General features: G+C 62.2%; 54 protein-coding genes, 1 tRNA gene and 1 pseudogene (2 of these 56 cut by a window edge). 19 read left to right on the top strand and 37 right to left on the bottom strand.

Annotated features, from left to right (window positions below; genetic code table 11):
* A protein-coding gene (locus NKI99_RS20810; RefSeq protein ID WP_023811021.1) for a TetR/AcrR family transcriptional regulator crosses the window boundary here: on the bottom strand, window positions 1–410 show its 5' portion. The gene continues 124 nt to the left of window position 1, outside the view; 410 of the gene's 534 nt are visible here — the first part of the coding sequence; its start codon is at window positions 408–410; its stop codon lies off the left edge, out of view.
* A 146-nt stretch (window positions 411–556) separates the two neighbouring features.
* Here NKI99_RS20810 and NKI99_RS20805 point away from each other — a divergent pair, with 146 nt between their 5' ends.
* Window positions 557–1,888, top strand: coding sequence for an efflux RND transporter periplasmic adaptor subunit (locus tag NKI99_RS20805; RefSeq protein ID WP_352611801.1), 1,332 nt, complete (start codon window positions 557–559; stop codon window positions 1,886–1,888).
* On the top strand, window positions 1,885–4,968 hold the full coding sequence (locus NKI99_RS20800) for an efflux RND transporter permease subunit (protein ID WP_023811019.1): 3,084 nt from the start codon (window positions 1,885–1,887) through the stop codon (window positions 4,966–4,968). Before NKI99_RS20805 ends, NKI99_RS20800 begins: the two co-directional genes overlap by 4 nt.
* A gap of 225 nt (window positions 4,969–5,193) precedes the next feature.
* Here the strand turns inward: NKI99_RS20800 and NKI99_RS20795 are convergent, their stop codons facing one another.
* Complete coding sequence (locus tag NKI99_RS20795) at window positions 5,194–5,655, bottom strand: L,D-transpeptidase (protein WP_023811018.1); 462 nt, start codon at window positions 5,653–5,655, stop codon at window positions 5,194–5,196.
* Window positions 5,656–6,012: 357 nt separating this feature from the next.
* On the opposite strand from NKI99_RS20795, the gene NKI99_RS20790 reads away from it, so the two are divergent.
* Together NKI99_RS20790 and NKI99_RS20785 are read left to right on the top strand one after the other, a co-directional pair.
* Complete coding sequence (locus NKI99_RS20790; protein WP_023811017.1) at window positions 6,013–6,345, top strand: hypothetical protein; 333 nt, start codon at window positions 6,013–6,015, stop codon at window positions 6,343–6,345.
* A gap of 56 nt (window positions 6,346–6,401) precedes the next feature.
* A complete protein-coding gene (locus tag NKI99_RS20785; protein ID WP_023811016.1) occupies window positions 6,402–6,569 on the top strand; it encodes a hypothetical protein in 168 nt (55 codons plus the stop codon).
* Between the two features lie 72 nt (window positions 6,570–6,641).
* On the opposite strand, the gene NKI99_RS20780 is transcribed toward NKI99_RS20785, so the two are convergent.
* A complete protein-coding gene (locus tag NKI99_RS20780) occupies window positions 6,642–7,343 on the bottom strand; it encodes a response regulator transcription factor (RefSeq protein WP_127271440.1) in 702 nt (233 codons plus the stop codon).
* A gap of 46 nt (window positions 7,344–7,389) precedes the next feature.
* Here NKI99_RS20780 and NKI99_RS20775 point away from each other — a divergent pair, with 46 nt between their 5' ends.
* Both NKI99_RS20775 and NKI99_RS20770 read left to right on the top strand, forming a co-directional pair.
* Window positions 7,390–8,163 (top strand): response regulator, encoded by a 774-nt coding sequence (locus NKI99_RS20775; RefSeq protein ID WP_352611813.1) that lies wholly within the window; start codon window positions 7,390–7,392, stop codon window positions 8,161–8,163.
* 84 nt (window positions 8,164–8,247) lie between these two features.
* Window positions 8,248–10,335 (top strand): ATP-binding protein, encoded by a 2,088-nt coding sequence (locus tag NKI99_RS20770; protein WP_352611800.1) that lies wholly within the window; start codon window positions 8,248–8,250, stop codon window positions 10,333–10,335.
* A gap of 105 nt (window positions 10,336–10,440) precedes the next feature.
* On the opposite strand, the gene NKI99_RS20765 is transcribed toward NKI99_RS20770, so the two are convergent.
* The 6 genes and pseudogenes from NKI99_RS20765 to NKI99_RS20740 all read right to left on the bottom strand — a co-directional run bounded on the left by NKI99_RS20765 (window position 10,441) and on the right by NKI99_RS20740 (window position 15,534).
* Entirely contained in the window at window positions 10,441–10,851 is a 411-nt protein-coding gene (locus NKI99_RS20765; RefSeq protein WP_023811012.1) for a hypothetical protein, read from the bottom strand.
* Window positions 10,852–11,060: 209 nt separating this feature from the next.
* On the bottom strand, window positions 11,061–12,371 hold the full coding sequence (locus tag NKI99_RS20760) for a flavin monoamine oxidase family protein (protein WP_352611799.1): 1,311 nt from the start codon (window positions 12,369–12,371) through the stop codon (window positions 11,061–11,063).
* Window positions 12,372–12,470: 99 nt separating this feature from the next.
* Window positions 12,471–13,529 carry a dipeptidase gene (locus tag NKI99_RS20755; RefSeq protein WP_352611798.1) on the bottom strand — a complete coding sequence of 353 codons (1,059 nt, stop codon included), beginning with the start codon at window positions 13,527–13,529 and terminating at the stop codon, window positions 12,471–12,473.
* Between the two features lie 144 nt (window positions 13,530–13,673).
* The gene (locus NKI99_RS20750) at window positions 13,674–13,973 is read right to left on the bottom strand and encodes a GNAT family N-acetyltransferase (protein ID WP_023811010.1); all 300 of its coding nucleotides are present in this window, start codon (window positions 13,971–13,973) and stop codon (window positions 13,674–13,676) included.
* Window positions 13,974–13,975: 2 nt separating this feature from the next.
* Window positions 13,976–14,597, bottom strand: a pseudogene (locus tag NKI99_RS20745) (alpha/beta hydrolase).
* Window positions 14,598–14,601: 4 nt separating this feature from the next.
* Window positions 14,602–15,534: a VOC family protein gene (locus NKI99_RS20740; protein ID WP_127295186.1), complete on the bottom strand. Its 933-nt coding sequence runs from the start codon at window positions 15,532–15,534 to the stop codon at window positions 14,602–14,604.
* Window positions 15,535–15,761: 227 nt separating this feature from the next.
* Between NKI99_RS20740 and NKI99_RS20735 the strand changes: the two genes are divergently transcribed.
* Window positions 15,762–17,330: an alkaline phosphatase family protein gene (locus tag NKI99_RS20735; RefSeq protein WP_352611797.1), complete on the top strand. Its 1,569-nt coding sequence runs from the start codon at window positions 15,762–15,764 to the stop codon at window positions 17,328–17,330.
* A 48-nt stretch (window positions 17,331–17,378) separates the two neighbouring features.
* Here the strand turns inward: NKI99_RS20735 and NKI99_RS20730 are convergent, their stop codons facing one another.
* Complete coding sequence (locus NKI99_RS20730) at window positions 17,379–18,716, bottom strand: PRC-barrel domain-containing protein (RefSeq protein WP_352611796.1); 1,338 nt, start codon at window positions 18,714–18,716, stop codon at window positions 17,379–17,381.
* Window positions 18,717–18,967: 251 nt separating this feature from the next.
* On the opposite strand from NKI99_RS20730, the gene NKI99_RS20725 reads away from it, so the two are divergent.
* Window positions 18,968–19,888 carry a diacylglycerol/lipid kinase family protein gene (locus NKI99_RS20725; protein ID WP_352611795.1) on the top strand — a complete coding sequence of 307 codons (921 nt, stop codon included), beginning with the start codon at window positions 18,968–18,970 and terminating at the stop codon, window positions 19,886–19,888.
* Window positions 19,889–19,917: 29 nt separating this feature from the next.
* Here NKI99_RS20725 and NKI99_RS20720 read toward each other — a convergent pair whose 3' ends face one another.
* Window positions 19,918–20,121, bottom strand: coding sequence for a hypothetical protein (locus tag NKI99_RS20720; protein WP_352611794.1), 204 nt, complete (start codon window positions 20,119–20,121; stop codon window positions 19,918–19,920).
* 149 nt (window positions 20,122–20,270) lie between these two features.
* Here NKI99_RS20720 and NKI99_RS20715 point away from each other — a divergent pair, with 149 nt between their 5' ends.
* Window positions 20,271–21,803 carry a sensor histidine kinase gene (locus tag NKI99_RS20715; RefSeq protein WP_352611793.1) on the top strand — a complete coding sequence of 511 codons (1,533 nt, stop codon included), beginning with the start codon at window positions 20,271–20,273 and terminating at the stop codon, window positions 21,801–21,803.
* A 13-nt stretch (window positions 21,804–21,816) separates the two neighbouring features.
* Here NKI99_RS20715 and NKI99_RS20710 read toward each other — a convergent pair whose 3' ends face one another.
* From NKI99_RS20710 to NKI99_RS20700, 3 genes are all read right to left on the bottom strand, one after another.
* Window positions 21,817–22,275 carry a hypothetical protein gene (locus tag NKI99_RS20710; protein WP_352611792.1) on the bottom strand — a complete coding sequence of 153 codons (459 nt, stop codon included), beginning with the start codon at window positions 22,273–22,275 and terminating at the stop codon, window positions 21,817–21,819.
* A gap of 11 nt (window positions 22,276–22,286) precedes the next feature.
* Window positions 22,287–22,613: an ElaB/YgaM/YqjD family protein gene (locus NKI99_RS20705; protein WP_023811001.1), complete on the bottom strand. Its 327-nt coding sequence runs from the start codon at window positions 22,611–22,613 to the stop codon at window positions 22,287–22,289.
* 128 nt (window positions 22,614–22,741) lie between these two features.
* Entirely contained in the window at window positions 22,742–23,503 is a 762-nt protein-coding gene (locus NKI99_RS20700) for a Crp/Fnr family transcriptional regulator (protein ID WP_352611791.1), read from the bottom strand.
* 208 nt (window positions 23,504–23,711) lie between these two features.
* Between NKI99_RS20700 and NKI99_RS20695 the strand changes: the two genes are divergently transcribed.
* Entirely contained in the window at window positions 23,712–24,023 is a 312-nt protein-coding gene (locus tag NKI99_RS20695; RefSeq protein ID WP_050580453.1) for a response regulator, read from the top strand.
* 13 nt (window positions 24,024–24,036) lie between these two features.
* Here NKI99_RS20695 and NKI99_RS20690 read toward each other — a convergent pair whose 3' ends face one another.
* Both NKI99_RS20690 and NKI99_RS20685 read right to left on the bottom strand, forming a co-directional pair.
* Entirely contained in the window at window positions 24,037–24,588 is a 552-nt protein-coding gene (locus NKI99_RS20690) for an RNA polymerase sigma factor (RefSeq protein ID WP_013529285.1), read from the bottom strand.
* A gap of 3 nt (window positions 24,589–24,591) precedes the next feature.
* Window positions 24,592–24,795, bottom strand: coding sequence for a NepR family anti-sigma factor (locus tag NKI99_RS20685; RefSeq protein WP_023810998.1), 204 nt, complete (start codon window positions 24,793–24,795; stop codon window positions 24,592–24,594).
* Between the two features lie 213 nt (window positions 24,796–25,008).
* Here NKI99_RS20685 and NKI99_RS20680 point away from each other — a divergent pair, with 213 nt between their 5' ends.
* The 6 genes from NKI99_RS20680 to NKI99_RS20655 all read left to right on the top strand — a co-directional run bounded on the left by NKI99_RS20680 (window position 25,009) and on the right by NKI99_RS20655 (window position 28,432).
* The gene (locus NKI99_RS20680; RefSeq protein WP_023810997.1) at window positions 25,009–25,803 is read left to right on the top strand and encodes a response regulator; all 795 of its coding nucleotides are present in this window, start codon (window positions 25,009–25,011) and stop codon (window positions 25,801–25,803) included.
* Window positions 25,804–25,974: 171 nt separating this feature from the next.
* Window positions 25,975–26,142, top strand: coding sequence for a DUF1328 domain-containing protein (locus NKI99_RS20675; protein WP_013529282.1), 168 nt, complete (start codon window positions 25,975–25,977; stop codon window positions 26,140–26,142).
* A gap of 176 nt (window positions 26,143–26,318) precedes the next feature.
* Window positions 26,319–27,350, top strand: coding sequence for a sensor histidine kinase (locus NKI99_RS20670; RefSeq protein ID WP_164893021.1), 1,032 nt, complete (start codon window positions 26,319–26,321; stop codon window positions 27,348–27,350).
* A 129-nt stretch (window positions 27,351–27,479) separates the two neighbouring features.
* Window positions 27,480–27,656, top strand: coding sequence for a hypothetical protein (locus NKI99_RS20665; RefSeq protein ID WP_127295168.1), 177 nt, complete (start codon window positions 27,480–27,482; stop codon window positions 27,654–27,656).
* A 120-nt stretch (window positions 27,657–27,776) separates the two neighbouring features.
* Entirely contained in the window at window positions 27,777–28,103 is a 327-nt protein-coding gene (locus NKI99_RS20660; RefSeq protein WP_023810995.1) for a hypothetical protein, read from the top strand.
* An 83-nt stretch (window positions 28,104–28,186) separates the two neighbouring features.
* Complete coding sequence (locus NKI99_RS20655; RefSeq protein WP_023810994.1) at window positions 28,187–28,432, top strand: YMGG-like glycine zipper-containing protein; 246 nt, start codon at window positions 28,187–28,189, stop codon at window positions 28,430–28,432.
* A gap of 96 nt (window positions 28,433–28,528) precedes the next feature.
* On the opposite strand, the gene NKI99_RS20650 is transcribed toward NKI99_RS20655, so the two are convergent.
* From NKI99_RS20650 to xylF, 4 genes are all read right to left on the bottom strand, one after another.
* Window positions 28,529–30,157: a CHASE domain-containing protein gene (locus NKI99_RS20650; RefSeq protein WP_128305027.1), complete on the bottom strand. Its 1,629-nt coding sequence runs from the start codon at window positions 30,155–30,157 to the stop codon at window positions 28,529–28,531.
* Between the two features lie 127 nt (window positions 30,158–30,284).
* Window positions 30,285–31,085, bottom strand: a complete 801-nt coding sequence (locus NKI99_RS20645; protein WP_023810992.1) for an ATP-binding cassette domain-containing protein — start codon at window positions 31,083–31,085, stop codon at window positions 30,285–30,287.
* Between the two features lie 11 nt (window positions 31,086–31,096).
* The gene (locus tag NKI99_RS20640) at window positions 31,097–32,449 is read right to left on the bottom strand and encodes a sugar ABC transporter permease (protein ID WP_023810991.1); all 1,353 of its coding nucleotides are present in this window, start codon (window positions 32,447–32,449) and stop codon (window positions 31,097–31,099) included.
* A 145-nt stretch (window positions 32,450–32,594) separates the two neighbouring features.
* Window positions 32,595–33,635: a D-xylose ABC transporter substrate-binding protein gene (gene xylF, locus NKI99_RS20635; RefSeq protein WP_023810990.1), complete on the bottom strand. Its 1,041-nt coding sequence runs from the start codon at window positions 33,633–33,635 to the stop codon at window positions 32,595–32,597.
* 269 nt (window positions 33,636–33,904) lie between these two features.
* On the opposite strand from xylF, the gene NKI99_RS20630 reads away from it, so the two are divergent.
* Window positions 33,905–35,149 carry an ROK family protein gene (locus NKI99_RS20630; RefSeq protein WP_128305026.1) on the top strand — a complete coding sequence of 415 codons (1,245 nt, stop codon included), beginning with the start codon at window positions 33,905–33,907 and terminating at the stop codon, window positions 35,147–35,149.
* 33 nt (window positions 35,150–35,182) lie between these two features.
* On the opposite strand, the gene NKI99_RS20625 is transcribed toward NKI99_RS20630, so the two are convergent.
* The 10 genes from NKI99_RS20625 to NKI99_RS20580 form a co-directional block, all read right to left on the bottom strand.
* The gene (locus tag NKI99_RS20625) at window positions 35,183–36,502 is read right to left on the bottom strand and encodes an HlyD family type I secretion periplasmic adaptor subunit (RefSeq protein WP_128305025.1); all 1,320 of its coding nucleotides are present in this window, start codon (window positions 36,500–36,502) and stop codon (window positions 35,183–35,185) included.
* 3 nt (window positions 36,503–36,505) lie between these two features.
* Window positions 36,506–38,233 carry a type I secretion system permease/ATPase gene (locus NKI99_RS20620; protein WP_352611790.1) on the bottom strand — a complete coding sequence of 576 codons (1,728 nt, stop codon included), beginning with the start codon at window positions 38,231–38,233 and terminating at the stop codon, window positions 36,506–36,508.
* Window positions 38,234–38,307: 74 nt separating this feature from the next.
* Window positions 38,308–39,732: an endo-1,3-1,4-beta-glycanase EglC gene (eglC, locus tag NKI99_RS20615; protein WP_352442041.1), complete on the bottom strand. Its 1,425-nt coding sequence runs from the start codon at window positions 39,730–39,732 to the stop codon at window positions 38,308–38,310.
* Between the two features lie 463 nt (window positions 39,733–40,195).
* Window positions 40,196–40,885, bottom strand: a complete 690-nt coding sequence (gene phoB / locus NKI99_RS20610) for a phosphate regulon transcriptional regulator PhoB (protein WP_010911896.1) — start codon at window positions 40,883–40,885, stop codon at window positions 40,196–40,198.
* Window positions 40,886–40,901: 16 nt separating this feature from the next.
* Entirely contained in the window at window positions 40,902–41,609 is a 708-nt protein-coding gene (gene phoU, locus NKI99_RS20605; RefSeq protein WP_127413489.1) for a phosphate signaling complex protein PhoU, read from the bottom strand.
* A 26-nt stretch (window positions 41,610–41,635) separates the two neighbouring features.
* On the bottom strand, window positions 41,636–42,454 hold the full coding sequence (pstB, locus tag NKI99_RS20600) for a phosphate ABC transporter ATP-binding protein PstB (protein WP_013529271.1): 819 nt from the start codon (window positions 42,452–42,454) through the stop codon (window positions 41,636–41,638).
* A 17-nt stretch (window positions 42,455–42,471) separates the two neighbouring features.
* Window positions 42,472–43,788 (bottom strand): phosphate ABC transporter permease PstA, encoded by a 1,317-nt coding sequence (gene pstA / locus NKI99_RS20595; protein WP_023810984.1) that lies wholly within the window; start codon window positions 43,786–43,788, stop codon window positions 42,472–42,474.
* Entirely contained in the window at window positions 43,785–45,251 is a 1,467-nt protein-coding gene (gene pstC, locus NKI99_RS20590) for a phosphate ABC transporter permease subunit PstC (RefSeq protein ID WP_352611789.1), read from the bottom strand. Before pstC ends, pstA begins: the two co-directional genes overlap by 4 nt.
* Window positions 45,252–45,346: 95 nt before the next feature.
* Complete coding sequence (locus NKI99_RS20585; protein WP_352611788.1) at window positions 45,347–46,375, bottom strand: PstS family phosphate ABC transporter substrate-binding protein; 1,029 nt, start codon at window positions 46,373–46,375, stop codon at window positions 45,347–45,349.
* 507 nt (window positions 46,376–46,882) lie between these two features.
* The gene (locus NKI99_RS20580) at window positions 46,883–51,442 is read right to left on the bottom strand and encodes a PAS domain-containing protein (protein WP_352611787.1); all 4,560 of its coding nucleotides are present in this window, start codon (window positions 51,440–51,442) and stop codon (window positions 46,883–46,885) included.
* Window positions 51,443–51,632: 190 nt separating this feature from the next.
* On the opposite strand from NKI99_RS20580, the gene NKI99_RS20575 reads away from it, so the two are divergent.
* Window positions 51,633–51,983 (top strand): hypothetical protein, encoded by a 351-nt coding sequence (locus NKI99_RS20575; RefSeq protein ID WP_023810980.1) that lies wholly within the window; start codon window positions 51,633–51,635, stop codon window positions 51,981–51,983.
* Between the two features lie 73 nt (window positions 51,984–52,056).
* Here NKI99_RS20575 and NKI99_RS20570 read toward each other — a convergent pair whose 3' ends face one another.
* Window positions 52,057–52,293, bottom strand: coding sequence for a hypothetical protein (locus NKI99_RS20570; RefSeq protein ID WP_352611786.1), 237 nt, complete (start codon window positions 52,291–52,293; stop codon window positions 52,057–52,059).
* Window positions 52,294–52,417: 124 nt separating this feature from the next.
* The gene (locus NKI99_RS20565) at window positions 52,418–53,332 is read right to left on the bottom strand and encodes a DUF2865 domain-containing protein (protein ID WP_352611785.1); all 915 of its coding nucleotides are present in this window, start codon (window positions 53,330–53,332) and stop codon (window positions 52,418–52,420) included.
* A gap of 318 nt (window positions 53,333–53,650) precedes the next feature.
* On the opposite strand from NKI99_RS20565, the gene NKI99_RS20560 reads away from it, so the two are divergent.
* On the top strand, window positions 53,651–53,863 hold the full coding sequence (locus NKI99_RS20560) for a hypothetical protein (protein ID WP_352611784.1): 213 nt from the start codon (window positions 53,651–53,653) through the stop codon (window positions 53,861–53,863).
* 10 nt (window positions 53,864–53,873) lie between these two features.
* Here NKI99_RS20560 and tolA read toward each other — a convergent pair whose 3' ends face one another.
* From tolA to NKI99_RS20535, 5 genes are all read right to left on the bottom strand, one after another.
* Complete coding sequence (gene tolA, locus NKI99_RS20555; RefSeq protein ID WP_352611783.1) at window positions 53,874–54,242, bottom strand: cell envelope integrity protein TolA; 369 nt, start codon at window positions 54,240–54,242, stop codon at window positions 53,874–53,876.
* A gap of 390 nt (window positions 54,243–54,632) precedes the next feature.
* Window positions 54,633–55,478, bottom strand: coding sequence for a glutathione S-transferase family protein (locus NKI99_RS20550; protein WP_128305016.1), 846 nt, complete (start codon window positions 55,476–55,478; stop codon window positions 54,633–54,635).
* Between the two features lie 22 nt (window positions 55,479–55,500).
* Entirely contained in the window at window positions 55,501–56,082 is a 582-nt protein-coding gene (locus NKI99_RS20545; RefSeq protein WP_128305015.1) for a VOC family protein, read from the bottom strand.
* Between the two features lie 171 nt (window positions 56,083–56,253).
* Window positions 56,254–56,328, bottom strand: a tRNA-Glu gene (locus tag NKI99_RS20540).
* 90 nt (window positions 56,329–56,418) lie between these two features.
* Window positions 56,419–56,484: the final stretch of a VOC family protein gene (locus NKI99_RS20535; RefSeq protein ID WP_023810974.1), read on the bottom strand. The gene runs 342 nt beyond the window's last position; the window shows 66 of its 408 coding nt (coding positions 343–408); its start codon lies beyond the right edge, outside the window; it ends in the stop codon at window positions 56,419–56,421.

The following is a 56,484-nucleotide window of genomic DNA, read 5'->3' as shown; positions in this document are numbered from 1 at the left end:
TTGAGATCCGGCGTTTCGCCCTTCAGCCGCTCGAAAAGCTGCCGCTTGAAGGTCTTTATCGGCATCATGAAATCGGGATCCTCGGCGATGGCCGAGAAGATCCAGGACGCCGACGGCTGCTTTTCCTCGCAATCATTGGCCGACAGCCTGATGTAGACGGCCAGGGGATTTTCGTCCTTGTCATTTGTGCGGGCGGCTTCCAGCGCGTGCTCGAACTCACGCAGATAGCCTTCGACCAAACCTTGCATCAATTTGGCCTTGGTCGGGAAGTTGTAGAGGAGCCCTCCTTTCGACACGCCGGCACGGCTGGCGACGGCATCCAGCGACAGGCTGCCTGGTCCGGATTCCCGGGCAACATCAGCCGCCGCGGCGAGAATCTTCTCGCGCGAATTCGGTCGTTGGGCTCTCATGGTGCCTCCCATCGCAAGCTTAGGCCCAATTGACAAGACCGTCCAGACGGTACAGTAAGACCGCCATTATTTGAAATCGGGACCCGCAGTCGATATGTGTCCCGATATCCGCGCTTCGCGCCGGATTTTCGACTGAGGGGACTTCCTTGTTCAAGCGCATACTCCGTATATTTATCATTATTCTGGTTTTGGCCCTGCTCGTCGTCGTGGTCGGCGGCATCGTGGGCTTCAACTTCCTGCGTGACAACGGCATCAAGCAGTACTTCGCATCGATGAAGCCGCCGGCAGCAACCGTTTCGACAACCATCGCCAAGCCTTCGGCCTGGACGCCCGGCGTCGAGGCGATCGGTACGGTCAAGGCCGTGCGCGGTGTCGACCTGACGGTCGAGACCACCGGTATCGTCAAGGACATCCTTTTCCATGCCAACCAGAAGGTGGCGGACAATGCGGTTCTGCTGCAACTCGATGACGCTGTCGAGCGCGCCGATCTCGACGCACAGAAGGCGCAGGCCGCGCTCGATCAGACATCGCTTGCCCGCGCCATCGAACTGACCAGGCGTGGCGTTGGCTCCGACTCGACGCTGGACACGGCGCGTGCGGCGGCCTCGGCCTCGGCGTCTCAGGTCACCAAGCTGCAGGCCGTGCTCGAGCAGAAGCAGTTGACGGCGCCTTTCGGCGGCACGGTGGGCATTCCGAGGATCGATATCGGCCAGTATCTGGCGCCCGGCACCGCCGTGGTGACATTGCAGGATCTCGACACGATGCGGGTCGATTTCTCGGTTCCCGAACAGCAACTCGCCTTGCTCAAGATAGGCCAGACGATTCGATTGGGCTTTGGCGGTGAGGACAGGCCATTCGCAGGCGCCATTCGCGGCATCGACCCGAAGATCGACTCGTCCAGCCGGCTGGTGAACATCCGGGCGGAAGTCGCCAATCCCGATGGCAAGCTGACCCCCGGCCAGTTCGTGCAGGTGCGTGTCGAGCTGCCCGAAGAGCAGAACGTGCTGACCCTGCCGCAGACGGCGCTGACGACAAGTCTCTATGGCGACTACATCTTCGTGGTGCAGCCAGCCAAGCCCGCCGAGGCGGCGCCAGCTGCCAAGCCGGAGGAAAAACCCGCCGCGCCGGCAGCCGACAAATCGGCTGATGCCAAGCCTGCGGACACCAAGCCGGCCGATGCGATGAAGCCGGCGGCTGATGCAGCCAAGCCCGCCGCCGATGCGGCAAAGCCGACTGATCAGGCTCCCGATGCGGCCAAGCCGGCGGCGGAAGGTGACAAGCCCGCGCTCGTGCTGTCGCAGGTGTTCGTCAAGCCCGGCCGCCGCAATCAAGGCATGGTCGAGATCGTCGAGGGGCTGAAGGCTGGCGACGAAGTCGTCACCGCCGGTCAGAACCGCCTCTTCAACGGCATGTCCGTCGTTGTGGACAACACCATCGACCCGACCAAATCGGCAAACAAGCAGGCCGACCAGCAATGAGCATTTCCGATCTCTTCATTCGCCGGCCTGTTCTTTCGACGGTCCTTGGCTGCATGATCCTGCTTCTGGGTTTCCAGGGCATCTTCAACCTGTCGATCCGGCAGTATCCGAAGGTCGACGAAACGGCGATCACCATCACCACGGCTTATCCGGGCGCCAGCGCCGATCTGATCCAGGGCTTCATTTCCGCCCCGATCGCGCGCGCCGTCGCCTCGACCGAAAACATCGACTACGTCACCTCGTCCAGCCGCCCGTCCTCCAGCACCGTGACGGTGCAGATGAAGCTCGGCTCGAACCCCGACGTCGCGCTGACTGAAGTTCTGTCCAAGGTCCAGGGCGTGCGCGGCACCTTGCCGGACGCATCGAAGGACCCTGTCATCGTCAAGGGCACCGGCCAGCAGTTCGCGATGATGTACATCTCGATGCAGAATCCGAACATGACGAAGGAGCAGCTGACGGAGTATATCGAGCGCGTCATCAGACCGCGCATGTCGACGGTCGAAGGCGTCGCCGACGTGCAGATCTTCGGCGCCCAGGAATACTCGATGCGCGTCTGGATCGATCCGGTCAAGCTTGCCGCGCGCGGCGTGACGGCCTCCGAACTGCTGACGGCGATCAACAATTCCAACTTCCTGTCGGCGCCCGGCAACACCCAGAACGAGTATGTCGTTTCCTCGATCACCGTGCGCTCGACATTGCAGACGCCGGAGGCCTTCGCCGAGCTGCCGCTGCGCTCGACTGACGGCAATGTGGTGCGGTTGCGCGACGTGGCCCGCGTCGAACTCGCCGCCGAGAACACCGACACCAGGGTCTCGTTCAACGGAAAGCCCGGCACCTTCCTCGCCATCTTCCCGACGCCGGCGGCCAATCCGCTGACCACGGCGGCTGCGCTCACCAAGCTGGTGCCACAGATTCAGGAGACACTGCCGAAGGGCATGACGATCGAGGTCGTCTACGATGCGACCGGGCAGATCAGCGCTTCGATCGAAGAGGTGTTCAAGACCATCGCCGAGGCGGTTGCCATCGTCATCGTCGTCATTCTTCTGTTCCTTGGCTCCTTCCGGTCGGTGATGATGCCGATCATCACCATCCCGTTGTCGCTGATCGGCGTCTGCTTCCTTTTGTTTGCGGTCGGCTACTCGATCAACCTGCTGTCGTTGCTGGCCATGGTTCTGGCGATCGGCCTGGTCGTCGACGACGCCATCGTGGTGGTGGAGAACATCCATCGCCATATGGAAGAAGACCACATGTCGCCGATGCAGGCCGCGTTCAGCGGTATGCGCGAAATATCGTCGGCCATCGTTGCCATGACCATGACGCTGGCCGCCGTGTTCGCGCCGCTGGCCTTCACCGGCGGCCTAACCGGCGCGTTGTTCCGTGAATTCGCGGTCACGCTCGCCGGCTCGGTGGTGCTGTCGGGTGTCATTGCCATCACCATCACCCCGATGATGTCGGCACGCCTCTTGAAGTCCGGCACGCCGGGCCGTTTCCAGCGCATTGTCGACGGCACCTTCGCGCGCGTCGAGCATGTCTATGAACGGGCCGTCACCGGATCACTGAACTATCGCCCATTGACGCTGATCATCGTGCTTGCGCTTGTCGGCGTCACCGGCTTCATGTTCACCAAGACCTCGAGCGAACTGGCGCCGGAAGAAGACCAGGGCTTTCTGCTCTCGATTGTGACGGGGCCGCGTTATGCGACCTCCGATTACACCGAGACATACGTCAACCAGATCCTCGGCCTGGTGAAGGATATTCCCGAAACACGGGCGCAGTTCTCGGCCGTCGCCTTCGGCGGCACGACAAACAGCGCCTTCGTCGGCTATGCCTTCAAGGACTGGGCGGAACGCAAGCGCAATTCGAAGGAACTGCAGGCCGACATTACGGCCCGTATCGCCAAAGTGGCCGGTGTCGAGGCCTTCGTCTTTGCACCGCCGACGTTGCCGGGCTCCGGCGGCGGCCTGCCCATTTCCATGGTGGTGCGATCGACGGGCGCTTCCTCGGAGGTGTACGAGGTGGCCGAGCAGATCAAGAACAAGGCGCAGGCCTCCGGCCGCTTCATCGTCGTGCAGAATTCGATGGCCTATGACGCGCCGGAGGTGACGGTGACCATCGACCGCGACCGCGCCGCGGCGCTGAACCTGCCGATCGCCGATATCGGCCGCACGCTGACCTTGCTGGTCGGCGGCGCCGAAGTGGCGCAGTTCGACCGCGACTCCAACAGCTACGACATCATCCCGCAGGTGCCGCAAGAGTTTCGCGACAACCCCGACAAGCTCGGCGAATACTTCGTGCGCAGCGTGACGGGCGAGATGGTGCCGCTATCGGCGGTGGTCAAGATTTCGACCAATGCGGCGCCGGCGGCAATCGAGCAGTTCAACCAGCTGAATTCGTCGACGATTTCGGCGCTCCCGCTGCCCGGCGTCACGACCGGCGACGGGCTGAAGGCGCTGGAGGACATTGCCAAGGAGAGCCTGCCCGACACCTTCTTCCTCGACTATTCCGGTCAATCGCGGCAGGAAAAGGAACAGGGCAACACCATCCTGATCGCTTTCGCGGCCGCCGTGGTCGTCATCTATCTGGTGCTGGCGGCGCAGTTTGAAAGCTTCCGCGACCCGCTGATCATCATGATGGCGGTGCCGCTGTCGATCTTCGGCGCGATCGTGCCGCTCAATCTGGGCCTCGGCACGCTCAACATCTACACGCAGGTCGGCCTGATCACACTGATCGGTCTGATAACCAAGCACGGCATCCTGCTGGTCGAGTTCGCCAACCAGCAGCGTGAAAAACATGGCATGCGGCGGCGCGACGCCATCATCGCCTCGGCCAAGGTGCGCCTGCGGCCGATCCTGATGACGACAGCGGCGATGGCGCTCGGCGTGGTGCCGCTGATCACGTCCAGCGGCGCTGGTGCCGCGGCCCGCTATTCGATGGGCCTGGTCATCTTCACCGGCATCCTGGTCGGAACCCTGTTCACGCTCTTCGTCGTGCCCATGTTCTACACCTTCATCGCCAGCAAGGATCTGCCTCATTTGGCGGAGAAGCCGGACCCCAAGCTGATGCCGGCACTGCCGAGCTAGGGCGGTCGAGGGAGTCCCGCCCGGAAATGTGCAGGACAAATCGATGGAGGCAAAAGAAAGAGGCCGGGAATTTCCCGGCCTCTTTCTTTTTGGCTGGACTCGATACCCCGGTTCGAGCTTTGCTCGATACCGCCGGTTTGCGCTGTACTCGATACCACAGCGTTTTCCGGCGGGAGCCTTGAACAAGGCGCGACAGCATGCTGACACGCCACCGTTTCCAGCCTGCTACTTGACGATGACGATGCTGGTGTTGGTCGCCCCGAAGGTTTCGACGAGCTGGTAGAAATCGGCGGCGTTGTCGGGGTGCAGCCGCACGCAGCCATGCGACGCCGGCTGGCCGAGGCGCTTGATCGCATAGGTCGCGTGCACCGCATAGCCGCCGCTGAAGAAGACCGAGTGCGGCATCGGGGCGTTGTCGTATTTCTTCGAGTACCACATTTCATGCATGCGGGTCGGCTTGAACGAGCCGGTCGGCGTCACATGGGCCCGGTCGCCGGTGGAGACTTTCCAGGCGAAGGTCGGCCGGCCGTCGACGGAGACTTCCATGATCTGCTGCGAAAGCGAAACGCGCGCCACGATCTTGTTGGCGGCGTGCGCCGCACCCGAGCCAGCGCCGAGCAGCAGTGCTGCACCAGTCAAGGCAGCGGCGGTGATGTTGATGAGCTTGGCGGAAATGGCGGTATGCATGATGAAGTCCCCTCTCTCTCTGCCGGTTAGGCCGGCTCCAATTCGATGGCCGCTTATCCCAACCTCATGTTTCGAGGAGATTTCGCAAAATGCTCACTTCTGTTTCGAATCTGTTTCCACTGGTTAACAAACGCCTCCTTCTAAGCCTGGCTAGAACAGGCTCGGCAGGCCCGCCCAGCCAAGACCAAGAGTCGGGAACATGAGTATCCGCCCCCAAACGAAAGTGCGAATCGGCGTCATGTGAAAGAACAGCCGTCGGCATCGAAACCAACTTGCAACAAAGCGCGGCTCCTAGCGGCATGATCCGGATACGGGCCGCGAGCAAAGTTGACGCAACGAAAACAGCCGGTAACGAACATGGGAACGAAATCGAACGCGCTGTCCTGGCTTCTCAGGATCAGCATCGCGGCAGCGGTCATCGGCGGCGTCGGCACGGTTGCCGGCACCCCGCTGACAAGCCTCGGCGCGATGACATCAGGCGAGATTTCGACGCTGCATGCCGCACTGTTTTTCGCCACGGTCTGGATTGTTTCCAGCCTGCGCATCGCCCGGCTCAAGGCCCTCTGGCGGGTCGGCCTTAGGCTGACGGGTTTGCGCGGCGCCTCCGGCAACTTGCTGCCGAGAGGACCGAAGGCCCGCGCCGCGACGGGGGGCTCCGTGGGCGGCGCGGGCACTTCGGGGGTATCCTGAAGCGACCCGCAACAGGTTCATTTCTAGGGAATTGGCATTTTTGGGGAACTGCGACGATGAAAACGAAATTCGCTGCTTCGGTGCTGTCCGCACTGCTTTACGCCCAAGGCCTGCTCGGCTTTGCCGGTCTTGCCACCATGCTTCTCAGGGACCGCGCCCATGCAAGCGAACTCACCATGGGCAGTGACATGCCGGTGGGGCCATCGCTTCTGCTGGTACGCTGAGTATCAGGAGCATCGGGCCCAGAGATGGAAAATCCGATGCCCGAAAAAAGGGATTGCGCCAGTACCCGGCAGTCAGTCGGCGAATTGCCGCGGCGGATCGAACCGATAGCCGGCTCCACGTATTGTGGTGATGGTGTCGGTGTCGAGCTTGCGGCGCAGCCGCACGATGCGCGAATCGATCGAACGATCGAAGGCGTCGGCGTTTTCGGCCGGTGCCGCGGCGATGATGTCGTCACGCGTCAGCACCTTGCGCGGACTGGCCAGGAACAACCTGAGCAGCGCCACCTGGCCGGGCGAAAGCTGTTCCTCGGAGCCGGAGCGATGCATGACCATGGCCGATCTCAGATCGACGGTCGCGTTCTCCAGCACGATCAGTTCCTGGGTGCCCCTGCCGCGACGCGAAAGCAGGCCGCCGACACGGGCGGCCAGTTCACGGACATTGAGCGGGCTCTCGACGACGTCGGCCGCACCAAGCTCCAGCGCCAGCACCTTGTCGACAAGATCGGCCGGCCGGCAGATGAGGATAAAATCCGGTCCGCCCTCGCCGCCTCCTCCTTGGCCGCCATAACGTCTGAGCAGGTCCCGCCCCTCCGCCTGGCTGAGGCTGTCGCCGACGACGACGACGTCGATGCCCTTTCCCGACAGCAGCGATTCGGCCTCCCAGGGCTGACGTGCCTGATGCACATCGTGGCCGCGCCGCTCGAGATGGTCGGCGAGTTCGGTCGCCACCACTTCGGCTACCGAAACGAGCGCAATAACGGATCGTGCGGCCATCTTTTCCAACCGTTCCCTGGCAACCCGGATATGAGTGCTGGACATGATGTTTATACCCAATCTACTTTCCACTGAAAGTGGGAGCGAAAGCATCGTGCGGGCAAGAATTGTCATCGTCGAGGACGAGCCCGACCTCAGGGACGCGGTCGCCGAATATCTTGGCGCATCCGGCTATGACGTGGCCACCGCTGAAAGTGCTGCCGCGGCGCGCAGCCTCGTTGAAACGCAATCGTTTCATCTCGCCATTCTCGACATCGCCATGCCCGGCGAGGACGGCCTCTCGCTCGGCCGCTGGCTGCGTTCGAAACTGCCGATCGGCATCATTTATGCCACCGCGGCCGGCACTGCGCTCGACCGCATCGTCGGGCTGGAACTCGGTGCCGACGACTACATCGTCAAGCCATACGAATTGCGCGAAGTGCTGGCCAGGGTGCGCAGCGTGTTGCGCCGGGTTCCCCAGCCGAAGGAGCTCCAGGACAACAAGGCCGGGACGGATCGCCGTTCCGTTACCTTCGGCCCCTTCCAGGCCGATCTCGACGGCAGGCTGGTCACCGGCGCCAATGGCGCGGTGATCGACATGGCCAAGAGCGAGTTCGACGTGCTGGAGATTTTCCTCACCCGCGCCAATCGGCTGCTGACCCGCGCCGCTATCTCCGAGGCGATCGGTTTCACCGAAGATCCGGAATCGTCACGCGCGGTCGACATTCGCATCATGCGGCTACGCAAGAAGATCGAGGCCGATCCCGCCAATCCGAAATTCCTGCGCACGGTGCGCGGCGAGGGCTATATCTTCTCGCTGCCGGCCGGCGACGGCAACTGAGCACCGGGCCAGAAGGATTCGGTTGCTCGCCAGCCGAAATTGGCACGACTCCGAATTGGCGCGACTCCGGAATGACGGCACAAGATGATCGCTGAAGCAGCAAGCACCGATATGCAAGGGTTCAGGCAGGGCGCGGCGATGGCGGCCGTGCGCGTCGTTCGCCGGCTTCGCGAGGCTGGCGACTGGCAGCGCGAGATGGACGGCATACTGGAAACGCTCTGCCGGGCCATGGATTGCCAGCGCGGCATCCTGTTTCGCTTGCGCGAACTGCCCGGCCAGGGCTTCGCCCAATCCGTCGCCGCCTATTGGATCGACCCTCTTTTCGGCGGCGAACTGGCGTCGCCGACCGTCATCATGCAATCGATCGTCAATTCCGACCCCCTGCTGGAGCGGCTTGCCGAGGACGAACGGCAAGGCAAGATCTTCGCCGGGCACACGCGCGACCTCGAAGGCTTCCTGAGGACCGATTTCGAGAAGCAGAACATCAAATCGTTCCTCTCGGTCTCGGTCTTCGCGCATGGCCATCTCTGGGGCACGCTGGCGGTCAATGACTGCGTCAACGAGCGTGCATGGACGGACGAGGAAGAGGCGACGCTGCATATCATCGCGCTGGCCATCGGCGACGCCATCGAGCGCTCGCCCTCGGACGCCCACGCCAGCGAGGTCATTCGCCGCACCATGCTGCAGGCCTCGCTCGACGCCATCGTCGTCATCGACGAGACCGGCTCGATCATCGAATTCAATCCGGCTGCCGAGAAGATGTTCGGCTTCCAGCGCAGCGACATCCTCGGAAAGGACCTGCTCGATACGATCGTGCCGATCTACTACCGCAAGGGCTATGCTTCGGGGGCCGAATACATGTCCGGCCGCGGTGCGCCGATGGTCGGCCAACGGCTCGAGACGGTGACCCAGAACGCCGCCGGCGAAGTGTTCCCGATCGAGCTGACGGCGACCGAGATGCGGGTTGCCGACCGCCGCCTGATCTTCGGCTCCATCCGCGACCTGCGCGACAAATTGCGCGCCGAGGAGGAGATCGGCCGGCAGCGCGAGAAGCTGCACCAGAACGAGAAGATGGCGGCGATGGGTTCGTTGCTGGCCGGCGTCTCGCACGAGCTCAACAACCCGCTGGCCGTGGTGGTGGCGCAATCGACGCTGCTGCACGAATTCGCTTCCGACCCGCAGACCAAGGTGCGCGCCGAGAAAGTCCGTGCGGCCGCCGAGCGCTGCGGCCGCATCGTCAAGAGCTTCCTGTCGATGGTCCGCCTCCATCCCGCGGCACAAGCCGAAACCGACCTCAACCAGGTGATCCGGTCGGCACTCGAAGTGACCGCCTATGGCGCGCGCTCAAGCGGCATCACCATCGACACCGATTTCGCCGCCGGCCCGCTGCTGGCCATGGCCGACGCCGACCATGTGACGCAGGTGGCGGCCAATTTCCTCATCAACAGCCAGCACGCCTTGGCCGGCATTGCCGGCGACCGGCTGATCAAGGTGCGGACGTTCCGCAGCGACCGCGGTCATCCCTGCTTCTCGGTCGAGGACAATGGGCCCGGCGTGCCGGAAACGATCCGCGGCCGCATCTTCGAATCCTATTTCACCACCAAGCCGGTCGGCGTCGGCACCGGCATCGGCCTGTCGATCTCGAAATCGATCATCGAGCGGCACAATGGCAATGTCTGGTTCGAGGAAGTGCTCCCGAGAGGCGCGCGCTTCGTCGTCCAGCTGCCGGCCATCGTGGCCGGCCTCGCCACCGCCGGCGACAACCAGCCGCGATCGAGCGGCCTGCGGCATGCCTTGATCATCGACGACGAGCCGGATGTCGCCGGCTCGCTCTCCGACATTCTCGAACTGATGGGCATCAAGTCACGGATCGTTCCTGTCTGGGAATCGGCCGCCGCCACTTTGAGCGGCCACATGCCGCCGGACATCGTCTTTTCGGACCTGCGCATGCCCGGCGTTAGCGGCATATCGATCTATCGCGAGTTGCTCGCCGAAAAGCCTGATCTGGCACGGCGTTTCGTGCTGGTCACAGGCGACCTGATCGGTGCGAAAGCCGAAATCGAGGCGCTGCCGGCACAGCAGCGGCCGCAGATCCTGGAAAAGCCGTTCAGCACGCTGGATGTGCGCAGTGTGCTGTCCGCCATTGCCGAACAGGCGGTCTTGAAAGGATAAGGAAGAGGCCCCCGGGGCCGAAGAAGAGCGCACTGGAGGGAGCGCTCGGGGAGTCCGGAGCATGATCCCAAAGCGGGAACGGTTTCGGATCATGCTTCGACAAAATCAGAAAATATTCGGCGTGTCGGCCAAGGGCGCGGCATAGGCGATCATGCGGATGGCGCGGTTCTTGTGTGTTCCGGACTGTTCGGCGATGGCGCGCAGGCAATCGATACTCTCGGCACCCCAGGCCTGGCCCTTGCAGGCGAAGTCGGTCACCGGCACCGGCAGACGCGCGGTCCTGGTCGTCGTCTGCGCGCCGTCGATGAGATTGGACGGCGGATTCAACGAAGCGAAGGCCGGCCCGATTGTCGGCGTGAACGCCATGCCGACGAAGGCGCAAGCAGCCAGCACCATGAACATCGCCATGGGGTGGTCGCTGGCCCGCTGGCGCAGCGCCAGTTTCGGACGGCGGTCATTGCGTTCTGGAGCCTGAAGGCGGCTCTCGCCGCGGATCGTCTGGATTTTCGCATGCATTGCCTTCCCCTTCGCTGAGTTTCTTTTGGCGGTGAAATGAACTTATCCGCACTTTGTAACGACGATGGGGTGGCGAAGGACTGGCACTGTAACGAGTTCGAAACAGCATTCGGGCGAAGTCGGGCAAAATCGGGCATAGCTTCGACGGCGCTCGGGCTCGAGGCGCAACCCGACCGATCTTGCCAAACAGTTTTTCGAAAAGACCAGGCTCAGGCCGGAGCTTGAAGCTCGGCAATGATCTTGTGCGCGGCGATACGCCCGGCAATGATAGCGCCCTCGACATACCCCGGAAACGACGGCGAGAGTTCTGAACAGGCGAGATACACCGGGGGTGCGCCGGCAAGGATCGTTCGCTCGGCATCTCTTGCTGTCACGTCGACAACAAGATCGCTGTACGCGCCGCCGCTCCAGCGATCTCCTACCCAGTCACGCAAACTGAAATCGATGACGTCGCCGGCACTCGGGCCAAGGGCTGCCTCCAACCGGCCGGTCACCTCCGCACGCAGTTCCGGCTCGCCGAGGTCGCGCCAGCGCAGCGCGAGCGGCCCGCCGACGAACACGACGAGCGCGGCATGCTCGACATCCTTGCCAGCGTCGCAGGCAAACAGTCCCGGCGGATCGAGCCACATCACCATGCCGTTCAAATCCCGCCCGCGCCAAAACGGTTTGGCATAGCGCACCAGGATCTTGATAGCCGCGCCGCTTTTCCAGGCGCCGAGCGCCCGCCCCAGTCCAGCCGGCAAGGCAGGGACAAAGGCGAGCTCCGTCACCGTCGCCGGGGGGACGGCAACCAGAACCGCGCGCGCCGCGATGGCACTCCCGGCCGAAACGACAAGAACACCTTGCGAACTGTGCTCGATGCGCGTGACGGGCTCGCTGAGCCGCAACCGATCGCCAAGGTCGCGGGCCAGATCGTCGGCCAGTGAATGCATGGTTTCGCGCACGAAATATTGCAGCTCCGGCACCTCGTTGGTGACGCGTCGGTCATTGTCGATCAGATACCAGAGAGGAATCCGATCCAGCGCCATGCACCAGAGACCTTCGATCATCGAACGGAAGACGGCCCTGGCATCGGCGGAATCGCGCTGGCGGGCAAGCCAGTCGGCAACGGCCAGTCCGGCAATCGAGACGTCGTCCGGATCGATCCCGTTCATGCGCTCGCGGATTGCCATTGCCGCGTCATAGATCCGCTCTGCTCTTTGTACGGACATCGTCGGCTGGGTAATGAAATCGCCATCGACATAGGTTTCAACCAGCGTCTTGCCGCGTGCTTCGACCAGGGCCATCAATTCCGGCATGTCCTCGCACAGGAACTGGCCGCCACTATCGATCCGTTCGCCAAGTCCGTTCAGTCGGGACTCGACGCGTCCGCCAACGCGGTCGCGTGCTTCGAGCAGGATGAAATCGATGCCGGCCTTCTTCATCTCGAGCGCCGCCGACAGGCCTGTGAAACCCGCACCGACGATGACGACATCGGTTCGCTCGAATTCGCCGCCCTCATCCGTGAAGGTCTTCAGCATTGCCGGCTATCCACCCAGTCGCATCCGGCTTCCACAGACGAAGTATGTCCTTGTCGACATATGCCGGCGGGCCGCACACGCCATGCCGCAGGCTTGTCTCTAACCTATCGTTTTCTCGAGCATATTGAGCCAGTTGCGATAGGCGATTTTTTCGATCAGTGCGCGGCCGAAACCGCGTGCCGCCAATGCATCGATCAGCTTCGGCAGGCCGGCGACATCCCCGATGACGGCCGGGATCATGGCGCCGTCGAAATCGGAGCCAAGACCAACGCCATCCTCACCCAGCGCCTGCAGCAGCGAATCGATATGCCGCACCATGATATCGAGGCTGGTGTCGGCATTCATGCGACCGTCCTCGCGCAGGAAGCCTGTTGCGAAGTTCAGCCCGACCATGCCGCCGGTTTCGCGGATCGCGCCGAGCTGCCAGTCGGTCAAGTTGCGCGAATGGCCGCAGATCGCGTGCACGTTGGAATGGGTCGCGACCAGCGGCGCATCGCTGAGCGACGCGACATCGCGAAAGCCCTTCTCGTTGAGATGCGACAGGTCGATCATGATCTTCAACTGGTTGCATGCCTTGACCAGCGCCTTGCCGGCATCGGTCAGGCCGGGTCCGGTGTCGGGCGAGGACGGGAAGCGGAACGGCACGCCGTGGCCGAAGGCGTTCGGACGGCTCCAGACGATGCCGAGCGAGCGCAGGCCGGCTTCATGCAGCACGTCGAGCATGGTGAGCTCGGGATCGATCGCCTCGACCCCTTCGATGTGGAACACCGCGGCGATCGAACCTTGCGCCATGGCATTGCGCACATCGCCGGCGCTGCGGCAGACGGTGAGCGCTCCGGCCCGTTCCAGCCTGAACAGGATCGAGGCCATGGCGATCGTCGAGGTCAGCGCCTCATTGCGCGGAACCTCGGGCGGCAGCGGTTCGGCGACGCTCGGCGCCAGGGGCACGGCGCCGCGCCTGGATCTCTCGACAGGCGGCGGAAAGATGGCGAACATGCCCCCGGCGAAGCCGCCGGCTTTCGCGCGTGGCAGGTCGATATGGCCGCCCGATTTCCCCTCGATGAACAGTTTTTCGACGTCCGTGTCTTTCGACTGATAGAGTCTGAGCAACGTATCGTTGTGGCCGTCGAAGACGGGAACGAGATCGGTTTCGGTCATTGGGGGATCATTCGGTTCGTTTGTCGGCGCGGCGGCTAGGATATATCCTATCTACTTAGGCAGGATGCGCCACCCGCGCAAATGCCAAAGCCGCCCCGGCAGGATGGCAGCCGCTTGCCGCGCCGTTTCCAAGCAACGAAATCCCTACCGCTTCAGCACGTCGGCCCATTCCTGATGGCGGCGGAACTGGGCGTTGGCGAACGGGCAGAGCGGGATGATCTTCTTGCCTGCCGCACGCGCATCCTCAACGGCGCGGGTGACGAGCCGAAGCCCGGCACCCTGGCCGCGAAAGACGTCCGGCACTTCGGTGTGGTCGATGATGATCTGGTGCTCACCGATCTTGGTGAAGGTCATCTCGGCCTCGGCGCCATCGGGTCCACGCAGGACATAGCGGCCCTTGGAACCGCGATCCTCAAGTTCGATCTCAGGCAGTTGTTCAGGCATCGCTATGCTCCTTGGGCAGCATCGGCAAAGAACCGCCGTGCCGCCTCGATCTCGTTTGGCCGCACCTCGTGCCCGCCATCGTGCCATTCCACTGTGACATCGGCGCCGTCGGCACGCAAATAGGCCTCGAGCCGCGTGGTCAGGTTCGGCGGACAGATCGGGTCGCGCTTGCCGGCGGTCATCAGGATATGGCGGCCGGCGAGGCTGCCCTTGACCTGCGGCTCGAACGGGATCAGCGGATGCATCAGCACCGACGCGTCGAACAGCGCTGGAATCGCGAACACCACGGAGGCCAGGAACATTGGCGCCGTTGGAATAGCCGAGACCCAGCACGGATGACGGCTTCGCTGCTTCGACATGGGCCTTGACGAAGCCCGCCATCTTATCCGTCGCCCGCGCCAGATCGTCCATATCGTAGACGCCCTCGCCGGTGCGGCGAAAGAAGCGCGCGGCACCCTGTTCCAACACATCACCGCGCGGCGAGATGATGGTTGCCTGGGGCGCGAGATCGCGCCCCAGCGACAGAAGCTGGTTCTCATCGGCCCCAGTGCCATGGAAGACGAACAGCAATGGACCGCCCGGCGAACCGGGCAGCAGCTTGTGGATGTAAGCGTCCTTGCTCATGACCTCAGCCTTCCAGGCTCTGCAGATGCTGTTCAAGATACGGCCGCAGGTGCTGATGCTGCGACGGCAGCTTCAGCGCTTCGCCCAGATGAGCGGTATCCTCGTCGCGATCGAAACCCGGCTCGTTGGTGGCGACTTCGAACAGCACGCCACCCGGTGTGCGGAAATAGATCGCCCAGAAGTAGTCGCGATCGATCACCGGCGTCACCCCATAGCCCGTGTCCATCAACGCCTTGCGCACCTCGAGCTGCCTGGCGCGGTTCTCGACCGCGAAGGCGACGTGATGGACGGAGCCGGCACCGAGATCGGCGAAGGCCGTGCTCGGCAGCGATTCGATGTCGATAACATCGGCGCCATTGCCGTTCTTCACCGCCAGCCGCCTGAGATTGCCGGACTTGTCGACTTCCTCATAGCCCATGAACTTCAGCAGCTCCTCAGTGGCGCCGCCATCCTTCAGCCTGAGCGATACCGAATGGAAACCGCGGATCGCCTGGTCGACCGGAACACCGCCTTTCGCCCAGGGCGCTCTGCCGTCGCCCTTGCCCTCGACCAGCGCGAAGCCGTCACCATCCGGTCCGGCAAAAGCCAGGCGCTTCTCGCCGAAGGTCTCTTCGCGCGAGAGGCCGGTGACGCCCTCATCGGCAAAACGTTTTTCCCAATAGGCAAGCGTGCCTTCCGGCACCGAGTAGACGGTGGTTCCGACTTCGCCGACGCCATGCCGGCCCTTGCCGATGTCGGGGAAAGGGAAATAGGTCATCACCGAACCCGGCGTGCCGGTCTCATTGCCATAATAGAGATGATAGACGTCGGGCGCGTCGAAATTGACAGTCTTCTTGACCCGGCGCTGGCCGAGTTTCCTGGTGAAGAAATCGTTGTTCTGGCGGGCATCCCTGGCCATCGACGTGACGTGATGCAGGCCCTTGATCTGGTCGAGCATTGTCTTGCTCCTTCCCTTGGTACTTGTGCGGCCCTCGCCGCTGTCCATGCCAATATGAGGACCCGAGCAGTTTACGCAAAGGCGGCAAACACAGAATGGACTGTGTCGCAAAAGTGAACGATGGAACAGAGTTCGTTCACCAATTGGCTCGCAGAGTCGGGCTTGCGCCGTGGCCAGAATTCGTTTCCATGAACGGCATTCGACATTCCGGGACAAAGGTATCGTGAGTGACTGGAAAAGCCAGGCGGCCCAACATTCTCCTGATCACATGCGATCAGTGGCGTGGCGATTGTCTGTCCGCAGCCGGTCATCCGGTTGTGCAGACGCCGAACGCCGACGCACTGGCCGGAGAGGGTGTGCTGTTCAAGCGGCACTATGGCGGCGCGGCGCCCTGCTCGCCCGCCCGCGCCTGCCTCTACACCGGTCTCTACCAGATGAACAACCGCGTCTGCCGCAACGGCACGCCGCTCGACGCGCGCCACGGCAACATCGCGCTCTCGGTTCGCGCTCTGGGCTATGATCCGACGCTGTTCGGCTACACCGACGTCTCGCTCGATCCGCGCCTGCTGGCGCCGGGCGATCCGCGGCTGCAAAGCTATGAAGGCGTGCTGCCGGGCTTTACGGTGCGCCAGTTGCTGCCGGAGCACCAGAAGCAATGGCTATCCTGGCTGGAGCTGCAAGGTGTCGACGCCAGCGCCGGCTCCCCCGACATCCACCGTCCGCTGGCCGACGGCGCCGGGACCACCATCAGCAACGCGCCGCCCGTCTACCGCGGGCAACAAACCCCGGCGGCCTTCCTGACCGGCGAATTCACGCGTTGGCTTGGCGAACAGGAGCACGCCGCGCCGTGGTTCGCGCATCTTTCCTTCATCAGCCCGCACCCGCCCTTCATTGCCCCGGAGCCCTACAATACAATGTACGATCCGGCTGACGGCCCGGCCTTCCGGCGCGCGGCAAGCTGGCAGGAAGAGGCGGAAAACCATCCCTATCTTGCCTATGATCTCGGCCGGCAGAAACAGATAAAATTCCGGCCCGAAGCCAGAGGCAAGGTGCACGACTGGAGCGAAGACGATTTTCGCCGCATCCGCGCGATCTATTACGGCATGATTTCCGAGGTCGACGCGCAGCTCGGCCGCGTCTGGCAAGCGGTTAAGGCCGCGGGCGCGTGGGACGACACCATCATCGTGCTCACCTCGGACCATCCCGAGATGATGGGCGACCATTTCATGCTGGGCAAGGGCGGCTATTTCGACGGCAGCTACCACATTCCGCTGATTGTCCGCGATCCGCGCCACGGCAAGGCTGCCGGCGGCCGTGTCGACAGCTTCACCGAAGCGGTCGACATTTTGCCGACCCTTCTCGACCTGCTCGGCGAAAAGCCCGCGCCGCATCTCGACGGCGCCTCGCTGAAGCCGTTCCTGAGCGGAGAAACCCCTGCGGCGTGGCGCGATGCCGCGCATTGGGAGTTTGACTTCCGCTCGATTGCCGCGGGCGAGGCCGAAAACCATTTCGGCATCGCCGCACGTCAATGCAACCTCGCCGTTATCCGCACGGAAAATTTCAAGTATGTGCATTTCGGCGGCAACCTGCCGCCGCTGCTGTTCGATCTGGAAAACGATCCGGGCGAGCTGGACAATCTCGCGGCCGACCCCAGTCATCTCACCGTGCGCCTGGAATTCGCCGAACGGCTGCTCGCCTGGCGGGCCGAACATCTCGACCAGTCGTTGGCACTGGCCGAATTGACCGAGAACGGCCTAGTCGGCCATGCCGCTGGCCTGCCACCTGGCCACACATAAATAAAGCCCGCGCCGTTGCCAGCGCGGGCTTCATTTGGCTGAACAGAATTACCTTACGATCATGCGCTGCTGATCGCGCTGTTCGGCATAGCTGCCCTTGTCATAGGCGGTTTGAGCCTCAAGCTGTTCCTTGGTGAAGGTCGTGTACAGGTATTTGTTGCCGTCCTTGTCGGTCATGAATTTGAGATTATCCATGCCGACCGCGACTTCCTTCTCGCCAATGCCGAGGAAGCCGCCGACGTCGACGATCACCGCGTCGGCCTTCTTGTCGGGCGCAAGCACGACATCGCCGATCTCGCCGACCCTGGCGTCGTTGGCGCCGTAGACAGTCGTGCCCTTCAGGTCATCGGCACGAATCTCGCCGACCGGCATCTCGGTCAACGTCGACTTGTCGATGGCGGCAGTCTGTGTCTGGTCGGGAGCCGAGGCGTCAGGGGTCGTCGCGGCCGGAGCTTCGGCGGTCTTGTCTGCCGGAGCGACAGCAGGAGCCGTGGTGTCAGAGGGCACAGCTGCCGGAGCGGTGGCCGCAGGCTCATTGGAAGCCGTCGTTGCCGGCGCCGGATCATAGGCCTTGCGGTCGAAATCCGGCTGCGCCTGCAGCTCTTCCTTGGTGGTCTGGGCGACCAGCCAGCGGTCGCCATCCTTCTCGGCCCACTGCGCCTTGGAGAAGTCATAGGTGACGTTCTTGGCGCCGAGACCAAGGAAACCACCAACACCGATGACAAGGGACTCGGCCTTGCCCTCCCTAGTCAGCACGATGTCATTGACGTCACCGATATTCTGCGCGTCGTCGCCGGTGCCGTTATAGACGTTTTCACCGATGATGTTGGTGGCAAGGTTACCATCCGCGCGCTTCACCGGTTCCGCCGGTGCGGCGTTCATGTCGGCCGGCTTTTGTGCCGTATCCGTCGTAGCGGGTGCCGTCGGTGCTGTCGCGTCGGTCGATGCGGCAGGCGCCGGGGTCGGCGCGTAGGGCTTGCTGTCGAATTCTGCCTGTGCCGTCAGCTCGTCCTTGGTCGTCTGGGCTACCAGCCAGCGGTCGCCATTCTTTTCGGCCCACTGCAGCTTACCGTAGTCGAAGGCGACGCTCTTGGCGCCGACGCCCAGAAAACCGCCGACGTCGATGACAACGGATTTCGCCTGCCCATCCTTGTCGAAGACGACGTCGCTGACCTTGCCGATGTTCTCGGCGTCATCGCCGGTGCCGTTGTAGACGGACTCACCGATGATGTTGGTGACGATGCTGCCCTCTGCGCGGACCGTCGCGACGCCTGACTCCTGAACGGCTGGACTCTGCGCCGGCGCTGGGGTCGTCGCACTCTGCGCATGAGCTGCGGTGGCGATCAGCGTTGCGAGTGCGGTGGTGGCTAAAAGATTGCGGATCATGATAGTCTCTCCTCGTGCCTGATCTCATGCGCCGCGTGTTCGTTGGAAAATCGGACGCGGCATCTACAGGTTCACAACGTTGTGACCAGTCTGTTGTTCCGACAAAACCGCTGTCGTCGGGGAAACGAAACCACAGAAATGATCGCGCCGCCGGGCAGCCACCCCGTGGCAAGGGAACCTTTCCGTCGCCGCCGCGTTTCAGCCATAGGCTGGGTGTCCGGCCGCTTTTGGCTGACACGGTGGAGCGGGGCATGAAATTCGCAGCGGTGCTGAACCGGGATGGCGGCACTTTGCGTACCACCGACCTCGCCGCTTTCTCCGACAGGATGCATCAGACGCTGGAGACGGCCGGTCACTCGCTCAGCATCGAGATCGTCGCCGGCAAGGACGTGGTGGAAACGCTCGACAGCGCGGCTTCGCGTCGCTCGGTCGATATCGTGCTGGCGGGTGGCGGCGACGGGACTATTTCCGCCGCAGCCGCCCGGCTGATGGGCACGAAGAAGGCGCTTGCCATATTGCCGGCCGGCACCATGAACCTGTTCGCACGCGGACTGGGCATCCCGCAGTCGCTCGACGGCGCGCTGAAATCCTTCGCCGACGGCGAAATCATAGCGGTCGACGTGGCGACGGCCAATGGCCAGCCTTTCGTGCACCAGTTCTCGATCGGCATGCATGCGAAGATGGTGCAACTGCGCCAGAAGATGGAATTCGGTTCGCGGTGGGGAAAGATCCGCGCCTCGGCCAAGGCGGCTTGGGCGACGATCAACAATCCACCTGCGATGAATGTGACGCTCAGCATCGGCGATGCCGAAATGGCGGCACGCATCACCGGCATCGGCATCACCAACAATTTGTTCGGTGAAGGCCATTTGCCCTACGCCGACAATCCGGCGGGCGGCGTGCTTGGCGTCTACGTTACGGTGGCGAAGCAGCGCGCCGAGCTGGTCAAGTTCTTCTTCAACATGGCGCGCGGCAAATGGCGCGACAACGAACATGTCGAAATTCACCAGACGAACAGAACGGTGCTGAAAATCCATTCGAGCAGCCGCAAGTTTCGCGCCGTCATGGACGGCGAATTGGTCAGACTTGACCGTGAAACGGTAATCGAAATCCAGCCTGGTGCGCTGAATGTACTGGTGCCGGCTAGCGCGGCTCAATCGAGAGCCGCCTGATGCGGTGCGTTGCGACGAACAAACCGGCTTTAACCAGCAGGAGCCTGCTCGGTGGTGTTCGGCGGTGTGGGGACGTGCTGTTCGTCGCTGGTTGGCGCCTTGATCAACACACCATAGATCTCGGCAATGCCCCACGCGGCAAACACCAAAAGCAATGCGGCGATCAGGATTCGAAATCCATGCCAGCCCCATCGCCCCTGCCGCGCCTTGTTTTCTGGAATGATCTTGGCCATGCTCGATCCCTGTCTCATTCTGCACCAACTGGCGCGCTTGGCGAATCATTGTCGGGTAACGGTTCCTCGCTAGGATGGTTCCGGAAAAGCGCCCTGGCCTTGCACCAGCGCAAGCATGGGGCGGCGAAGACCGGGACGAGGCAATTAGGGTGACTGGCAAGACGCAAACAACACCCGATCTGCCGGCCGAAGTTGCGCGCGCAGTCAAGGATGTTGACCGGCTGGCCGTGCTGCACGGGTTGGAGATGCTGGATACGGCGCCCGACCCCGATTTCGACCGGGTCAGCAGCCTTGCCGCGGCGGTGATGCAGGCGCCGATGGCCCTGGTCACACTCGTCGACCTCGAACGGCAGTGGTTCAAATCCTGCTTCGGCCTGGACGAGACCGAAACGGCGACCGACGTCTCGTTTTGCGCCCATGCGATTTCCGCCGGCGACGAGCCGATGGTGGTCGTGGATGCAACGACGGACCCCCGTTTCAAGACCAACCGGCTGGTCACCGGAAAACATCATGTCCGCTTCTATGCCGGCGCGCCGATGATCGTGGCAGGTGCCCGCATCGGTACTCTGTGCGTGCTCGACCGCGAGCCGCATGGTTTTCCATCCCGCGCCGAGCTCGACCAGTTGAAGGCGCTCGCCAGCCTCGCCGCCAGCCTGTTCACCCTCAAGGATGCAACCCGCAGCGGCGCGATCGCCGAGGCCGCACTGGTGCGCGAGGAAAAACGACGCGCCATCGCACTCGATGCGGCGTCGCTCGCCAGTTGGGCATGGGACATCCGCACCGATATCATCGAATGCGACACATTGATGTCGGAGCTGTTCAGCCTGCCGCGCTCCAACCGGCTGCGCGCACGTGACATCCTCGCCGCCATCGATCCGCGTGACGTCTACCAGACCGAAACCCGCTTTCGCGACGCCCTGACCGGCAGCGACGACTATTTCGGCGAATACCGGGTGAAGGGCTTTCATCCGCCGCGCTGGCTCGCCACGCGCGGCCGTGTGATCGAGCGTGACGGCGACGGCAAGCCGACATTGATCTTCGGCGTCAACTACGACATCTCCGAGCGCAAGCTCGGCGACGAACGGCAACGGCTGCTGCTGCGTGAGCTCAACCATCGCGTCAAGAACACTTTGGCGACCGTCCAGGCGCTGGCAACCCAGACCGTGCGCCACGCCCGCCAGCCAAGCCAGTTCCTTGAGGCCTTCGGCGCCAGGCTTCAGGCCTTGGGGATCGCCCACAATCTGTTGTCGGACCGCGAGTGGCGTGGCATCGGCATCAGTGAACTCGTCCAAATCGAGGTCAAACCTTTCGAAACGGCCGAGCAGCCGCGCATGACGATCTCCGGCGACGACCTGCTGCTGTCGCCCGACCAGGCCATCGGGCTTGGCCTGATCCTGCATGAACTCGCCAACAACGCGCTGAAATATGGCTCGCTGTCGGTGCCGTCAGGCAGGGTCGACCTCGGCTGGAGGACGCAAGGCAGGAGGGATGCCCGGCGTCTTGTGCTGACCTGGCGTGAAAGCGGCGGCCCGCAAGTCGCTCCGCCGGATCGGCACGGCTTCGGCTCGATCCTCATTCGCCGCAGCCTTGCCAAGGTCATTTCCAGCGAAGTGACCCATGAATTCCGGCCGGAAGGCGTATTTGCCGAAATATCGATGCCCCTTGAAGATCTGTCGAAGTGACCTCCCGACAGCTCTATCTCCGCTCGCTCTCGTCCGGATCGTCGGATTTCACATTCTCGCGGTAGATGGCGTAGGCCGCGAGGGCCACGGCCGGCCCCAGAATGACGCCGAGACCGCCTTTTCCCTTAAGCAGGCTCGGCAGCACGGCGAGTGCGGCGGTGATGCCGATCGCCTTCATGTCGGCATTGCGGCGCTGCGCCCGGCGCGGGGCGCGCGAGCCTGCCGATATCCGGTAGACCAGCAGGACAAGCCCGGCAAGCACCAGAAAACCGACGCCGAACCCCAGTGCCGCGGCAAGCGGCCCATAGCGCATCGCCGCCCAGATATAGGCGGCCCCGACAAGAAAGCCGAGACCGCAAAGTGCGGCGGCCATGGCGATCACATAGACGATTGCCGCCGTGCGCGCCCGGTATATGGCGGCCACGGTCTCCCCCGAGGCGAGACCCGAGATCAGGGTTGCCAGCATTCCCATCCGAAGCGCGACTAGCGACGCGCGATGAGCGCGAAAAGGAAGCCGACGCCGGCGGCGATCGCCAGTGACGTCACCGGCTTTTCGCGTACACTTGCCATCATCTGCGCTTCGATGTCCTTGGCATTGCTGCGCAGGCTGTCAAAGGCTGCTTCGCCCTGCGCACGCAACTGCTCGACCCCTTCCGTGGCTGCGCGGCGCGCGGTGCCATAACCATGCTCGCCGGTCTTGGCCAGTTGTTTGGTGAGCTTGTCGATGTCGGCCTTCAACTGCCTGATGTCGGCTTCCAGGTCCGCATTTGCACGGGCGTCGTTTGCGGTCTTTCCTGCGGCAGTGGCCATGGCTTAACTCCTTGTGATTGCTTGGTTTCAAACGCGCTGCCCGCCTCAAGGTTCCGGCATTGGGGACAAAGTAGCCGAAAACGCATCGGCGCGCACCCGGTCCGTCGGCTCCCGCAAAAGACGCTTCCTCAGATTAATGGCCGGCGCGCTTCACCCAGCCCTTCCCAGCCGGCGAGCCGCTTGAGGCCTTCATTGTCGGAGACCACGCAGCCGCCGTCGCGCCAGACGATCAGCTTGCGATCCATCAGCTTGCGGATCGTCTTGTTGGTGTGAACCAGCGACAGGCCGAGCGTATCGGCAATGTGCTGCTGCGTGATCGGTATCTGGACAGTTTGGTTGCCATTCAGTCCAACGACCTTGGCGCGGCTGCCGATGAAGGCGATGAGATAGGCAGCGCGCTCGATCGCACTGCGGCGCCCGAGGCTGAGCAGGTTCTCGTCCAGCATCCGCTCTTCACGCGATGCGATCCAGGTGATGTCATAGGCCAGCCCGGGATGATTGCGGTACAGCTCATGCAGATATTCGCGCTCGAAAACACACAGCAGCATCGGCGACAGTGCCTCCACGGAATGCTGCATCTCGCCCATCACACTGCCTTGCAGGCCGATCAGATCGCCGGGCATGAGATAGTTGAGGATCTGGCGGCGGCCGTCCCGCAACAGCTTGTAGCGAAACGCCCAGCCGGAGAGCACGGTGTAGAGATGGGCGCTATGGCTTCCCTCCACCAGCACCGTCCCACCCTTTTCGACTGCGAGTTCGCCCTTCTTGAATTTGCTGATGAAGGCCAGTTCCTGTTTTTCGAAATCGCGGAAAATCGGCAACGGCCGCAATGGGCAGTTCTCGCAAGGATATTGGCGGCTGGAGAAAGCGCTATTGTTCTGGACTGACATTTCGACCCCCTTCGAAAGCCCGCTCTTGGGGGAGCGCGTTTCATCGCGTTGCAAGGATTGAGGTTCCGCCCGCTTGCCACATGTCTTTTTTAAATGACAGCAAGCGAATTAGCGATCATGACTCCGGCGTTTCAAGGAGTCTTTGCCTGTGCCCACATTGCTTGACGGATTGCGGATTCTGGTCCTGGAGGACGAATTTCTGATCGCCATGGATGTCGAGCAGCTTTGCCGCGACCATGGCGCCGATGAGGTGGTGATCGCCCGTGACCTGACCGAGGTCGATGGCCGCGAGGTCGCCACGCGATTCGATGCAGCCATTGTCGACTTGATGCTGGGCGGCGCCTCGACGATCGATTTCGCCTCCGGGCTGCGCGCGGCAGGCATACCTTTCGTGTTTGCGTCGGGCTATTCGGATGCCGATGAAATCAAGGCCTCGTTTCCGGGCGTCAGGCTGGTTGGCAAACCCTATTCGGGTGAAGACCTCGTGCAGGCGGTCGCCGCGGCCTGCGGACGCGCTTGAGACACGATCGCGGTCAGCTCGCCGGCGAGCTCGTTACCTGGGCCGAAATTGCGTCCGGACCATACTCGTCCTCGCCTGATATTTTCAGGATCTCCTGCAAGCGCGTACGGGCTCGGCTGACGCGGCTCTTGATCGTCCCCACCGCGCAACCGCAGATCTCGGCGGCCTCCTCGTAGGAGAAACCAGACGCGCCGATGAGGATGATGGCTTCGCGTTGGTCCTCCGGCAATTGCTCCAGCGCCCCACGAAAATCCTTCAGGTCAAGCTGGCCGTGCTGAGCCGGATGAACGGCAAGCCTGGCCGTCATGATACCGTCGCTGTCCTGCACTTCGCGCCCGCGCTTGCGCATCTGCGAATAGAACTCGTTGCGCAGGATGGTGAAAAGCCAGGCCTTGAGGTTGGTGCCGGGCTGGAAGCTCTCATGCTTGTCCCAAGCCTTGACGAGCGTTTCCTGGACGAGGTCGTCGGCTTTATCGGCATTTTGCGTCAGCGACACGGCGAACGCGCGCAGACTTGGGATTGCCCCAAGCAGATCGGTCTTGAAGCCTTGGGAGACCGCGGCCATGCCTCAGTCCTTCTTCTGTGCGGGTTCAGCCTGTTCCAGCTGGCTAAGCAACTGGGAAAAGCGATCCGGCACATCGTCGGAGACCAGCGCGTCGTAATATTGTTTGAGTTTGCGTCCGATTTCGGAGTTCGGCCCAAGAGCGTCACCAGAACCGTTCCGGCGCCTGCTCTCGGCGCCAGCCAGAATATCTTTCGTCATATCCTTCATTTTGCCCTTGTATTCCCAGCGCTCAAGCCGCTCTTATCATACTCAACACAACGCAAGCGGCACCCTCGTCTGGTTGCCCATCCCGACCACAAACGCCACTCCCCGGCTTTTGTTCCGTCGAGGCGGAACTTTTTCAAAAAATCCGCGTTAACGTCAGGGCTTGCAGTCAGCTTGACCTATGCAATCACGTCATTCTGAGGGAGACGTCTTACCATGAGCTTATCCGCCACCATCGCACCACATCTCCCCTTCCTGCGCCGCTTCTCGCGGGCTGTTTCCGGGTCGCAAGAGAGTGGTGATGCGCTGGTAGCCGCGATGCTCGAGGCCATCATCGCCGATATCGAGATATTTCCCGAAGCATCGAGCGACCGCATCGCGCTGTACAAGGTTTTCGCCAAGCTGTTCACATCGGTCGCCATCCGCGTCCCACAGGAGCAGGCGCAATCGGCGTGGGAACAGCGCACCGCCGCCAATCTGAATGCGATCGCGCCGCGGCCTCGTCAGGCCTTCCTGCTCGTGGCTGTCGAAGGCTTCAGCGAGGACGAAGCGGCTGAGATCCTCGACGTCGGCGACCAGGAGTTTTCAGAGCTGCTTGCCCAGGCGAGCAACGAGATATCCCGTCAGGTGGCAACCGACGTTCTGATCATCGAGGATGAACCGCTGATCGCCATGGATATCGAAGAAATGGTAGAGAGCCTCGGGCACCGCGTCGTTGGAACGGCGCGCACCCATGCCGAGGCAGTGATGATGTTCGGCAAGACACGGCCGAAGATGGTGCTGGCCGACATCCAGCTTGCCGACGGCAGTTCCGGCATCGAGGCCGTGAACGAGATCCTGTCATCGACGTCGGTGCCGGTCATCTTCATCACCGCCTTCCCCGAGCGCCTCTTGACTGGCGAACGGCCGGAACCGGCCTTCCTGGTCACCAAGCCGTTCAATCCCGACATGGTCAAGGCGCTGATCAGCCAGGCACTGTTCTTTGACCGCCAGGCGAAAGCCGCCGCATAGTCGTGAATTGGGGAAGTGGTAATCGTGCCGCCTGATGCACGCGGGCGGCGACGGTGAAATTCCTGCGCGCTTCCTGCTTGAACGATTTGCAAGCTCGGTCTTTTTCGGCAAAGGGTGGGAACAAACCGCAGCCACCCACGTTTTTATCGCACCATTCGAAGGAGATGCATCATGCTTTACTGGGCGCTCGTATTTCTCGTCGTTGCGATCATCGCCGGCGCGCTTGGTTTCGGCGGCATCGCCGGTACATCTGCCGGCATAGCGCAGATATTGTTTTTCATCTTCCTCGCTTTCCTGGTCATTTCGCTTCTTGCGGGCCTGTTCAAACGGGCTTCGTAACAACGAACGGCCGAACACTGGAAGCCGCACCCCTCAAACGGTTTCCAGCCCCCGCCGGGCGGTGTCCTAAAGGACGCCGTCCGGCGGACCGTTTTTTGGCGGCGGGTTCGGGAAACCTGTTTGGAACCCATTCACCGGTGAGCCGTTCAGCCTGAATTGGGTGGACAGTTTGGCCGATGGGTTCCAGGACCGGAAACAGGAAGGACGACGTGCAAAGCGATGAAGTCATCGCCCTCCATCCTGCCGAAAGCGGCATGCAGCTCGGCCGCGCCCTTCTTCACGCGTTGCACAATGCCGGCATTTCCGTTCTCTACCAGGATCGCGAGATGAAAACCGTATGGGCGCGCAACATGCGTGCGCCCTGGGTTTCGGACACCACCGACAGCATCGGTATTCTGCCGGAGGCGCAGGCCGACCGCATCGGCGCGGCCAAGCGCGACGTCATTGCATCCGGCAACCCCCAACGTCTCGAGATCAGCGTTCCCGTCGAGGATGGCAGCCGCTGGTTTGAGGTCTGGATCGATGCCGACCACGGCGACGGCGGCACGGTGCAAGGCGTCGTCACCACAATGGTCGAGACGACCGAGCAAAAGCGCCGCGAGCAGACCCTGACGACGCTGTTGCGGGAGGTAAGCCATCGCTCCAAAAACCTGCTGGCGATCATCCAGAGCATAGCCACCCAGACCGGTCGCTACTCCGACAGCATCGGCGATTTCCTGACACGCTTTCGCGGCCGGCTGCAATCGCTGGCTTCGTCCCAAGATCTCGTGACCTCTTCCAACTGGCGGGGTGCAGCACTTCGCGAACTCGTATCGGGCCAGGTGGGCCGCTACGGCGGCGATCCGGTTCGCAGCCTGAGATTTCAGGGGGCAAACCCCTATCTCAATCCCAACGCTGCCCTGCATATCGGCCTTGCGATGCATGAACTCGCCGTCAATTCGGTGAGCTATGGCGCCCTGTCGCGGCCCGATGGATTCGTCGATGTTACAGCTAACCTGACCGCCGCCGACACGGGAACCTCCCTGTCCCTGACATGGGCCGAGGCAATCGGAGCCAGTGATGTTAGGCGTAGCGAGAAGCGCTTCGGCAGCGTCGCACTCGAACGGGTCGTGCCGACGTCGCTGAACGGAACGGCGACGCTCGAAATCGCGGCTGGCCGTCTCGAGTACCGCCTTGTCGTTCCGCACGGCAATTTCGAGACGGATTGAGCGACCCGAGCTTCCTTAACCAGCTGTTCACCATAAAAGCAGATGCTGTTTTTCCCAGATACCGCTGGAACTTGTTGCATCACCGAACATTTCCGCAGCAGGATTGCAGCATGGTGCGGGAGGAATGCCTTGACGGTTGCCGACATGAACAGACTGGAGCAGGCCGCCCGGATTTCCATGGGCGAGTTTGAGGACTCCGAGGCATCCGCGCCACCGCTGGCCCCTGTTCCCAATGGGGCCTTGCGCCTTGTCGCGCTGGGCCTGCTGGCCGTGATCGCGGTGGTCGCCCTGTACCAATTGGTCTGAGGCCAGCTCGTTTCGGCCGGTGACAGAATCGATTGTCGCCCTCTTACTTCCCTGCCCGGCCCAGCGAGCCAGGAACTTTGGCGAATGTAGACCGTTACTATGGCGAGAGGACTTCCCGCCATGGAACATATCGCTGCATTGCTGCTGGTCATCGGTTGCTCGAACACGATGGCCGACTGCCGTGAACTCCAGGTGCCCAGAAGCGTTTTCGCGAGCGCCGAGCAATGCGTGGCCGAACGCCCGTTCGCCTTGGGCGACGTGCAAGGGCAGGCTGACAACATCGTCGCCAAATGCCTTGCCGTCGATCCGGCGCTTGAAGACGACTATGATAAGATCGTCTGGAATGTGCGCGCCGATGGTACGCTTGACGCGTCTTTGGCAATTTCCAGCCTCGTAATGGCGTCGAACGCGGCACGCCCAGAAAAAGACTATCTTCACCAACAATAGATTGCAGCAGCAAAGGCCGTCATTTCATGCTAAATGGCAGCTGGAGCTTTACCAAGTGAGGACAAAAAGTGAGGAGTGACTCTATGCGGAAGATGATTATTGCACTGGTTGCGGTGGTTGCCGTCAGCGGCTGCACCTCGACCGAGCAGGACGTGGTTGGCGGCGGCTTGATCGGCGCCGGTGTCGGCGGCTTGGTCGGCGGCGGCAAGGGTGCGCTGATCGGCGCGGCCGTTGGTGCCGGTTCCGGCCTGCTGGTGCGCAATCTGCGCAACGGCTATTGCCAATATCGCGATCATCGCGGCCGGATCTACACGGCTCGCTGCAACTAATTCGGCGATCATCGAAACGTCGATCCGGAGGCCGGTCCGCTGGCCTTCGGATTTTTCATGTCTGGACGCTTGATCCTTTTCGGGTGAAGGTCGCGCTCAGTTGGCGAGTGGAATTTTGATTTCCACGTTCAGCCCATTGGCCTGGTAATCGCGTTTAATCGTACCGCGCAGTTCGCGCGTCACGTTGAGATCGATCAGCTTGGTGCCGAATCCGGTCTTGGCTGGCGCTTCGAGTTTCGTCTGCCCGTTTTCGCGCCAATTGAGAGCCAGCGTCCTGTCGCGCCCGCGCCCTTCGACCGACCAGTCCACTTTCAGCGCGCCGACGGAATTGCCGGCTTCGCCGTATTTCAGCGCATTCGTCGCCAGTTCGTGGAAGGTCAGGCCGAGCGCTTGCGTCGTGGTTTCGTCGAGCAGCACCTGTGGTCCCGACAACAGCTCATCGGGTAGCTCCTTGCCGAACACCTGACCCAGCTCGATGCGCAGGAGATCGCCAAGATCGGCCTTCTGCCAGCGCGAGCGCGTCAGCATATCCTGGGACGCCGCCATCGCCTGCAGCCTGGCCGAGAAGGATGCGGAAAACTCGTTGACGTCGGTAGCCCGCGACGCCGTCTGGCGCGCGATAGCCAGCACCCTGGTAATCGAATTCTTGATGCGATGCTTCATCTCCTGCAGCATCAGGTCTTTTTCGATCAGGCTCTTTTCCGTCGTTTCGTGCAATCGCGACGCTGCCTCATAGGCCCGCTCCTGATAGCGCGCCACCAGCGCGATGGCGCCCGCCAACAGCAGGCCGAACAGCCCCAGCATCACCGGAATGGCGCGCGACGACGGCTGCGAGAAGGCGCTTGTCGGCCGGAACAGGACAGTCCACGGCCGTCCGGCGACGATGATCTTTCGGGTGACCAGCAGCCTGTCGCCGAAAGTCGACGCCGGCGGCGTCTCCGACCGGAACAGCAGATTATCGCCGTTCACGGCACCATCGCCATCATAGATTTCGGTGTTGACCGGCAGCAACGGCGACCGGCTGAGCGCGGTCTGGAACAGATCGCGAGCCCGAAAGGCCGCATAGAGAAAACCGGCCGTCGAGGATCTCGAAGCATTGATGACGTCGGGAGCGGTTTCGACATTGAGCCGCACGAAAACGAAGAAGCCGGTGAACGTCTGCGCGGCGCCCGTGTCCTGGCCCAATTGCACCAGCCCGCTGGCGTGCTGCTGGTCGTCGGACATCGCCTTTTCGATCGCCACACGCCGCGCCGGTTCGCTGAACATGTCATAGCCGATGCCGGCTTGATTGGATGGATCCAGCGGTTCGAACAGCACGATAGGGGTGCGCCAGGGTTGAGTGGTATCCGGATAGATTGGATGACTGTCGCCATAATCGTGCAGCATATCGCGTTCGACCGTCGCCTCGTCGCCCGCCTTTGCCAGCCTGAGGAAGCCGATACCGCGCAAGCCGGCGAAATTCTTGTCGACATCGAGCGCGTTGAAGAACGCCTTGAACTCATTGCGAGAAATATCGCCATTGCGGGCGTCGAACAGGGCCTGCGTTGAGCGCAGCAGCGACAGATGCAGGTCGATGCGGCTCTCGATCCGGTTGAGCGCATCGTCGGCAGTCGCCTCGAACTTGATGCGCGCGGCTTCCTGCGTGGCGAAATAGGCAAAACCTGCCATCACCATGCTGATCAGCGCGACGGCGATAAAGGCGATGATCGGAAAAAGCTTCTTCAACGGATCGTGCGGTCCCTGAGCAATGTCGGACCTTTATGGGCAAGTCGCCGTGCCAACACAATGCCAAGGCCAAGCCATCCTTACGGCTGGCATATCACGTGTCCGGCAACCGCGATCTGGCTCGATCTCAGGCCGCTATCTTCAGCGCGCCCGGTCCGGGAATGGCGCCCGGCGGGCATTTGCCCAGAATGATCATCCCCAGCACCTCGTCCTGGGTGACATCGGTGGTGCGGGCGGTGCCGACGACCTGGCCGTTCTTCATGACGCAGACCCGGTCGGCAAGCTCGAACACATCGTGGATGTCGTGGCTGATCAGGAAGATGCCGATGCCGTCGGACTTGAGCTGCTTGACCAGTTCGCCGACCTGCGCCGTTTCCTGCGGACCAAGCGCCGCCGTCGGCTCGTCCATGATCAGGATGCGGGCGTTGAACAGGATCGCACGCGCGATCGCCACCGATTGCCGCTGGCCGCCCGACAGCTTGATCACCGGCTCCTTGAAGCGCTGGAACCGGGGATTGAGCCGACCCATCACCTTGCGCGCCTCGGCCTCCATGGCAACGTCGTCGAGCGTGCCCCAGGCGGTCATCAGCTCGCGGCCGAGGAACAGATTGGCGGCGGCATCGACATTGTCGGCCAACGCCAGCGTCTGGTAGATCGTCTCGATGCCATATTTCTTGGCGTCGCGTGGATTGGAGATCGATGCCTCCTCGCCGTTGACGAAGATCTGGCCCGAATCGCGCTTGTAGGCGCCGGACAGGATCTTGATCAATGTCGACTTGCCGGCGCCATTATGGCCGAGCAGCGCCACGACCTCGCCGGGGAAAAGATCGATCGAGGCGTCGTCGACGGCGCGGATGCCGCCAAACGCGATCGAGATGTTCCTCATGTCGATCAGCGCGGTGGCTGCAGGAGCAGTCTTGTCAATCATGGCATGCCCTCCTAGACGCGCTTGCGATAGACGGTGTCGAGCCACACGGCGATGACCAGTACGGCCCCGACGACGATGCTCTGCAGCGGCGAGTCGACGCCGAGCAGCACCATGCCGGACTGCAGCGACTGCATCAGCAGCGCGCCCAGCATGGCGCCGATGATCGTTCCCGATCCGCCGGCAAGCGACGTGCCGCCGATTACGGCGGCTGCAATGACCAGCAGTTCGTCGAGCGTTCCAAGCACGTTGGTGGCCGAATTCTGCCGGGCCGAGGAGATTGCCGCGGCGATCGTGGCCAGCACGCCCATGATCATGAACACCTTCATGGTGATCCAGCGCGTGTTGATGCCGGCGAGATTGGCCGCCTCGGGATTGCCGCCGATGGCAAAGACATAGCGGCCGAAGCGGGTGCGGTTGGTGATGAAGGTCATGACCAGCCCGACGGCGACCGCCATCAGCACCGGTATGGCGATACCGTGGGCGATGAACAGGCCGCCTTCGGGAAGGGTGATGTTGTTGGCGGCCGCATATCTGTTCACGATGCCGATCGGCCAGGGATAGGAATTGGCGAGCCAGACCGCGCCCATGATGGCGCCGCAGGTGACGACTCCGAGCAGCGTCTCGGCCCAGATCGGACGTAGCGGAAACCGGAAACGCTTGCGCTGCACCCGGCCGTTGAACAGCCCAAACACCACGGCGAGGCAGGCGACGATCCCGACGACCCAGCTCCAGGTCGCGCCGATCGATCCCGCCGGCCCGCCGCCCATCAGCTGAAAGGTGGCGTCGAGCGGCGCCACGGTCTGGCCTGACGTGACCCACCAGGCCGCACCGCGCCAGACCAGCAGGCCACCCAGCGTCACGATAAAGGCGGGCACTTCGAGATAGGCGATGACGAAGCCTTGAAAGGCGCCGATCAACAGGCCAAGCGCCAGGCCGATGACCAGCGCCAGGACCCAGATCCACGGATTGCCGAGTTCGAGCCCGACAAAGCGCACCAGGAAATGAACCTGAGCAAATCCCATTACCATGCCGATCAGGCCCTCGGCGGAACCGACCGACAGGTCGATGTTGCGCATGACGATGACCAGCACCATGCCGCAGGCCATGATGGCAACCGCGGATGTCTGCACCGACAGGTTCCACAGATTGCGCGGCGTGAGAAAGGTGCGGCTGTCGAAATCGAGCGGGTTGACGCCCAGGCGCAGGCTGGAAATGACATGCAGCCCAATCCAGATGACCAGCAGCGCACCGATCATGCCGAGCATGCGGGTGTCGATCTCGGTCGCCTTCAGGAACCGGGCGACGGCCCCGAGTTCCGACGCGCGCGCCGTATCGGCCTGTGGGTTGGACGTCGTATCGGTCATGATTTCCTCCCACCGACTGGCCGTCTGACGCGCATGCCGGAGCCCAGCCTAGAAGCTATCCGCATGATGCGGAAACACAAAAGTTTTTGAGAAAACGCCGCGGCTTTTGGGCCGCGGCGTTGAGAATGCAGGCACAAGCCAGCTTTTAGTTGCAGGCCGCGACGGTGCCGGCAGCGACGCCCGTGCAGACTTCTTCCTTCTTGATCCAGCCAGCGTCGATGACGAGGTTGAGATTGTCCTTGGTGATGGCAATCGGGGTCAGGAACAGCGACTTGACGGTGTTGCCGCCCGGCGTCGTGAAGTCCTTGGCGCCGGCAATGTCGCCGGTCTTCTTGCCGTCTGCGAGCTGCGAAGCGATCTCGGCGGCGGTCTTGCCGAGCTCACGCGCGTCCTTCCATACCGAAACGGTCTGCGTGCCGAGCGCGATACGGTTCAGCGCGGCGTGGTCGCCGTCCTGACCCGAGACCGGCACTGTGCCGGCAAGGCCTTGCGCCGTCAGCGCCGCGACGACGCCACCGGCGGTGCCGTCATTGGCCGCGACCACCGCGTCGACCTTGTTGTCGTTGGCGGTCAGGAACTGTTCCATGTTCTTCTGGGCGTTGGCGGGCAGCCAGCCATCCGTGTAGGCTTCGCCGACATTCTTGATCTTGCCGCTGTCGATGGCTTCCTTGAGCACTTCCATCGAGCCCGAGAACAGGAAGTCGGCATTGGGATCGGCACCGGAGCCCTTGATGAAGACGTAGTTGCCTTCCGGCTTGACCTTGAACACTTCGCGGGCCTGCATGCGGCCGACTTCCTTGTTGTCGAAGGTCAGATAGAAGACGTCCTTGTTTTCGATCAACCGGTCATAGCCGACGACCGGAATGCCTTCGTCCAGCGCCTTCTGCACCGCAGGGCCGATGGCCGAGGCGTCCTGCGCCAGGATGATCAGCGAATTGGCGCCCTGCGAAATCAGGCTTTCGACATCGGTGAGCTGCTTGCCGGGATTGGACTGCGCATCGGCGGAGATGTACTTGTCGCCGGCGGCCTCGATCGCCGTCTTCATGGCGGCCTCGTCGGTCTTCCAACGCTCTTCCTGGAAATTGGACCACGAAACGCCGACGACCTTGTCCTTCGCCTGCGCGACAGACGCGAGCGTCAGCGACATGGCGGCACCCGCCAGGATGGCGGCTGTGAATCTTTTCATATTATCCTCCCTGCGCCGCGTATGGCGCGACCAAACTGACCCGAGAGCCGGCACAGAAGCCCTATTTTTTCGAGCCTCGAAAAAACACTGGGCCAACGTCCGAACGCTGTCAACATCGATTCTGATGGATTTTGATGTCATTTCGAGTTTTTTTCGAGTCTCGGAATAAATAAATGACAGGGCGTGCAGCTTCTGCCAGTATTTACCTGCGTCACCGACAGCGTTCCAGGGCAGGAAGAACCGCGGCGACCGGGAGGACGTGAAAGAACATGTCGGTCGGAATCCGCCACGACGATCTGCGTCGCCGCAACCGGGCGATGGTAATTGCGGCCGTGCGCCAGGCCGGACAACCGTCCCGCACCGAAATCGCCGCGACCACAAGCCTCAGCCATTCGACCATCTCGGCGATTTCCTCCGACTTGATCGTCGAAGGCATCCTGACCGAAAGCAAGCCGAGCGAGGCCGGCTCGCTCAAACGCGGCCGGCCGCAGGTCGGCCTCAGCCTCAATCCGGAAGCGGCCGCGGTAATGACCGTGGTGCTGTCGCTGAACTTCCTCTCCGTCGCCGTCATCGACTATGCCGGCCAGGTAGTATCCGAGGAACAGCGCCGGCTGGACACGCTGACGATGTCGCGCGAGTCGCTGATCGGTGAATGCACGGCAATCGTGCGGCGCCGCCTGGCAGATCCCGACCTGGACGTGCGCAGCATCGCCCGCATCGCGCTGGCGATCCAGGGCATTACCGACACCCGTGCCCGCGCCATGCTGTGGTCGCCGATCACGCCGCACACCGATATCGCCTTCGCTGACATATTCGAAGACGCGTTCGGCATCCCCGCCATAATGGAGAACGACTGCAACATGATGGCGGTGGCGCTGCGGTGGCGCGACCCCGATCGTTACCGCGACGATTTCATCGCTATCCTTTTGTCGCACGGCATCGGCATGGGCCTGGTGCTGAAGGGCGAATTGTTCACCGGCACCCATTCCTCGGGCGGCGAATTCGGCCACATGATCCATCGGCCGAACGGCGCGCTCTGCCGCTGCGGACGGCGCGGCTGCGTCGAAGCCTATGCGGGCAATTACGCCATCTGGCGCAACGCCAGGCAGATGGGCGAGGATGCAGAACCCGTCGCCGATGTCAGCGACGCCGACATGCGCGCCCTGGCTGCCGCGGCCCGCGAAGGTGACGGACCCGAACGGGAAGCCTATCGCAAGGCTGGCGAAGCGCTCGGCTACGGCCTCGGCAGCCTGTTCGCGCTGATCGATCCGGCGCCCGTTGCCATGGTCGGCGTCAGCGCGGCCGCCTTCGACCTGATAGAGCCGGCACTGCGCGAGGCGATTGCCCAGACCGCCGGTGGCCAGCACTCAAAATCGATTTCCTTCGACACCGAGCCGAACGAACTGCCACTGATCCGCGAAGGCTGCGCCATGCGGGCACTGATCTTCGTCGATCAAGAGATTTTTGCGCCGGGCGTGCAGGCGAGAGGGAGCGCCGGAAAGAGCGTGGCGTGAGGACCAGGGTCAAAATTGCGCGGTCCGCAACATCTACCGCTCCTTGAAAGCGCGCGCGAAGGAATCGCGCATCGGCCGTACGAGATACTCGAAGAAAGTCCGTTCGCCGGTGCTGATGAACGCTTCTACCGGCATTCCAGGGTAAAGCTGCTCCGCTTTCACGCCGGGCGGCAAGTTGGCGGCAATCTTCAGCTTGGCGCGGAAATAGGGTTCATGCGTAGCCTGATCGATAAGCCGATCTGCGGAAACCTGTGTCACCATGGCTGAAATCTCAGGGGTGAGCCGCATGTTCAACGCTGATAGTCGCAGTCTTGCCGGCTGGCCGACACGAACCTGGTCAATGTCTTTCGGCGGCAGCCGTGCATCGACGATCAAGCCCGATGCCGTAGGCAGAATCTCCATGATCTTCTCGCCGGGGGCAATCACGCTGCCCTTGGAATTGTAGGTGGACGATACCACGATGCCCGCCGCCGGCGCCTTGATCGTCGTCCGCCGCAGCACTGCCTCGGATGCCCGCATCTGTTCGTCAATGTCAGCCAGCGAAGAACGTACCTCGTCGAGTTTCGTCAGGGCTTCCTCCACGCGTTGCGTGGTCAGGCGCTCTATCTGCTCCTGGGCTTCGACGATCTGGGTGTTGGCCGATGCAAGATTTGCCTCCAGCGCCCCTGCCTGCCCGACGAGATCGGCCTCGCTACGCAAAAGCTGTGAATATTCAGTGCGATTGGTGAGGCCCTTGTCCAAAAGGCTGGTCTTGATGCCGAGTTCTTTCTTCACGACTTCGGCCTGTTGCTCAATGGCCTGTTTCTGGGCCTGCAATCCGACAACAGACTGGCGATGCATGGCAACCCGTTGCCTGAGGATCGATTGTTCCGATCGAAATCGGGCGAGCCTGGCGTTGAATTCCTTCTGCTGTTCTTGAACCAGGACCTCGAAATTGTGTTGGAACGGTGCCGGCGCAGCCTCTGTGATTGGCGCAAGCCGATCCAACCCGTCGCGTTCCGCCTCCAGCCGCGAGGCGCTGGCCTTCAACGCGATCGACTGTCTCGTCAGCCGGTTGAGTTCGGCTTGCGCGGCTGTTCGATCCAGCAGGATCAGTTCCTGGGCCTGTTGCACCCGATCACCCTCATGGACGAGCAACTCTTGGATGATGCCGCCCTCGGGATGCTGGATGAGGATGTTCCCGCCTGTCGCCGAGATTGTGCCTTGCGTGATGACCGCGCCGGACAACGGTGCACTGACCGCCCAATAGCCAAAGCAACCCATCAATATCGCCATTGCCGCGTATCCGGCGAATGCCACCCGGCGAATGTCGGTGCGTGCTGTGCCTTCCCGGACGAGGCTCTGTGCTGTCATCTTCTACGATCCAAAGCGGACACTATGAGGGGTGCCGCGGTTCGTCGTTGCAAAAGACCCTGTCACCGCCATGCTGCGCTGTGGGGCAAGGCCGATGCCGGCGATTGGCTGCCGCATCACGTCGCCGCTTGGACCGAAGGCTTCGATCACTCCGCTGCGTAGAAGCATCACGCGGTCGCAGGCTGCGGCGACCGAAGGGCGGTGCGTTATCACGATTGTCGTAACGCCCGCCGCTTTCGCGGCGGCAAGCACTTCTTCGAGCGCGGCTTCGCCGCTGCCGTCGAGATGGGTACTGGGCTCATCCAGAACGAGAACATGCGGATTGCCGTAAAAAGCGCGCGCCAGCCCGATCCTTTGGCGTTCGCCGCCCGACAGTGTTCTGTCCGACGAACCTATTCTGGTCTGATAGCCGTCTCGCTGCTCCAGTATCAGCTCATGCGCCCGGGCATTCTTTGCTGCCTCGACGATAGAGGCGTCATTCGCATCGGGTTCAAAGCGGGCGACATTTTCCGCGATCGATCCGGGAAAGAGCTCCACCTCCTGAGCGAGATATCCGATATGCCGGCCAAGCTGCTTCTCGTCCCAGGTTCTGAGATCGGCGCCATCAATCCTGACGCAGCCGCTGGTTGCCTGAATCGCACCGACAAGTAATCTTGCCAGGGTGGACTTGCCGGCTCCGCTCGGACCTATTATCGCCACCGCTTCGCCTGCGCCGATGCGGAAGTTCAGTCTCTTGATGATGGGTTCGGTGCCGGGTGTGGCGTTCGGCGCGACAAAGATGAGGCCCTGCACGACAATTTCGCCGGACGGGTCCGGCAAGGTCAGTTTTTGCGCATGCGCCGGATGGGCGGAAAACGCCTTGTCCAAACGCTTCCACGATCGTCTGGCGTCGACGATCTGCCGCCATGACCCGATCAGTTGGTCGAGCGGCTGCAGCGCACGGGACGACACCAGGGAAGACGCGAAGATCATGCCGGCCGTCATCTTCCCTTGCAGCACGAGCCATGCTCCGACACCCAGTATTGCTAGCTGAAGCATCATGCGTACGGCTCGCGACGTTCCACTGAAAATCGCGTTGGCCATCGACGAACGGTCATGCAGGACTAGCGCCTCCGCCACGTGCCTTCCCCACACTCGCGCGGCGTTTTGGATCATGCCCATGGCGCGCAGCGTCTCTGCATTCCGGGCAAAGGCCTGCTCCGACAGGCTGGCAACAGCCGAGCGTTCCGCCGACAAGGCATCATTCTTGCCGATGGCAAACTGATTTGCCACGACCAGCGCAAGCAACAGACCAGATCCCGCCAGCGTAAGCCAGAACAGCAAAGGATGGATGAGGTACAGCAGGGCGAGGAAGAACGGAGCAAACGGCAGGTCGAACAAGACCGCCGCGCCACGTGACCTGATGAAGGCGCATACCGAGGCAAGGTCGCGCAGTGGAGGCAGGGCTGCTCCCCCGGCGTACTTAGCCTCCAGCGAGACGGCGAATGTCCTCGCGCCCAGTCTGTTGTCGACAATGGCTGCAACGCGCTGCGTGTAAACGGAGCGGACCGCATCGAGGAGACCGAGAAAGGCGAGTGCGAGAACCGCGATAGCAGAGAGGTAAAGAAGCGTCTCGACGCTGGAGGAAGGCAGGACGCGGTCATAGACCTGCAACAGATAAAGGGGGATCACCAATAGCAGGATGTTGATGAGGAACGAAAAAACACCGACATCGGCGATGGCGCGCCTCAAGACTGCCCGCAGATCAGACCGTGCAATCATTCCCGCGCTCCTAACGGCTCATGGCCCCAACATAAGGGCGTCGCTTAGACCGAATGGTCGCCGGCGATGTCCAAGGGGTGGTGCTGCAGGTCGTCCAGCGTATAGGCGCGGATGTAGTCGATCTTCATCTCCGCTGGCGTAGCCAGATGGTCAGGAGGCTGGCCGGCAATGCCGCCCACCGCGAGATTGGCCAGCATATACATGGGATCGTGCATGTCGGCCGGCGTCGCTGCTTGAGCGACCTTTACACCATCGTAGGTCCAGACAAGCTCATCCTTCGTCCAGAGCAGGCCATAGGTGTGGAAACCGTCGGTATCCGCAACGTTCACCGTTGACGAAACCTTCGTGTGCGCTCCCGTCTCATTGGAATGCGCCGTCATGTAGAGCGTGTTCGGGTCCTGGCCGCGCGTTTCGACAACGTCCAGCTCCGGCGGCCACGATCCGTCCTCCGGAAGCAGCCAGAACGCCGGCCAGGCTCCGGCTGTTTCAGGAAGATCCGCCCGCATTTCGAAATAGCCGTAGGTTTGCGAGAAGGTGTCGTGGGTCGTCAGGATCCCCGAGGTGTATTCGTAGTTGTTGATCAGAGGCTTGATGTCCTCCGGCGCCTGCGCGGCGGTGATGGTGAGGACGCCGTTCTCAACGCTGAACGGATGGACCGAACTCGTCGGGCCATAATTGGCGTCGATATACCACTGCAACTCACCATTGCTGCTCAACGTGCTGCCGTTCGGCGCTCCCCACCAGAAATTGGAATTCCAGGTGCCGTCCTGCCCGTCCCGAAGGCTCAGCGTGTTGAAATCGTCGGAGAAGGACAGCGTCATTGCGGACTTGTCTATCGGAAGTTCGAACTGGGTGGGCTGCAGCTTGTCGATGGTCGTATTCTTGAACACCAGGATTTCGTCGGATCCGAGGTTCAGCATCACGTTCGATTCCACTTGGACCATCTGTGAACGGACGGCATCGAACGAAGTGAAATCGTAGCCGTTAAGGCGGAGCGCATCGGTCGCACCGAAATCGAAGATAAGATCGCTTCCATTACCTTTGGAGATGGCGAAAGTATCGGCGCCATCGCCGCCGATCAGGACATCATTTCCCTTGCCGCCATCCAGCGTCTGGTGACCTGACCCGCCCTTGATGATGTTGTCCAACGCATTTCCGAACGCAAATCGGTTGGTGCCGGTAACGACGAGGTTCTCGAAATTGTCAGGGAGCTTGTAGCTCATCCATGTGTCGATCGTGTCGATCCCTGCCCCAGGATCCTCGACCACCTTGTTGTTGGTGGAATAGAGATGATAGTAGTCGTCGCCGGCGCCACCGTGGATCGTGACAGTGACGCCGGTGTCTCCCCAGAAGGAGTCGTTGCCGGAGGTGCCATGCAGTTCCGGTCCAGACCCGGTGGCCGAGAACCAATGAGTGGAAGCGCCGGTGTAGGCAAGAGGGATGCCTTTGGCGTTTAAGACCGTGCTCATCAGAAATCCTTCCTCATGGTGTCCGACCTGGTCAAAGGTCCGGCGACCGCTCCCAAAGCAACGCTGCAAGGAACGAGATCGTTCCACGGAATCGTCATTCGATCCGAGACCGCAATAATCGGAAGGCGGATAATGAATAAGGAGGTGATGGCTCAATGTAAATTGAAGCAATTTAGTAAAATCGTATATTTATGCAGAACACACGTCGTTTAACGAACGTATATCTAAGTTAACTCAAATTTATTCTTGCATGGCTTTCTGGTCGGAGTCTGCGGGCAAGATGGCGACGTACCGCCAAGAGCGGTCATCCTCATCAGGTTTCGAATGACCGCATTTGGGCCAAAGCGTCACGTGCTCGCTCCCCATCGATGAGACGAGTGCAACATTCCACTCTTCGCGGCTGTTGGCGACCACGTGCTAATCGAGTTTTCCCGGTCACGATCTATCGGGACGGAACAGCCACCTAGTCTTCCCTGATCGCGTAACCCGCCCCACGGATGGTGCGGATGACATCAGGCATGCGGCCGTTGTTGACCGCCTTGCGCAGCCGGCCGACGTGCACGTCGACAGTGCGTTCGTCGATGTAAATCGTCTCGCCCCAGACATTGTCGAGCAGCTGGCTGCGCGAGAACACGCGGCCGGGGTGGCGCATCATGAATTCGAGCAGGCGGAATTCGGTCGGCCCGAGCCGGATCTCGCTCTTCTTGCGATAGACCCGGTGCGACTCGCGATCGAGCACGATGTCGCCGACCTTTAGCACGCTGGACAGCACTTCCGGCTTGGCCCGGCGCAGCAGCGCCTTGACCCTGGCCATGAACTCCGGCGTCGAGAACGGCTTGACCAGATAGTCGTCGGCGCCGGTCGACAGGCCGCGCACGCGGTCGCTTTCCTCGCCTCGCGCGGTCAGCATGATGATCGGCAGCCGCTCGGTCTCTGGGCGCATTCGCAGGCGCCGGCAGAGTTCGATGCCGGAAACCGCCGGCACCATCCAGTCGAGCACGAGAAGGTCGGGAACGTTCTCCTGCAGCCGGATTTCGGCCTCGTCGCCGCGCGTCACCACCTCGACCTGGTAACCTTCGGATTCAAGATTGTAGCGGAGCAGCACGCCTAGCGGCTCCTCATCCTCCACCACCATGATGCGTGGTGCGATCATCGGCTGGTCACCCCTGTTATGCCGCTGGCGCGGACATTGCCGTCTCGTCCTGCTTCGGACGATTGGCTGGCAGCTGCGTGCCGGTCAAAACATAGTAGGCATTTTCGGCGATGTTGGTCACGTGGTCGCCGATCCGCTCGAGGTTCTTGGCGCAGAACAACAGGTGCGTGCACGCCGTGATGTTGCGGGGATCTTCCATCATGTAGGTCAGCAGCTCGCGGAACACCGAGGTGTATTTGACGTCGATGCGTTCGTCATTGTTTCTGAGCGTGGCAAGCGCTGCCGGGTCGGCGGCGGCGTACTCGTCGACGACCCCCTGCACCTGGATCAGCACCAGTTGCGCCATCGCGTCGATCGAATGCGAAAGGTCGTGCGGCGTGACACTCAGCCCGACAGTGCCGACGCGCTTGGCGATGTTCTTGGCAAGGTCGCCGATGCGCTCAAGGTCGCCGGCCATGCGGATCGAACCGACCACCGCACGCAGATCGTTGGCCATTGGCTGGCGCTTGGCGATCAGCGTGATGGCGCGATCGTCCAGCTCGCGCTGGCGTGCATCCATGATGGCATCATCGGAAACCACGCGCTGCGCCAGCGCATTGTCCGAATTGAGCAAAGCCCTGGTCGAGCCACTGACCATCGAGCGGGCGAGATCGCCCATGTCGCGGATCAGCTGGCTGATCTGCTCCAGATCCTCATCGAAAGATGCGACGGTATGTTCACCCATGATCTTCGTCCCTCGTATGCCTGAGCTCAGCCGAACCGGCCGGTGATGTAGTCCTGGGTGCGTTTGTCGTCGGGGGTGGTGAACATCTTGTCGGTGGCGCCCTCCTCGACCAGATAGCCTAGATGGAACATCGCGGTGCGCTGCGACACGCGCGCTGCCTGCTGCATCGAATGGGTGACGATGACGATGGTATAGTTCTGACGCAGTTCGTCGATCAGTTCCTCGACGCGAGCGGTGGCGATCGGGTCGAGCGCCGAACACGGTTCGTCCATCAGGATCACCTCGGGTGACACGGCGATGGCGCGTGCAATGCACAGACGCTGCTGCTGGCCACCGGAAAGACCCGTGCCAGGTTCTTGCAAACGGTCCTTGACCTCGTTCCAGATCGCCGCCTTCTTCAGGCTCGACTCTACGATCTGGTCCATGTCGGCCTTGCGCTTGGCCAATCCGTGGATGCGCGGACCATAGGCAACGTTCTCGTAGATCGATTTGGGGAACGGATTGGGTTTCTGGAACACCATGCCGACGCGCGCCCTGAGTTCGACGACATCGATGTTCTTGTCGTAGATGTCTTCTTCGTCGAGCGTTATCTTGCCGGTTACCCGTGCTGAATCGATGGTGTCGTTCATGCGGTTGAGGCAGCGCAGGAAGGTGGACTTGCCGCAGCCGGAGGGGCCGATCAGCGCCGTCACCTGGTTCAGGCGGACGTCGAGATCGACGTCGAACAGCGCCTGCTTCTCGCCATAGAACACGCCGACCTTGTCGCCGCGCATTTTGATTACTTCGTTCGACTTCATCTTGTCGCCCACTGCGTTTTCAAGGGACTGTTCGGTCATGATGTTCATACCAAGATGCCTTTTTTCTACCAGCGCCGCTCGAACCGACGCCGAAGCACGATCGCGGTGATGTTCATGGCCATGAGGAAGACGAGCAGGATGATGATGGCGCCGGACATACGCTCGACGAAGGCGCGTTCGGCCTCGTTCGCCCACATATAGATCTGCACCGGCAGCGCGGTGGCCGGATCGAAAGGCGTCGTCGGTGGATCGGCGACGAAGGCGACCATGCCGATCAGCAGCAGAGGCGCGGTTTCGCCGAGCGCACGCGCCAGACCGATGATGGTGCCGGTGAGGATGCCGGGCGCGGCAAGCGGCAGGATGTGCTGGAACACCATCTGCATCTTGGAGGCGCCAAGACCGAGAGCTGCCGAGCGGATCGACGGCGGCACCGCTGCAAGTGCGGCTCGCGTCGCGATGATGATCGTCGGCAGCGTCATCAGCGTCAGCACCAGGCCGCCGACGAAGGCGGCAGAGCGCGGCATGCCCAGGAAATTGATGAACACCGCGAGGCCGAGCAAGCCGAAGACGATTGACGGCACTGCGGCCAGATTGTTGATGTTGACCTCGATAAGGTCGGTAAAACGGTTCTTCTTGGCGAACTCCTCCAGATAGATGGAGGCGGCGACGCCGATCGGCAGCGCCAGGAGCAACACGATCACCATCATATAGAACGAGCCGATGATCGCCACGCCCATGCCCGAGGTTTCCGGGCGGCTGGAGGCGCCGTAGGTGAACAGGCCGCTGTTGAAGTGCTCGGCCATCGCGCCCTCGGCCTTGAGCTTGTTCATCCAGGTGATCTGCTGGTCCGAGACCTTGCGTCGCGCTTCCTCGACGCTGAGGTCGATCTGACCCTTGAAAGCCGAGTCGAGATTGGCGGCGGCGAGGATGTTGACGTCGCGCGTCGTGCCGATCACGGACGGATCGGCGGCAACGATGTCGCGCAACTGGACGCGGGCGCCTTCCGACAGGAAGCCCTTGAGCTGCTTGATCGCCGGCTTGTCGTCGGGATTGATGCCGAGCTTGGCCACCAGCGCGTTTTCGGCGAGCTTGGGATAATTCGCCTTGATCAGAACGCTCGGATCGGTTGCGCGTTTGCCGGAAGGATCGATCACCTTCTCGTCGAACGAGATCGGCAGTGATACCGTCGTCTGCCAGAAGGCGGTGTAGCCTTTCGAGACGATGGTGATCAGCATGATTGCCAGGAACGCCAGGCCTACGGAAATCGCCACGACGCCATAGATGCGGAATCGGCGCTCGGCAGCGTAACGGGCCTTCAGGCCGATGTCGCGGCGCGGATGGGCCGCCGCCCTGACCATCGTATCCATGGAAATGTCGGTCATTCGTACTGCTCCCGATATTTGCGCACGATGTAGAGCGCGACGATGTTCATCACCAACGTCAGCGCGAACAGCGTCAGGCCGAGCGCGAAGGCGACCAGCGTCTGCGGCGAATTGAACTCGAGGTCGCCGGTGAGCTGGTTGACGATCTTGACGGTGATGGTCGTCATCGCCTCGAACGGGTTGATGGTGAGGTTGGCGGCGACGCCCGCCGCCAGCACGACAATCATCGTTTCGCCGATAGCGCGCGAGGCAGTCAGCAGGACGGCGCCGACGATGCCGGGCAGTGCAGCCGGCAGGATCACCCGCTTGATCGTCTCGGAGCGGGTCGCGCCGAGGCCGAGCGACCCGTCGCGCATGGCACGCGGCACCGCGGTTATGATGTCGTCCGAAAGAGAGGACACGACCGGGATCAGCATGACGCCCATGACCAGGCCGGCGGTGAAGATGCTCTGGCCCTGGATGAAGGGCGAACCGCCGGTCAGTGCCGCGGACAGGTCGCGCAGGAATGGCCCAAGCGTGACGACGGCGAAGATGCCGTAGACGATGGTCGGTATGCCGGCCAGCAGTTCAAGCGCCGGCTTGACCACCGAGCGCACCCTGGGCGTTGCGTATTCGGCCATGTAGACAGCCGACATCAGCCCCACCGGCACCGCAACCAGCAGTGCGACGGCGGCGATGTAGAGCGTGCCCGCAAGAAGCGGGATCAGGCCGAACTGGCCCTGGCTGCCGCCCGAACCGGCAGCGGCAAAACGCGGATCCCAGACGGTGCCGAAGAAGAAACTCATCGGCGAGACGCTTTCGAAGAAGGTGATCGTCTGGAACAGCATCGAAAGCACGATGCCGATGGTGGTCAGGATGGCGATGGTGGAGGCGGCAAGCAGCCCCCACAGCATCAGCCTCTCGACATTGTTGCGTGCCCTGGCGCGCGGCTCGATCTGCCTGAGCGCATAGAAGGCGCCGGCGATCGAGGAAACGAGAATGACAATGGCGCCGAACAGGCCGAGCCGGTCCTGGACCTTGTTCGCCTCGACGGCGATCGGGATCATGTAATCCTGCGTGTCGCTCGCCAGTGCCACACCCTTGGCGGCGAGCAGCGGCTGCAACTCGGCAAAGCTGGCAGGCATTGCGGCCAGTGTGCCCGCATCGAGTTTGCGCAGGCCCCTGGCGAGGCTCTTTACCAGGCTGACGTCCAGTGCCTCACTGGCAACCTTGCTGTCGACGGTGCGCTCGGGCAAGGCAGCGTGAATGTGTCGGTCCAGATAGATGGAAGACCCGACGGTCCAGACGGCAAGCAGCAAAAGAGCAGGCAGAACGGCGAGCAGGAAGGCCCACCAGCCATGATAATGGGCGCGCGAATGCGGCTTGACCTTGCCATTGTCCTGGGCCGCGGCACGTTGCCGGCCGATGAAAAAGGCAACCATGCCGACGGCAACGACGATGGCCAGTACGAGCAAGGACGACATGGACCCACCCCAAGAGAAATTCTTACGCAGCCGCCATTGCGGCCTGCGATGAAACCGGGGCGCGGGATTGGCCCGCACCCCGGTTCGGCAGCTGATTACATCGACTTTCCGGCGGCGAAAGCGTCACGCTGGGCCTGACGCTCGGCATCCGGTGCAGCAACGAGGCCGTATTCGGCGAGCGGGCTTTCCGGGCCAACCATCTGGTCGTCAAGGAAGAACTCGACATATTCCTTGAGGCCGGGAACGACGCCCAGATGCGCCTTCTTGACGTAGAAGAACAGCGGGCGCGAGACGGGATACTTGCCGCTGGCGATCGTCTCGGTCGAAGGCACGATGCCTTCCACGGTGGCGACCTTCAGCTTGTCGGCATTGTTCTCATAGAAGGCGAGGCCAAACACGCCGACGCCGGTCTTGTTGGAGTCTATGCGGGCGAGCGTCTCGGTATAGTCGCCATCGATGTCGACGGCCTTGCCGTCCTTGCGGATGGCGATGCAGGTTTTGCCGATTTCCTTGTCGTCGGCAATGCCGGCAGCCTTGAGAGCAGCCTTGTCACAGCCGGCATCGAGGAGCTTGGTCTCGAACACTTCGCGCGTGCCGTGCTTTTCGCCCGGAATGTAGGCGGCGATGTCCCAGTCGGGCAGCTTCGGATTGACCTGGCTCCACTTGGTGTTCGGATTGTCGACCAGCTTGCCGTCAACGACCAGCTTGGCCGCGAGCGCCTTGTAGATGTCAGCGGGAACCAGCGCCCAGTCCGGGCCCTTGATGTCGGTGGCGAAGACGATGCCGTCATAGCCGATCCGGACTTCCTGGACTTCCTTCACGCCGGCGTCGGCGCAGGACTTGAGTTCGTCCGCCTTGATCGGACGCGACGAGTTGGCGATGTCGATCGTGTCTTCGCCGACGCCCTTGCAAAATTCCTTGATGCCGGCGCCGCTGCCGCCGGATTCGACGACCGGGGTCTTGAAGTTGGTGAACGTTTCGCCGAACTGCTCGGCAACGATCTTGGCATAAGGTAACACGGTCGATGACCCGGCGACCTGGATCTGGTCGCGCGCGGCGGCGAAGCCGGACGACGCGGCGAGCGCAAGCGCAGCGGCCGACGCCGTATAGAGGAATTTCTTCATGTGGCCTGCTCCTGTTCGGAAGATGGTCTCTCGGCGCTCGTCAGTCGGCGCCCGCTGAGGCCAATAGCCTTCGATTATAACAGTCGCATGACAGTTTGATGTCACCCCGGTAACGCTTCATCGGGATGAGCAGAATGCCGCCTGGCCGGCACTCCCGACGCAGCCCGGCTTTGTCACCGGAATCAGGGACTTGCTCTATTCAGCCGAGGCTGGCCGGCGATTTGGGACCAGCCGGCCTCTGTGAAGAAAAGCCGGACGGGAGCGCGTTGCTCTCAGCCAGACGGTGTCGTGGCCGGGCCATCGCCGAAAACAGGTCCGTTGGGGTAGGTTGACGCTGTCTCATGCCGGCGGTCGCTGCTCCCGCCCGTAACTGGGAAGAGCGGAATTCGAATGTAGCCATTGTCTCGGCTGGATGCCGCCTTTGATATGGTGCGATCGCGCCATAGTCTTGGCCGCTGACAGGGGCGCGAATCTTCGCCGCGTTCCCCGCACTCGGGCAGAGCCGGCTTACCCGGCGTTGCGCTGAGCCTGCCGGCTGGCGCCGACCCAGCGCTCGACCTTCTCGAGCAACGCCCGGGGACTGATCGGCTTTGGCAGATAGTCGTCCATGCCTGCCTCCAGGCAGCGCTCGCGGTCGCCCTTCAGCGCATGCGCGGTGACGCCGACGATCGGCACATGCGTGCCGGTTTCTTCCTCCAGCCGGCGAATGGCGGCGGTCGCTTCGAGACCGTTCATCTCCGGCATGGAGACATCCATCAGGATCATGCACGGGTTGAGCCGGCCGAAGGCGTCGAGCGCCTTGCGGCCATTGCCGACGATCTCGAAACCATAACCGGTCTCGCCGAGGATCTGGGTGAACACCATCTGGTTCACCTCATTGTCCTCGGCCACCAGGATGTCCAGCCTGTCGCCGCCAGCCGCCACCGGTGGCCGGGGGCGAATCGAAGGCGGCTGCAGCAGCGCACGCTGTTCGGACGGTGCCGAGGGCTGCGGCCGTGCAACATTGCCTGGAGTGGTGTCGGCCGCGAGCGGCTGCGTGTCGCCAGTATTGTGGCGATGCCGCTGGATGGTGGCGACCAGCGTTTCCAGCAGCACCGAAGAGCGCGCCGGCTTGATCAGCTGGGCATCGATGCCGAGATCGCGATAGCTGGTGTTGGCGAGCGACTGGTCGACCGAGGTCAGCATGATGATCCGCGTGCCGGCAAGACCGGCGGTGTTGCGCACGATCCGCGCCATTTCGGCGCCGCTCATTTCAGGCATCTGGTAGTCGAGCACGACGCAGTCGACCGGCACGCCATAGGCTGCGGCGGCGATCAGCACCTTGAGGCCTTCGGCGCCGCTTTCGGCCGCGCAGGAATCGAACGTCCACGATGTCATCTGTTCGGTCAGGATCGCCCGGTTGACGGCATTGTCGTCGACGATCAGCACACGCGCACCGGTCACGTCGATCGGCATGATGCGTTGCCCGTTCTGCTGTCCGGCCCTCGGCAGCGTCACCGAGAACCAGAAAGTCGAGCCCTTGCCTTCCGCACTTTCGACCCCGATATCGCCGCCCATCAGCTCGACGAGCCGCGAGGTGATGGCGAGGCCGAGACCGGTCCCCTCGTGTCGCCTCGTCGAAGAGGTGTCGACCTGGCTGAATTTCTCGAACACCAGTTTCAGTTTTTCCTCGGGGATACCGATGCCGGTATCGGTGACCGAGATCGTCAGCTTCGTTCCGGTTGGAACCCTCTCGCCGGTGACGTCGACCAGCACATGGCCTTCATCGGTGAATTTCACCGCATTGCCGAGCAGGTTGGTGACGATCTGCCTGATACGGCCGACATCGCCGACGAACAGGCTCTCGAGCCGAGGCTCGACACGAACGATCAGCTCGAGGTCCTTTTCCTTGGCCCGTGTGGACACCAGCGTCGCTACATCCTCGATCGCCTCGGCCAGATTGAAGGGCGCCGGATCGAGCACCAACTGACCGGCATCGATCTTGGAGAAGTCCAGGATGTCGTTGATGATGGTGAGCAGCGCATTGCCCGATTTCACGATGATGTCGGTAAACGTCTTCTGCTTCGGGTCGAGGTCCGATTTGGCCAGCAGTTCGGCCATGCCGAGCACGCCGTTCATCGGCGTGCGGATCTCATGGCTCATATTGGCGAGGAATTCCGACTTGGCGCGGTCGGCGAGCACGGCGCGCTGACGCGCCTCGCGCAGTTCGGCCTCTCGCATCTTCAGCTCGGTGATGTCGGTGGTCGAGCCGATCAAATAGAGCGAGCCGTCGGAGGCGATCATCGCGCCCTTGCGGGCGAATTGATGCCTGACGCTGCCGTCGGCCAACGTCACCGTCTCTTCGACCTCCTGGGTTTCGCCGGTGCGCAGCACGGCGAGGTCGCCATTGACGAAAGCCTCGCCATCCGGCCCGAAAATCTCGATGTCGGTCTTGCCGATAGCCTCTTCCTTGCGGAAGCCCGTGAGATCGCACCAGCCCTTGTTGACATAGAACTGCCTCAGATCGGAGCGCTTGGCGTAGATCGATACCGGCACGTTGTCGATCAGGCTGCGGAACACCTCGTTCTCGCGCATGCTTTCTTCCAGCGCACGCTCGCGCGCCTTGACGTCGGTGATGTCGGTGCTCGAACCGACCAGATGCACCGACCCGTCCAGCGTCACCAGGCGGCTCTTGCGCGTCATCAACTGCCGAACCGTACCGTCGCTATGGGTGACGGGTTCCTCGACCTCCTTGACGGCGCCCGTCACGACGACTTGCGTGTCGTCATGGCTGTAGCCATCGGCGTCCTGCGCACCGAACAACTGCCGGTCGGTGCGGCCGATGACATCCTCCTTGGCCAAGCCGGTGATCGCGCACCAGGCCTTGTTGACGAATTCGATGCTCAGGTCCTGCGCCTTGATGAAGGCGGCCACCGGCAACTCGTCCATCACGTGCCGGAACAGGTCGATCTGGCGCATCGAATCGCGCAATGCCGCCTCGCGGCTCTTGATCTCGGAGATGTCGACGCGAACACCGATGAAGGTGCCGTCATCGGTCCGCATGTCGTAGACCTGGTACCAGCGGCCGTCGGGGTTATGACGCTCGTAGCAGGAATTGGGCAAGCGGTAGCGGGCGAGGATCGCATCCAGCCAGCGGTCATGGTCGCTGTCGTAGAGCTGGTCGACTTGTGGATCGCCGCTGTTGCGGAAATAGCCGTTCGCATGGCCCAGAACGAGTGCCTCGCGGAATGTGCAGCCGGGCTGCCATGCCGGCTTCAAGGCCGGCAGCGTATCCTGGATCTTGCGGTTGGCGAACACGAACCTGTCGTCGCTATCGTAGATGATCACGGCGGCCGGCAATGATTCAAGGACGCTGGCGAGATGCTTGCGCGCATCCTGCGCCTCGGTCTCGCGGCGTTTCATGTCGGAAATGTCGAACAGGAAGCCGGCAACATAGTTGCGGCCGCTGGCCATGCCGACGCGGCTCTTCCTGACGATGCGCGATCGGCTGGCGCCATCGACCTCGAAATTCTCTTCCACTTCGTACGGCCGCCCGGTCGCAAGGACCTCACCTTCGCTCTGCTCGAAAAGCGCGACAGCGTTCGCCGGGAGGAAATCGCCGCCGGGCTTGCCGAGCATGGTTTGCGGCGTCTGGCCAAACAGAGCGGCGAACGCCTCGTTGACGAAGACGAAGCGCAGATGGTCGTCCTTGACGAAGATCGGATCCTTGACGGCGTTGATCACCGCCTCCGCCAGCCGCGCCTTCTCCAGCGCGTCGGCAAGTTCGGCCTCCCGGTCCTTCATGTCGGTGACGTCGACATAGGAGATCAGCCGCTTGCCGCCGGCCAGCGGCGCCATCGACGAGATCAGGGTGCGGCCGTCATTGCGCGGGAACTGCCGCGAGGCGGCGACCCCGGCCCTGATTTCCGCCTCGCGCTCTGCGACATGCCGCTGCCATGATGCATCGTCGGCACCAAACGGATCGATGTCGCGGCTGGCGTCCATCAGATCGCGGAAGCTGCAGCCGATCTCGGCGCGCCGGGCGTCGATCTGCCAGAAATCATAGAAAGCACGGTTGATGATCTCGGCGCGCATATTGGCGTCCAGGACGAGGACACCGATCGGCATCTGGTCGACCATGCTGCGGAGACTGGCGAAGGTCTCGGCGATCTTGGCGTTCGCGCTTTTGATCTCCGCATCGCGTTGCTTCATCTCGGTGACCTCATAATAGGTCAACAGCCGCTTGCCGCCTGACAGCGCCGTCACCGAGAACATCATCGTCCTGCCGTTGGCATGGACGAATTCGCGCGGCGCGACGGATCCGGCGCGAATCTCGTCGAGACGAGCGGCAAGGTAGCGCTGCCATTGCCGTTCGTCGATGTCGCCATAGATGCCGCTGCGGCGGTTGAGCTCCATCAACAGGCTGAACGGAGCGCCGACGCTAACAGCGCCGTCCGGAATCCTCGAGAGGTCGCGATAGGCCTTGTTGATGATCAGCGTGTCGAGCCTGGCATCGAGAAGCACGACGCCCATATGCATGGCGTCCATCGTCCGCTCGAGGTCGGCAAGATGCTGGTCGGGCTCGCCGTCGGCCGATGGTCCCGGCCCCGGACCTTTGAAGGCGCCCGCCAGTGCCGTGACGTTGCGGCCGATGCCGCGATAACCGGCAAATCTTCCTTCGTCGTCGAACTTCGGAAAGCCTGACGTCAAGACGCAGCGACAGTCAGCGTTGCCACCCTTGAGTTCGTAGACGAAGTCGCGAAAAGGCCGGTGCGCCTGCAGATCCTCCAGATGCGCGGCGCCACTGCGATCGCCGTTCAGGACCTGGTTGAGGAAGTCGAAGCGGAACCGGCCGAGCACGTTTGCCGGATCAATGCCCGTGGCTGCCTGGTAATTTTGCGAAAGCCAGGAGAAGCGCAGTTCGGCGTCGGTCTCCCAGACCCAGTCGGAACCGGCTTCAACGAGTTGGCGAAGCGCATCGTTCGAATCCATGCAGGAGGCGGACGATGATGCATCATCGCCATGCGCTGTGGATCTGCGAGGCCCGCGCTTGCCGCGCGCGCCGATTGTTTCGTTCGCTTCCGCCATGCCGTCCCCACCCCGAAAACCAAGGCCGAACCCTCCTCCGCGGTTCGTCGGCGGAATGTGCCCGAGAAGCATTAAGGATCCGCTAACCTTAACGGTTGGTTAGACAGGATTGGGCGGCAGGGTCTGCTTCATCCGCCCGGTTGTCGGCAGGGTCGAACCCGCTATATAAGCAACGGCAGGGGTATTGCTGATGCTTGGACGGATTGTGCCTTTTTTCATGGGGCTGGCGCTGCTTTTCGGCGGCGGTTGCTCGCGCAGTTATGACGGCACGGTCGTCATCCCAAGGCCGCTCGATGTCCGGCGCTTCTGGGACCGGCCGCCACCGAATGTCGACTATGGGCAAGCCGAGGTCGAAAACGGCGCTTTTCCGGTGGCGCCGCAGCCGCCCCGGCGTTTTTCCGAGCGCAAGGTCAGCCATGCCGCACCGAGACGGCACCAGACGAGGTTGCCTGCGTCGGCGTCCCTATCCGCGCCGGCGAAATCGCTGACCTGCAGGAACGTCAGCGAGCCTGGCAAGAGAGCTCGCATGGTCTGCGATTAGATTGGAGCTTGGTCCTAAAAGCGGGATTCGATCAAACAAAACGCGATCCGCGGATAGCTCGGTGACCCGGCCTTCACAGGGAAGCAGCGCCTTTTTTCGGCTCCTTCGCTCCGAGCTTGTCGAGTGCAAGACGAACCTGACGCAGATCTTCCTGCCAACCGTCATCGTCGTCCATTGGACCCTCCGAGGCAGCCCGCTGCAACCCACGCGCCTCGGATTCGATCTCGCGCAGTTCGGCGATTTTCTGTTCGGTGGTCAGCAAGTCGTCTTCGACGATCTCCAGCACCCGCATTTCCCTGAACGTAGCCACGGCGTTCCTCCCGGCTGATGTCGATCACAACGCCGTGAGTGCCCCTCTGTTCCAGAGGGATCGCGCAACCGCATCGCAGCAGGCACGCCGCCACCGGTGATCGCCAATCGAGGAAGACCGGCGATCATTCGGCCGGGAAAAATGCCGGGCCGACCACGCGCACCGGCCACTCGCCGGCCTCGATCGAAAGGTGCTGGGCGGCACCTGGGGCTTCGGCATCGATCCCGGCGACGGCCGCAACCGTGCCGAGATCCGGCTTCGCCGTTGGCAGCGGAATAATGGCGTTGCGCATGTTGGCGGGCGTCACAGTCCTGGCTCGCAGTTCGGTGACCCGCTGGTAGTAGCGCTTGACGTCGCATGCCTTGAAATTCGCATCATCGCGATATCTGAAGGCTGCCGGCAGCTCGGTATAGGGTTTGCGCGTGTCGAGCGCGGTCATCTGGTCGGTTTCGAGGCTGGCGTCGCTCAACGTGTAGAGGTCGACGCTGGGGTCATCGCAGATGTAACGGCATTGATCGACCGTCTCCTTAAGATCGCCGCTGGCGGCGAATTGCGACTTTGGCGCCGGGAAGAAATACCCGTCCGACAGACGCACGCAAAACAGCATCGCATTGCCGGCGAACGTGGTGCTCGCCGATTGGGTGCTGGGCGCGGCGCGGACAGGCCGTTGCTTTGCCGAAGGCGCACAGCCAAGCGCGACGAGGCGCGCCTGCAGGCCCGCTGTGTCGCGGCCCGAATTCCCAGCGGCAGCGATCCGGCGCTGCACATCCGAGCGGCTCCTGGCGAGATCGGCGCAGGCGTTGAAGAGACCACCAAGCGAACTTTTCGCCGTGCACTGGCGCTGTCTCTCGATAGTCTGGATGGCTGCAAGTTGCCGGCGCAACTGGGCAAGCTCCGGGCTCGCCCCGCCGCTGCGGCCAGCCGAAAGCAACTGGCTTCTGATCGCGCCGCAGCTGTCCGCGTAGGACGAAAGCGTACCGAACAAAACTGCCGCCAGCGAAATAAATGCGATCACCATGGAAGGCCAGAAACGGATCATCGGGACAACTTGGCCCTTGTTGCGGAGAACCTGGAATCTAGAGCCCATGACTTCAGCAAGCTTCAGCTACATGAGTAATTTCTAATAATCTAAAGAGTTTCAACCTGAAGGACCTATTGTCTATTGTACTACGTCACCTCATGTAAATTCGATATTACATTTTTATTTCAAGATTGAGACGAACCTCGAAAGAAAGCGCAAGCCTGACCATGGCCGAGGATTTGCAACGCAACGGACCGAGATCAATGCGCCATTATCGCCATGCGTTCGAAACCTTTGCCGGGCCTTCCGCGTTGAAGGACCAAAGGGAGATTGCGGATGTCGATCCACTTCACCGTCTCGGACCTGACAAGAAACCTGTTTCACTCGCTGGGGCTGGACCAGCGCGCGCCAAGGCCACTCAATCCCGAGCAGAGCCTGTTGCTGGAATGCTATCTGGCCGGCCAGGTTCCTGAATCAGCCTGGAGCGACTACGTCTTCGAGACGCCCGATCTTGCCCGGTATGCCGAGGCAAGGCGCAGTCACCACTGAGCGGCAGCGCCTATTTTGGAGAAGCGAATTGCAATGTGAACACGTTGCCGGCGATCCCTTGCGCCAGCTTCGCTGAGAAGGTCAGGGGCAGACAATTCTGCAAGGCGGTTGTTGCGGCGTCGACAAACAATTTCTTCGCCTTGGCATCGCCTTCCACCTTGATGGCTGTCGGCCTCGGTGGGCCGATTAGCGTGCCGTCCCGCTTGAAGCTGAAGCTCAAGGTGACGCTGGCGGTTCCGGCATCCGCCGGCGGTGTCCAGCATGCCTGAATGGCGGTGCCGACATCGTTCATTGTGTTCAGTTCAGCCGCATTTGAAGGATGAACAGCACTCGCCAGCATCACACCCACAACCGCAACCCGCTTCGCAACGCTTTTCATCGCCAGCCCTCATTTCGCGCCTGACCGACCATCCATGCCGGACTGCCGAAATGGATGGTAGGGCCAACGCCGGCGATGACAATATCTCTCCGCAAAAGTTGACGCCAGAAAAGCGACAGCGGCCGAGGCTTGCGTGGCCTGATCGCTGCTCGATCGCGCCCGGCGATAGAGCAATTCCAGGAAAAGTGTGAAACGGTTTTCCCGGGGAAAGCGCATGGCGCTTCCCTTGGGAATTGCGTTGAACAAAGAGACCGCGTGCGAAAGCAAAAAGGCCGGCATTGCGCCGACCTTTCCCATCGCTACGACGTTCTGCGCCAGTACATCCGTGGTCGCGGGCCGAAAGCGAATTGCCCCGCAGTAGACAGGGCTTTGGTTAACGCATCCTTAACCTCAGGCCTTGGCCTGCGACTTCACATGCGCGATATAGCCGCGCACGTCGCCGGCCGGCTCGCTATAGGCCTTGCCGAGCGTCTTCTCGATCGCCGCCACATAGTCCTTCGCCCATCGGGGCAGGGAATAGTCGACGACGGCCAGGAATTCGAGCGTCGCCGCCAGCCGGATATCGGCGATCGAAGGATGCTTGCCGCCGATGAACGGCTTGCCGTCCCTGAAGAAGCTGTGGAAGACCTCCAGCGGCTCGGCGATCGCGGCCATCGCCGCCTTCTGGGCCTCCGACTTCCTGTCGGGGTGCGCGTCGCTGTGGCCGACCTCGCCGGCATAATGAGGGAAGCCGAGCGCCGGATAGGTGGCGCGCGCCACATAGGGGTAGAGCGTACCGATCAGGTAGAACATGGCACTGTCGACCATCGCCCGCTTGGCCGGCGCCTTCGGATAGAATTTCTCCAGCCCGTGCTTGTTGGCGAGATACTGCATGATGGCGCAGCTTTCCCACAACACGCCTCTGGGGAGGCCCTTGTCCTCGATCATCGGTGTCAAATGGGCGGGATTTCGCGCCATGAACTCCGGCGAACGGGTGTGGCCCCAGGCATCGGTCTCGGCATGGTCGAAACCGGCCGCGCGCGCAAACACCCGCACGGTCATGTTGTTGACGCTGGGCTTCAGCATGCTGAGCTTCAGCGCCGGCTTCTTGGCCGGCTTGGCCTTGGCCCTGGGCGCGGCTTTTGCCGTCGCCTTGGCGGCCGCCTTGGCTTTTGGCTTTGCCGCAGCTTTCGCCGCCGGCTTGGCGGCAGCTTTGGCCGCGGATTTCCCGGCAGTCTTCGTCGCTGTCTTGGCCATCTTGTTCCTCCCTCTGGTCTGTTCAGTATGGGTTTTTCGGCGCCCGATCGTCCGACAAGGTGGCGCGGGAACGTTCGACGAGCGCCTGGATCGCATCGGCGAGATGCACTTCGGCGATGTTGTAGTCGCCGCGCGCGACCCGCAGCCTGTGCGCTTCCATCAGCACATCGGCGTGGGTGAAGCCCGCTGGCGGTTCGAAGCGGTAGGACGCCAACTCGATCAGCAGGCCGAGCGGATCCTCGAAATAGATCGAATCCATGAAACCGCGATCCTTGACGCCGCTGTGCTTGATGCCGCGCTCGTCGAGCCGAGAGACCGCCTGCAGGAAGGTGACGCGCGACACCGAAAAGGCAATGTGGTGGACACAGCCCGGATCGGTCGGCGTGCGCCGCTTCTCTGGTGTGCGGCTCTCGTCGGTGAAGATGGTGACCAGCCGGCCGTCGCCAGGATCGAAATAGAGGTGGCTTTCCCTCGGCTTGTCGAGATTGGGCTGTTCGAAGATGAACGGCATGCCGAGCACGCCTTCCCAGAAATCGATAGAGGTCTGGCGCCCGGCGCCGACCAGCGTGATGTGATGGACGCCCTGCGATTGCAGCTTCTGCATTGGCCTTCCTCCCGAGGCATCGACTGCCCGTCCGGATCCGACCAACACCGGGCGTTCTGCGCGCCGCTGGAGCCGTGCCCGAGGACCCATGACGCGATGCTAATGCAATCGGGCCCACTGCGCCAGAAGCCACGAACGTAGCCAGGATCGAGCGATTGGTGGAGACAAGCTTGGTACGCCCAAGGGGAATCGAACCCCTGTTCCCGCCGTGAGAGGGCGGTGTCCTGACCGCTAGACGATGGGCGCGTTCAAGAACCGGCGATATAGGCTGAGCGCTGGGAAAAAGCAACTGGGCTTCGCCGGCTTTGTCGTATCGGGGAAAAGCCGTGCGCAAGCCTAACGTTTCGGCTCGATCAGGTCCCAGAGATTGCCATGCAGATCGGCGAAAACAGCCACCGTGCC

Origin of the sequence: Mesorhizobium sp. M0239, assembly GCF_040321815.1 — a bacterium.
In the GTDB taxonomy this organism is placed as follows: domain Bacteria; phylum Pseudomonadota; class Alphaproteobacteria; order Rhizobiales; family Rhizobiaceae; genus Mesorhizobium.
The sequence above is the reverse complement of the archived record's forward strand: the minus strand, read 5'-3'. Positions and strand labels throughout refer to the sequence as shown.

Bases quoted from the DNA above. Each gene is read 5' to 3' on its own strand.
- NKI99_RS20660 (WP_023810995.1), top strand. From the start codon at position 27,777: ATGGAACATATCGCTGCATTGCTGCTGGTCATCGGTTGCTCGAACACG.
- phoU (WP_127413489.1), bottom strand. From the start codon at position 41,609: ATGGGTGAACATACCGTCGCATCTTTCGATGAGGATCTGGAGCAGATC.
- NKI99_RS20775 (WP_352611813.1), top strand. From the start codon at position 7,390: ATGTTTATACCCAATCTACTTTCCACTGAAAGTGGGAGCGAAAGCATC.
- NKI99_RS20655 (WP_023810994.1), top strand. From the start codon at position 28,187: ATGCGGAAGATGATTATTGCACTGGTTGCGGTGGTTGCCGTCAGCGGC.
- NKI99_RS20550 (WP_128305016.1), bottom strand. From the start codon at position 55,478: ATGGCCAAGACAGCGACGAAGACTGCCGGGAAATCCGCGGCCAAAGCT.
- NKI99_RS20725 (WP_352611795.1), top strand. From the start codon at position 18,968: ATGAAATTCGCAGCGGTGCTGAACCGGGATGGCGGCACTTTGCGTACC.
- NKI99_RS20705 (WP_023811001.1), bottom strand. From the start codon at position 22,613: ATGGCCACTGCCGCAGGAAAGACCGCAAACGACGCCCGTGCAAATGCG.
- NKI99_RS20785 (WP_023811016.1), top strand. From the start codon at position 6,402: ATGAAAACGAAATTCGCTGCTTCGGTGCTGTCCGCACTGCTTTACGCC.
- NKI99_RS20645 (WP_023810992.1), bottom strand. From the start codon at position 31,085: ATGATTGACAAGACTGCTCCTGCAGCCACCGCGCTGATCGACATGAGG.
- NKI99_RS20695 (WP_050580453.1), top strand. From the start codon at position 23,712: ATGGATGTCGAGCAGCTTTGCCGCGACCATGGCGCCGATGAGGTGGTG.
- NKI99_RS20675 (WP_013529282.1), top strand. From the start codon at position 25,975: ATGCTTTACTGGGCGCTCGTATTTCTCGTCGTTGCGATCATCGCCGGC.
- pstB (WP_013529271.1), bottom strand. From the start codon at position 42,454: ATGAACATCATGACCGAACAGTCCCTTGAAAACGCAGTGGGCGACAAG.
- NKI99_RS20770 (WP_352611800.1), top strand. From the start codon at position 8,248: ATGATCGCTGAAGCAGCAAGCACCGATATGCAAGGGTTCAGGCAGGGC.
- NKI99_RS20685 (WP_023810998.1), bottom strand. From the start codon at position 24,795: ATGAAGGATATGACGAAAGATATTCTGGCTGGCGCCGAGAGCAGGCGC.
- pstC (WP_352611789.1), bottom strand. From the start codon at position 45,251: ATGTCGTCCTTGCTCGTACTGGCCATCGTCGTTGCCGTCGGCATGGTT.
- NKI99_RS20670 (WP_164893021.1), top strand. From the start codon at position 26,319: ATGGGTTCCAGGACCGGAAACAGGAAGGACGACGTGCAAAGCGATGAA.
- NKI99_RS20750 (WP_023811010.1), bottom strand. From the start codon at position 13,973: ATGCCTGAACAACTGCCTGAGATCGAACTTGAGGATCGCGGTTCCAAG.
- NKI99_RS20575 (WP_023810980.1), top strand. From the start codon at position 51,633: ATGCTTGGACGGATTGTGCCTTTTTTCATGGGGCTGGCGCTGCTTTTC.
- NKI99_RS20640 (WP_023810991.1), bottom strand. From the start codon at position 32,449: ATGACCGATACGACGTCCAACCCACAGGCCGATACGGCGCGCGCGTCG.
- NKI99_RS20585 (WP_352611788.1), bottom strand. From the start codon at position 46,375: ATGAAGAAATTCCTCTATACGGCGTCGGCCGCTGCGCTTGCGCTCGCC.
- NKI99_RS20800 (WP_023811019.1), top strand. From the start codon at position 1,885: ATGAGCATTTCCGATCTCTTCATTCGCCGGCCTGTTCTTTCGACGGTC.
- NKI99_RS20625 (WP_128305025.1), bottom strand. From the start codon at position 36,502: ATGACAGCACAGAGCCTCGTCCGGGAAGGCACAGCACGCACCGACATT.
- NKI99_RS20730 (WP_352611796.1), bottom strand. From the start codon at position 18,716: ATGATCCGCAATCTTTTAGCCACCACCGCACTCGCAACGCTGATCGCC.
- NKI99_RS20780 (WP_127271440.1), bottom strand. From the start codon at position 7,343: ATGGCCGCACGATCCGTTATTGCGCTCGTTTCGGTAGCCGAAGTGGTG.
- tolA (WP_352611783.1), bottom strand. From the start codon at position 54,242: ATGAAAAGCGTTGCGAAGCGGGTTGCGGTTGTGGGTGTGATGCTGGCG.
- eglC (WP_352442041.1), bottom strand. From the start codon at position 39,732: ATGAGCACGGTCTTAAACGCCAAAGGCATCCCTCTTGCCTACACCGGC.
- NKI99_RS20765 (WP_023811012.1), bottom strand. From the start codon at position 10,851: ATGCATGCGAAAATCCAGACGATCCGCGGCGAGAGCCGCCTTCAGGCT.
- NKI99_RS20760 (WP_352611799.1), bottom strand. From the start codon at position 12,371: ATGCTGAAGACCTTCACGGATGAGGGCGGCGAATTCGAGCGAACCGAT.
- NKI99_RS20710 (WP_352611792.1), bottom strand. From the start codon at position 22,275: ATGGGAATGCTGGCAACCCTGATCTCGGGTCTCGCCTCGGGGGAGACC.
- NKI99_RS20740 (WP_127295186.1), bottom strand. From the start codon at position 15,534: ATGCTCGACCAGATCAAGGGCCTGCATCACGTCACGTCGATGGCCAGG.
- NKI99_RS20630 (WP_128305026.1), top strand. From the start codon at position 33,905: ATGTCGGTCGGAATCCGCCACGACGATCTGCGTCGCCGCAACCGGGCG.
- NKI99_RS20680 (WP_023810997.1), top strand. From the start codon at position 25,009: ATGAGCTTATCCGCCACCATCGCACCACATCTCCCCTTCCTGCGCCGC.
- NKI99_RS20580 (WP_352611787.1), bottom strand. From the start codon at position 51,442: ATGGCGGAAGCGAACGAAACAATCGGCGCGCGCGGCAAGCGCGGGCCT.
- NKI99_RS20720 (WP_352611794.1), bottom strand. From the start codon at position 20,121: ATGGCCAAGATCATTCCAGAAAACAAGGCGCGGCAGGGGCGATGGGGC.
- NKI99_RS20690 (WP_013529285.1), bottom strand. From the start codon at position 24,588: ATGGCCGCGGTCTCCCAAGGCTTCAAGACCGATCTGCTTGGGGCAATC.
- NKI99_RS20545 (WP_128305015.1), bottom strand. From the start codon at position 56,082: ATGCAGAAGCTGCAATCGCAGGGCGTCCATCACATCACGCTGGTCGGC.
- NKI99_RS20565 (WP_352611785.1), bottom strand. From the start codon at position 53,332: ATGATCCGTTTCTGGCCTTCCATGGTGATCGCATTTATTTCGCTGGCG.
- phoB (WP_010911896.1), bottom strand. From the start codon at position 40,885: ATGATCGCACCACGCATCATGGTGGTGGAGGATGAGGAGCCGCTAGGC.
- NKI99_RS20560 (WP_352611784.1), top strand. From the start codon at position 53,651: ATGTCGATCCACTTCACCGTCTCGGACCTGACAAGAAACCTGTTTCAC.
- NKI99_RS20790 (WP_023811017.1), top strand. From the start codon at position 6,013: ATGGGAACGAAATCGAACGCGCTGTCCTGGCTTCTCAGGATCAGCATC.
- NKI99_RS20755 (WP_352611798.1), bottom strand. From the start codon at position 13,529: ATGACCGAAACCGATCTCGTTCCCGTCTTCGACGGCCACAACGATACG.
- NKI99_RS20795 (WP_023811018.1), bottom strand. From the start codon at position 5,655: ATGCATACCGCCATTTCCGCCAAGCTCATCAACATCACCGCCGCTGCC.
- NKI99_RS20700 (WP_352611791.1), bottom strand. From the start codon at position 23,503: ATGTCAGTCCAGAACAATAGCGCTTTCTCCAGCCGCCAATATCCTTGC.
- xylF (WP_023810990.1), bottom strand. From the start codon at position 33,635: ATGAAAAGATTCACAGCCGCCATCCTGGCGGGTGCCGCCATGTCGCTG.
- pstA (WP_023810984.1), bottom strand. From the start codon at position 43,788: ATGACCGACATTTCCATGGATACGATGGTCAGGGCGGCGGCCCATCCG.